The 50,942-nt window shown below is 48.7% G+C and carries 45 protein-coding genes (1 of these 45 only partly in view); 16 read left to right on the top strand and 29 right to left on the bottom strand.

Annotated elements, in window-relative coordinates:
* Together DT73_RS19475 and fumC are read left to right on the top strand one after the other, a co-directional pair.
* Window positions 1–455, top strand: a 455-nt coding sequence (locus tag DT73_RS19475) for a FumA C-terminus/TtdB family hydratase beta subunit (protein ID WP_036113600.1), incomplete at its 5' end; no start/stop codon positions are given.
* Between the two features lie 173 nt (window positions 456–628).
* The gene (gene fumC, locus DT73_RS19470) at window positions 629–2,026 is read left to right on the top strand and encodes a class II fumarate hydratase (RefSeq protein WP_036113599.1); all 1,398 of its coding nucleotides are present in this window, start codon (window positions 629–631) and stop codon (window positions 2,024–2,026) included.
* A gap of 21 nt (window positions 2,027–2,047) precedes the next feature.
* On the opposite strand, the gene tus is transcribed toward fumC, so the two are convergent.
* The 6 genes from tus to ydgH form a co-directional block, all read right to left on the bottom strand.
* Window positions 2,048–2,974: a DNA replication terminus site-binding protein gene (gene tus / locus DT73_RS19465; RefSeq protein WP_036113596.1), complete on the bottom strand. Its 927-nt coding sequence runs from the start codon at window positions 2,972–2,974 to the stop codon at window positions 2,048–2,050.
* Between the two features lie 127 nt (window positions 2,975–3,101).
* Window positions 3,102–4,382 (bottom strand): two-component system sensor histidine kinase RstB, encoded by a 1,281-nt coding sequence (gene rstB / locus DT73_RS19460; protein WP_036113593.1) that lies wholly within the window; start codon window positions 4,380–4,382, stop codon window positions 3,102–3,104.
* Window positions 4,383–4,771: 389 nt separating this feature from the next.
* On the bottom strand, window positions 4,772–5,506 hold the full coding sequence (gene rstA, locus DT73_RS19455) for a two-component system response regulator RstA (protein ID WP_036113588.1): 735 nt from the start codon (window positions 5,504–5,506) through the stop codon (window positions 4,772–4,774).
* Between the two features lie 41 nt (window positions 5,507–5,547).
* The gene (gene folM / locus DT73_RS19450) at window positions 5,548–6,267 is read right to left on the bottom strand and encodes a dihydromonapterin reductase (RefSeq protein ID WP_036113585.1); all 720 of its coding nucleotides are present in this window, start codon (window positions 6,265–6,267) and stop codon (window positions 5,548–5,550) included.
* A gap of 28 nt (window positions 6,268–6,295) precedes the next feature.
* Window positions 6,296–7,678 (bottom strand): amino acid permease, encoded by a 1,383-nt coding sequence (locus tag DT73_RS19445; protein ID WP_036113688.1) that lies wholly within the window; start codon window positions 7,676–7,678, stop codon window positions 6,296–6,298.
* Window positions 7,679–8,119: 441 nt separating this feature from the next.
* Entirely contained in the window at window positions 8,120–9,064 is a 945-nt protein-coding gene (ydgH, locus tag DT73_RS19440) for a DUF1471 family protein YdgH (protein WP_036113582.1), read from the bottom strand.
* Between the two features lie 536 nt (window positions 9,065–9,600).
* On the opposite strand from ydgH, the gene pntA reads away from it, so the two are divergent.
* Window positions 9,601–11,136 carry a Re/Si-specific NAD(P)(+) transhydrogenase subunit alpha gene (gene pntA, locus DT73_RS19435; protein WP_036113579.1) on the top strand — a complete coding sequence of 512 codons (1,536 nt, stop codon included), beginning with the start codon at window positions 9,601–9,603 and terminating at the stop codon, window positions 11,134–11,136.
* Window positions 11,137–11,146: 10 nt separating this feature from the next.
* Window positions 11,147–12,532 carry a Re/Si-specific NAD(P)(+) transhydrogenase subunit beta gene (gene pntB, locus DT73_RS19430; RefSeq protein ID WP_036113561.1) on the top strand — a complete coding sequence of 462 codons (1,386 nt, stop codon included), beginning with the start codon at window positions 11,147–11,149 and terminating at the stop codon, window positions 12,530–12,532.
* Between the two features lie 130 nt (window positions 12,533–12,662).
* Here the strand turns inward: pntB and uspE are convergent, their stop codons facing one another.
* Window positions 12,663–13,616 carry a universal stress protein UspE gene (uspE, locus tag DT73_RS19425; RefSeq protein ID WP_036113558.1) on the bottom strand — a complete coding sequence of 318 codons (954 nt, stop codon included), beginning with the start codon at window positions 13,614–13,616 and terminating at the stop codon, window positions 12,663–12,665.
* A 135-nt stretch (window positions 13,617–13,751) separates the two neighbouring features.
* A complete protein-coding gene (fnr, locus tag DT73_RS19420; protein WP_146211498.1) occupies window positions 13,752–14,504 on the bottom strand; it encodes a fumarate/nitrate reduction transcriptional regulator Fnr in 753 nt (250 codons plus the stop codon).
* 1,236 nt (window positions 14,505–15,740) lie between these two features.
* Here fnr and smrA point away from each other — a divergent pair.
* Window positions 15,741–16,304, top strand: a complete 564-nt coding sequence (gene smrA, locus DT73_RS19415) for a DNA endonuclease SmrA (protein WP_036113552.1) — start codon at window positions 15,741–15,743, stop codon at window positions 16,302–16,304.
* Window positions 16,305–16,340: 36 nt separating this feature from the next.
* Window positions 16,341–17,153, top strand: coding sequence for a Cof-type HAD-IIB family hydrolase (locus DT73_RS19410; RefSeq protein ID WP_036113548.1), 813 nt, complete (start codon window positions 16,341–16,343; stop codon window positions 17,151–17,153).
* Between the two features lie 73 nt (window positions 17,154–17,226).
* On the opposite strand, the gene DT73_RS19405 is transcribed toward DT73_RS19410, so the two are convergent.
* From DT73_RS19405 to modD, 4 genes are all read right to left on the bottom strand, one after another.
* Complete coding sequence (locus tag DT73_RS19405) at window positions 17,227–18,045, bottom strand: serine protease (RefSeq protein WP_036113546.1); 819 nt, start codon at window positions 18,043–18,045, stop codon at window positions 17,227–17,229.
* 228 nt (window positions 18,046–18,273) lie between these two features.
* The gene (asr, locus tag DT73_RS25950) at window positions 18,274–18,615 is read right to left on the bottom strand and encodes an acid resistance repetitive basic protein Asr (RefSeq protein WP_036113543.1); all 342 of its coding nucleotides are present in this window, start codon (window positions 18,613–18,615) and stop codon (window positions 18,274–18,276) included.
* 330 nt (window positions 18,616–18,945) lie between these two features.
* Complete coding sequence (gene asr / locus DT73_RS19395) at window positions 18,946–19,281, bottom strand: acid resistance repetitive basic protein Asr (protein ID WP_036113541.1); 336 nt, start codon at window positions 19,279–19,281, stop codon at window positions 18,946–18,948.
* A gap of 155 nt (window positions 19,282–19,436) precedes the next feature.
* On the bottom strand, window positions 19,437–20,267 hold the full coding sequence (gene modD / locus DT73_RS19390) for a ModD protein (protein WP_036113686.1): 831 nt from the start codon (window positions 20,265–20,267) through the stop codon (window positions 19,437–19,439).
* Between the two features lie 315 nt (window positions 20,268–20,582).
* Here modD and cbl point away from each other — a divergent pair, with 315 nt between their 5' ends.
* A complete protein-coding gene (gene cbl, locus DT73_RS19385; protein ID WP_036113536.1) occupies window positions 20,583–21,536 on the top strand; it encodes an HTH-type transcriptional regulator Cbl in 954 nt (317 codons plus the stop codon).
* A 141-nt stretch (window positions 21,537–21,677) separates the two neighbouring features.
* Here cbl and ssuB read toward each other — a convergent pair whose 3' ends face one another.
* From ssuB to ssuE, 5 genes are read right to left on the bottom strand one after another with little or no spacing between them, the layout of a single operon-like run.
* Complete coding sequence (gene ssuB, locus DT73_RS19380; RefSeq protein ID WP_036113533.1) at window positions 21,678–22,469, bottom strand: aliphatic sulfonates ABC transporter ATP-binding protein; 792 nt, start codon at window positions 22,467–22,469, stop codon at window positions 21,678–21,680.
* Entirely contained in the window at window positions 22,466–23,248 is a 783-nt protein-coding gene (ssuC, locus tag DT73_RS19375) for an aliphatic sulfonate ABC transporter permease SsuC (RefSeq protein ID WP_036113529.1), read from the bottom strand. Before ssuC ends, ssuB begins: the two co-directional genes overlap by 4 nt.
* On the bottom strand, window positions 23,245–24,405 hold the full coding sequence (ssuD, locus tag DT73_RS19370) for an FMNH2-dependent alkanesulfonate monooxygenase (protein WP_036113521.1): 1,161 nt from the start codon (window positions 24,403–24,405) through the stop codon (window positions 23,245–23,247). The genes ssuC and ssuD overlap by 4 nt, the downstream gene beginning before the upstream one ends.
* Before the next feature lie 16 nt (window positions 24,406–24,421).
* A complete protein-coding gene (locus DT73_RS19365; protein ID WP_036113518.1) occupies window positions 24,422–25,378 on the bottom strand; it encodes a sulfonate ABC transporter substrate-binding protein in 957 nt (318 codons plus the stop codon).
* A gap of 15 nt (window positions 25,379–25,393) precedes the next feature.
* A complete protein-coding gene (gene ssuE, locus DT73_RS19360) occupies window positions 25,394–25,954 on the bottom strand; it encodes an NADPH-dependent FMN reductase (protein ID WP_036113515.1) in 561 nt (186 codons plus the stop codon).
* Between the two features lie 441 nt (window positions 25,955–26,395).
* Between ssuE and DT73_RS25215 the strand changes: the two genes are divergently transcribed.
* The 3 genes from DT73_RS25215 (at window position 26,396) to DT73_RS19345 (ending at window position 29,084) form a co-directional block, all read left to right on the top strand.
* The gene (locus tag DT73_RS25215; RefSeq protein WP_051691477.1) at window positions 26,396–26,764 is read left to right on the top strand and encodes a hypothetical protein; all 369 of its coding nucleotides are present in this window, start codon (window positions 26,396–26,398) and stop codon (window positions 26,762–26,764) included.
* A gap of 186 nt (window positions 26,765–26,950) precedes the next feature.
* Window positions 26,951–27,634 carry a copper/silver response regulator transcription factor gene (locus DT73_RS19350; RefSeq protein ID WP_036113513.1) on the top strand — a complete coding sequence of 228 codons (684 nt, stop codon included), beginning with the start codon at window positions 26,951–26,953 and terminating at the stop codon, window positions 27,632–27,634.
* A complete protein-coding gene (locus DT73_RS19345) occupies window positions 27,624–29,084 on the top strand; it encodes a Cu(+)/Ag(+) sensor histidine kinase (protein ID WP_036113512.1) in 1,461 nt (486 codons plus the stop codon). The genes DT73_RS19350 and DT73_RS19345 overlap by 11 nt, the downstream gene beginning before the upstream one ends.
* A gap of 9 nt (window positions 29,085–29,093) precedes the next feature.
* Here DT73_RS19345 and DT73_RS19340 read toward each other — a convergent pair whose 3' ends face one another.
* The 3 genes from DT73_RS19340 to DT73_RS19330 form a co-directional block, all read right to left on the bottom strand.
* Window positions 29,094–29,957 (bottom strand): aldose 1-epimerase, encoded by an 864-nt coding sequence (locus DT73_RS19340; protein ID WP_036113511.1) that lies wholly within the window; start codon window positions 29,955–29,957, stop codon window positions 29,094–29,096.
* A 13-nt stretch (window positions 29,958–29,970) separates the two neighbouring features.
* On the bottom strand, window positions 29,971–31,419 hold the full coding sequence (locus tag DT73_RS19335) for a sugar porter family MFS transporter (protein WP_036113505.1): 1,449 nt from the start codon (window positions 31,417–31,419) through the stop codon (window positions 29,971–29,973).
* 63 nt (window positions 31,420–31,482) lie between these two features.
* The gene (locus DT73_RS19330) at window positions 31,483–34,758 is read right to left on the bottom strand and encodes a DUF5107 domain-containing protein (protein ID WP_036113502.1); all 3,276 of its coding nucleotides are present in this window, start codon (window positions 34,756–34,758) and stop codon (window positions 31,483–31,485) included.
* 114 nt (window positions 34,759–34,872) lie between these two features.
* On the opposite strand from DT73_RS19330, the gene DT73_RS19325 reads away from it, so the two are divergent.
* Together DT73_RS19325 and DT73_RS19320 are read left to right on the top strand one after the other, a co-directional pair.
* Window positions 34,873–36,075, top strand: a complete 1,203-nt coding sequence (locus tag DT73_RS19325) for an ROK family protein (RefSeq protein ID WP_036113499.1) — start codon at window positions 34,873–34,875, stop codon at window positions 36,073–36,075.
* Between the two features lie 219 nt (window positions 36,076–36,294).
* On the top strand, window positions 36,295–36,771 hold the full coding sequence (locus DT73_RS19320; protein WP_036113494.1) for a GNAT family N-acetyltransferase: 477 nt from the start codon (window positions 36,295–36,297) through the stop codon (window positions 36,769–36,771).
* Between the two features lie 201 nt (window positions 36,772–36,972).
* Here the strand turns inward: DT73_RS19320 and DT73_RS19315 are convergent, their stop codons facing one another.
* Together DT73_RS19315 and DT73_RS19310 are read right to left on the bottom strand one after the other, a co-directional pair.
* Window positions 36,973–38,451 (bottom strand): carboxypeptidase M32, encoded by a 1,479-nt coding sequence (locus tag DT73_RS19315; protein ID WP_036113491.1) that lies wholly within the window; start codon window positions 38,449–38,451, stop codon window positions 36,973–36,975.
* Window positions 38,452–38,661: 210 nt separating this feature from the next.
* Window positions 38,662–39,918 carry an MFS transporter gene (locus tag DT73_RS19310; protein WP_036113487.1) on the bottom strand — a complete coding sequence of 419 codons (1,257 nt, stop codon included), beginning with the start codon at window positions 39,916–39,918 and terminating at the stop codon, window positions 38,662–38,664.
* 124 nt (window positions 39,919–40,042) lie between these two features.
* Between DT73_RS19310 and DT73_RS19305 the strand changes: the two genes are divergently transcribed.
* The 3 genes from DT73_RS19305 (at window position 40,043) to bioD (ending at window position 43,246) form a co-directional block, all read left to right on the top strand.
* Entirely contained in the window at window positions 40,043–40,939 is an 897-nt protein-coding gene (locus tag DT73_RS19305) for a LysR family transcriptional regulator (RefSeq protein ID WP_036113485.1), read from the top strand.
* A gap of 142 nt (window positions 40,940–41,081) precedes the next feature.
* The gene (gene mlc, locus DT73_RS19300; protein ID WP_036113482.1) at window positions 41,082–42,302 is read left to right on the top strand and encodes a sugar metabolism global transcriptional regulator Mlc; all 1,221 of its coding nucleotides are present in this window, start codon (window positions 41,082–41,084) and stop codon (window positions 42,300–42,302) included.
* Window positions 42,303–42,547: 245 nt separating this feature from the next.
* The gene (gene bioD, locus DT73_RS19295) at window positions 42,548–43,246 is read left to right on the top strand and encodes a dethiobiotin synthase (RefSeq protein WP_036113475.1); all 699 of its coding nucleotides are present in this window, start codon (window positions 42,548–42,550) and stop codon (window positions 43,244–43,246) included.
* On the opposite strand, the gene clcB is transcribed toward bioD, so the two are convergent.
* The 6 genes from clcB to DT73_RS19265 form a co-directional block, all read right to left on the bottom strand.
* Complete coding sequence (gene clcB, locus DT73_RS19290) at window positions 43,196–44,482, bottom strand: voltage-gated ClC-type chloride channel ClcB (protein ID WP_036113469.1); 1,287 nt, start codon at window positions 44,480–44,482, stop codon at window positions 43,196–43,198. The two genes, bioD and clcB, sit on opposite strands and share 51 nt — an antisense overlap.
* A 166-nt stretch (window positions 44,483–44,648) precedes the next feature.
* Complete coding sequence (gene dmsD / locus DT73_RS19285; RefSeq protein ID WP_036113461.1) at window positions 44,649–45,260, bottom strand: Tat proofreading chaperone DmsD; 612 nt, start codon at window positions 45,258–45,260, stop codon at window positions 44,649–44,651.
* Window positions 45,261–45,311: 51 nt separating this feature from the next.
* Window positions 45,312–46,169, bottom strand: a complete 858-nt coding sequence (locus DT73_RS19280; RefSeq protein ID WP_036113454.1) for a DmsC/YnfH family molybdoenzyme membrane anchor subunit — start codon at window positions 46,167–46,169, stop codon at window positions 45,312–45,314.
* Between the two features lies 1 nt (window position 46,170).
* Window positions 46,171–46,788, bottom strand: a complete 618-nt coding sequence (locus DT73_RS19275; protein WP_036113445.1) for a DMSO/selenate family reductase complex B subunit — start codon at window positions 46,786–46,788, stop codon at window positions 46,171–46,173.
* 12 nt (window positions 46,789–46,800) lie between these two features.
* The gene (gene ynfE / locus DT73_RS19270; RefSeq protein ID WP_036113442.1) at window positions 46,801–49,236 is read right to left on the bottom strand and encodes a selenate/tellurate reductase subunit YnfE; all 2,436 of its coding nucleotides are present in this window, start codon (window positions 49,234–49,236) and stop codon (window positions 46,801–46,803) included.
* 299 nt (window positions 49,237–49,535) lie between these two features.
* Window positions 49,536–49,823, bottom strand: coding sequence for a DUF1161 domain-containing protein (locus tag DT73_RS19265; protein ID WP_036113439.1), 288 nt, complete (start codon window positions 49,821–49,823; stop codon window positions 49,536–49,538).
* Between the two features lie 111 nt (window positions 49,824–49,934).
* Between DT73_RS19265 and DT73_RS19260 the strand changes: the two genes are divergently transcribed.
* Window positions 49,935–50,645, top strand: a complete 711-nt coding sequence (locus tag DT73_RS19260; RefSeq protein ID WP_072006993.1) for a YnfC family lipoprotein — start codon at window positions 49,935–49,937, stop codon at window positions 50,643–50,645.
* Between the two features lie 26 nt (window positions 50,646–50,671).
* Here the strand turns inward: DT73_RS19260 and speG are convergent, their stop codons facing one another.
* Window positions 50,672–50,942, bottom strand: partial view of a spermidine N1-acetyltransferase gene (gene speG / locus DT73_RS19255; RefSeq protein WP_036113433.1) — the 3' end only. It continues 290 nt past the right edge of the window; only the last 271 of its 561 coding nucleotides appear in the window; its start codon lies beyond the right edge, outside the window; its stop codon occupies window positions 50,672–50,674.

The raw sequence follows: 50,942 nt of genomic DNA, 5'->3' as shown, positions 1-50,942 counted from the left end.
AACTGAAAGAGCTGCTGGACAGCGGTGAAGAACTGCCGCAGTACATCAAGGACCACCCGATTTATTACGCCGGGCCGGCCAAGACACCGGAAGGGTATGCCTCCGGCTCGCTGGGCCCAACCACTGCCGGGCGTATGGACTCCTATGTGGATTTACTGCAGTCCCACGGTGGCAGCATGATTATGCTGGCGAAAGGTAACCGCAGCCAGCAGGTAACGGATGCCTGTAAGAAACACGGTGGCTTCTACCTGGGCAGCATTGGTGGCCCGGCTGCGGTGCTGGCGCAACAGAGTATCAAGAGCCTGGAGTGCGTGGCTTACCCGGAACTGGGTATGGAAGCTATCTGGAAAATCGAAGTGGAAGATTTCCCGGCGTTTATCCTGGTGGACGACAAAGGTAACGACTTCTTCCAGCAGATTTCTGGGCGATGCGATAACTGTGCAATAACCAAGTAACTCCTGGTGACAGACTGCGTTATGCAGTCTGTCGCTCTGTTCTGATCCCCGCGTTGTAAGTGACGTTGTCACAATTCCATTTCCCAATCTGTGCTCATCTTGCTGTTTATAACCCCAGCCGGGGATGAATTGACTATCTTTGCAGAGAAGACTTTTTTCATGCGGGAGGAAATATGGCTGAAAGCAGGATGGAACATGACTCAATGGGCGACATCGCCGTAGATGCGCAACGCTTATGGGGCGCGCAGACCCAACGTTCACTGATGCACTTTCGGATATCATCAGAAAAAATGCCCGGCATATTGATTCACGCGCTGGCATTAACCAAACGGGCAGCGGCCACCGTCAACATGGATTTGGGTATTCTGGATAAGGTAAAAGGCCACGCCATTATTGCCGCAGCAGATGAGGTACTTACGGGGAAGCACCAGAATGAGTTCCCGTTAGCCATCTGGCAGACCGGTTCGGGTACACAAACCAATATGAACATGAATGAAGTGCTGGCTAACCGGGCCAGCGAGTTATTGGGTGGCGAACGGGGTAATAACAGGTTAATTCACCCGAATGATGATGTGAATAAAAGCCAAAGCTCCAACGATGTATTCCCCGGGGCGATGCATGTGGCGGCGGCACTGGCGATACAGCGTGATTTATTGCCTGCACTGGCCCGTCTCACAGAGTGCCTTGAAGAAAAATCTGCCGCTTATATGTCGGTTGTGAAAATCGGTCGTACCCATTTGCAGGACGCCACACCGCTGACCCTGGGGCAGGAAATTAGCGGCTGGTACAGCATGCTGGGAGATCAACAAGCGCACATCGAAGCAACACTACCGCAATTATATCCTTTGGCTTTAGGGGGAACCGCTGTGGGAACCGGGCTGAATTGCCCGCCAGGTTATGCCACCGGCGTTGCAGCTGTGCTGGCACAATTGACCGGTGTGCCGTTTGAAAGTGCAGCCAATAAATTTGCGGCGCTGGCAACCTGTGACCCGCTGGTGCGTGTTCATGGCGCGCTTAAGGCCCTCGCGGCATCCCTGATGAAGATTGCGAATGATGTCCGCTGGCTCGCTTCCGGCCCACGTTGCGGCATTGGTGAAATTACCATTCCGGAAAATGAACCCGGCAGCTCGATTATGCCGGGTAAAGTTAACCCGACACAGTGTGAAGCCCTGACTATGTTGTGCTGCCAGGTAATGGGGAATGATGTTGCGGTAGGAATGGGCGGCGCTTCAGGTAACTTTGAACTGAATGTCTACCGGCCAATGATTATCCACAATATTTTGCAGTCTGTTCGTTTGCTGGCCGATGGCATGACAAGCTTCACTGAGCATTGCGCCAATGGTATTGAGCCTAATCAGGCACGCATTACTCAGCAACTCAATGCATCGTTGATGCTGGTGACGGCGTTAAATACCCACATTGGGTATGACAAAGCATCGATGATCGCCAAAAAAGCCCACCATGAAGGCACCACACTGAAAGAAGCGGCACTGGCAAGCGGCTATCTCACGGAAGCTGAATTTGACGAGTGGGTGCGTCCGGAAGCAATGACCGGCCAGGCTCCGGGCTGACAGGCACAGATAATGTGAACGTTAGTCGTCCATCAGCCACAAATGCAGGCGTGGGATCAGTAGCGTGCCTTGTTGTGCAGAGGGTTTATGCCGCCAGGTAATACTGGCGGCTTCATAATTCAACAGTTCGCCAATGTCTGGCACAGCAGTATGTTCCTGGCAAAGAACTAATAGAGGTGAAGAGCAGGCGAGCTGTTGTTGCCTGCGCTGCCCTGCATACCATACCCGGGCAATGGGTTGTACTTTCACCGGGCGGCGGATCTTGAGCCTTACCCGCTCGGGTAATGAAGCTACATCCTGATACTCGCGTGACACATGGGCATGCCATTGTTCCTGTGTCCAGGGGGGAACTGCGCGTTTTGCCTTCAGGCTTTTTTCCAGTATTACCAGCACTTCATCACGGGTGAGGTTTTTAATAATCTGCTTATTTGCCCAACCAAAATTAATTGAGGAGGGATTTTCAGGCTGTGTAATCTGGCGCCATGTATTCAGGGTAATCAGTCCTGGCAGGTGTTGGTGTACCCACTCAAAACGGGCCGTTGGCGGTAAGTTAACGGTTTGTGTGATGAGGGTTTTTAGCGCCTGTTTATGCTGGTTAATATCGCCAATTAGTGAGCTGAGTTCAGTGTGTTGGCTGCTGTCAACGGCAACACACAACGCCCCCGGCAGGCGCACCGCGGCTTTGCTGCTCTGCTTTGCAGACTGCTGTTGGATAAAGAAATGGCGGAAATGCTGCAACGCGCGGGTGCGTGCCGCCTGGCCGACAAGGGCTGTCACCGCGATTTCATCGATGTCATCCTGCTCTGTACCTTTCAGGCGTTCCGGCAGAGCAAATGTACGAGCGGCAAGTAAGCGGCATTCAGCCAGCACTCTGGTAAGCTGTGCTGTCTGGTGTTCAATATGACTGAATGTTTTTTTGAGTGCCTGAGTGCAATCCTGTTGTGCCATATCAGTACCTGCATGATGGTTAACCAGAGTATCATTTTAGTTACAACATACTCATAGTTTGGCACAAACGCCCGGCATTAGCCAGGGAGCCTGGTTTAACAGGCCTGGCAGGGCCTGAGAGTAAGTGTCAGGAGCGTTGCAGCGGCCAGCTAAAACTCAGGCGGGCACCACCCAGCGGGCTCTTTTGCACGCTGGCTTCACCATTCATAGCGGTTGCAATAGAGTGCACAATGGCCAGCCCCAGCCCACAGCCACCAGTGGCTCTGTCTCTGCTTGGGTCGAGGCGAACAAAGGGTTCGAATACCCGGGTACGTTCCGCTTCAGGTATACCGGGCCCGTCGTCATCCACAGATAATGTTGCCTGGTCACCGGAGACGACTAACGTGACATGGAGCTGTTTTTCACTGTAACGCAGGGCATTATTTACCAGGTTGTCCAGCACACGTTCCATAAGACGCAGGTCAACCTTGCATGTGAGCGCCTGTTGGGGAATATCCAAAGCCAGTTCGCGCTCGGGGTGAATAAAACGCACATCATCAATGCGTTCTTCAAGCCAGAGGGGTAAGTCTATTTCTGTCAGGTTCAGTACCGTTTGTGGACGGTCCAGCCGGGCATAGGTCAGTAATTCTTCAATCAATCCTTCCAACTGGCTGACATCCCGGTTTAATGCCTGCGACTCTTCCTCTGACAGCCTGTCACTCATTTCCAACCGGTAACGCAAGCGTACCAGCGGGGTGCGTAATTCATGGGCGATACCATCAATTAATTGTTTTTTGCTGGAAATCAGTGTGTTGACGTTGTCGGTCATTTGGTTAAATGCAACTCCCAGCCTTTCAAAGCTGGAGCCACTGTCAAAGTGAATGCGCTCATCAAGGTGACCGTCACCAAAACGTTGGGCGGCTGATTCCAGTTTCAACATATCTTTCCAGTGAGGGCGCATCCAGATAAACACAGGAACAGCCAGCGATATAGCGATAAACGCCATCAGCGCGACATCCAGCAGGCGCATTTGGTGGAGGAAGAACAGATAAGGAACCGGGCCTACAACCAGTGCGTAGTGGCTGCGGGGAATACGCTGTAAAAAAGTATATTCCTGGTCCAGCGCCACAATATCGCCTTCTTTCAGGCGCTGCTGGGTCGCAGCGTCCAGATGGAAATTGTTCAACGGTTCAATATGTAACTTGAAGGATAGATTGAAATCCAGATCATTTAGCGTCTTATTCCAGTCTCGCGGGGGGATCTCGCGCAATTCACTGCGCATCAGGTAAAGCGAGCTTTTCATCAGGTCGTCAAGGGACTGCCGCCCGGCACGTTCTGCAGTGAATTTATAAACCAGACCAACCAGCATTGCCATCAGCAGAAAGCAGACAAACAACAGTAAATAGAACTGAATAAAAAGTTTCTTCATAGTCCACCGTAAGGTACGCACATGGAATAAGCCGCATTTACTGCCGTCGACGGCTCAGAGATGGCGATGCAAAGTATACTCTGAATCGTGTTTCCGGCGACGAAATACCTGCAGGATGGTGCTAAGGAGAATGCCACGTCAGATTGCCGAAGGGGAGAATAATGCCAGAATAAGTATCTGGTTGGACCATAAAAAAAAAGAGAAATTTTCGTTAAGGAAACTTCACTGCCTGCCGATAACCTCAGTACGCAGGGGTGCAGCACTATCAGCCACTCTTCACACCGAAGGTGTTGATAGTGATTCACCTTATGTTGATAACCATAGCGTAGTGATACTTCTCAGGGCCGTGTTGATGTCGCCGGCCCTCTTTTTTTTGCTGAAAACTGGCCTTACCGGGAGGTTTCCCACGCGTGGGGAGCAAACAGGTAGCCTTTGTTGCGGATAGTTTTAATGCGATAAGGTTCTGTTGCACTGTCGTGTAGTTTTTTTCGTAACCGGGAAATAGCCACATCGACACTGCGATCCAAACCATCGTAACTCACACCGCGCAGATTTTTCAGTAACATATCCCTGTCCATGATTTGCCCGGCGTGGCTGGCAAGTTCCCATAGCAGTTCAAAATCCGCTGTTGAGAGCAAAATAGTCTCTTTACCAAGAGTGACCTGGCGATTCAGAGGATCAATGCAGAATGTACCAAAATGGATGGCCTGCTGAGGACGGGGGACAGACGCTGAAGCCACTTGCGACACATTTTGCCGGGCACCTGCATTCTGGCGTAAATGCAGGCGTAAACGAGCCAGTAACACAGCCGGTGGGGTTGTTTTAAGGATATAATCGCTGGCCCCCATTTCAAGTGACAAAATATGGTTCATATCACTATCAAGCGAGGTAAGTAAAACTATCGGGCCTTCCCATTTTGGGCGCAGGTCGCGGCACAATGACATACCGTCTTTGCCCGGAAGCATTATATCCAGAAGAACCAGGTCAGGGTTTTCCCTGGCAATAACCGCTTCCGCCTGGTCTCCCCGGGTTTCAATAATGACATCTATGTCGTGCTTGCCTAACCAGGCGGCAATTAATGACCCAACTTCCGGGTCATCTTCAACAAAAACGATTTTAGTCATAATAGGTGGTGTTAATTGTCCTGCTGAACGTGCGAAAACAGTTAGCGTAAATGCCGCCCACCATCAACCGCGAAGGTGCGTCCGGTAGCATACTTGCTGCTCAGCAAGTAATCTACCAGATGAATAATTTCCTGTTCCCCGGGGGCGATTTTCATTAATGATTTGTCCAGCGCTTTTTGGCGATACTGGTCGTCGTCCTGGGGGTTGAACATGATGAGAGAAGGGGCAATGGCATTCACTTTAATGCGTGGCGCTAATTTTATTGCGAATGAACGCGTTAAGTTATCGAGCGCCGCTTTACTTGCCGCGTAAGCAATATGTTTATCACTGCCACGTTCAACAACATAATCGGTGAAATGTACAATATCGCCACTGGCAGGTTCGTCTGTTCCTGTGATACCAGCCAGTTGCTGGTTTAACAGGTAGGGTGTGCGTACATGAATTTGCAGCATGGCTGCCATGACATCTGCATCACTGGTTGCTCCGCCTTCCGCAATCCACTGGCTGGCATTATGAATAATGGCACGTAAACCAGCAGGGCTTTGTTCCTTAATTTGGCGGGCAAAATCCAGCACACCTTCATCGGTGGAAAAATCAGCGGCTATACAGCAAACACCAGCCTGTTCCAGCTCACTGATCACCGGGTAGCGGGTACGGTAACTGATGATAACCGGTTGCCCGAGTGAAACGAAATGTTGCGTAAGAGCCAGGCCAATACGGCGTGCGCCGCCTGTTATCACTATGGGTTGAACCTGGCTCATTGCGTCACCTTTTCGTTATGTTATGCAGTTAGCTTACCAGCATCCATGTCGCAGGGAAGGCAGCTAACAGAATCAGGCTGATACCTGCTTTTTCCAGCCACCGAAGTTGGGCATTATCCTGATGCGTCCGGCGGGCATAAAGAAATACGATTATACCGGGAGCGTACAATACCACGGACAGCAATAAATGCATCAGCCCGGAAGCATACAGTAACCAAATGCCATACACGCAGGCACCATAGCCAATAATTCGGTGTATGGGGGACCGCGCCATTTTGACCAGAAAGGCACCAACCAACAAATAAGGTACCAGAATCATTTCGGAGGCAATGTTTAACAATGCGTTGTAATCAGCACCAGTCAGCCAGATAAGCACCAGGCAAGCCTGAACACTGATATTGGTTAACCACAATGAAGCAGCAGGAGCATTGTTTTTGTTTTGGTGAGTAAAAATGCGCGGAAATGCTTTATGGGTGGCAGCCAGCAGGGGGACTTCTGCAGCCATAATAGTCCAGCTCAGGTAAGCGCCGCATACAGAAACAATCAGGCCCGCGGCAATAATCACTTCACCCCACGACCCCATCATTTCGACCATAATGCCTGCCATAGACGGATTTCGCATGGCTGCCAGTTCCGGGCGGCTGACAACACCTAAAGAGAGCAATGTGACGAATAAATAAACCACTAATGCCGCAATGACCGCCAGTATGGTGGCACGGCCAACATCTTTTTTATGGCGGGCCCGGGCAGAGACAACCACCGCACCTTCCACACCAATAAATACCCACAGGGTGATGAGCATGGTGCCTTTGACTTGCTCCCATACCGGAACACCGAGTGCAAAACCGGTAAAGTCGAGATCAAAGCGCGAAAACTCAAACGCAAGGGCTGCGAGGACAATAAATAAACCCAGCGGTAATAATTTAGCCAGCGTGGCGACCAGGTTAATTCCTGCCGCAGTCTGTACCCCGCGCAGGACAAGAGCATGAACAATCCATAACAGGCAGGATGCACCAACAATTGCCTGCCAGGTGTTACCATCGCCAAAAATGGTATGGCCTGGACTGTCGGTGAAAAAACTCAGTGCGGAGAAAACAATAACCAGGTAGGAAACATTGGCAATAACGGCACACAGCCAGTATCCCCAGGCGGAGCAAAAGCCAATCAGCTCGCCAAAACCTTCCCGTGCGTAGGTAAATATACCACCATCCAGGTCCGGGCGAAGGCGTGTCAGTAGCAACATTGCGCCAGCCAGAAGCAGGATCCCTGCGCCGGTTATTGCCCAGCCAATCAGTAATGCCGCAGGGCTGGCAACGGCTGCCATATTTTGCGGCAGGCTAAACACGCCAGCGCCGAGCATAGAGCTTAAGACCAGCGCTGTCAGGGCCGCAAGGCCAAGTTTTTTTTCCATTAACAACCTGTCAGTAGATGCGCCAACCAGAATAATTATTTCGTTAAGGCGCATAAAAATGGTGAATTTTACTAAGGCGCGGGATTTTACGGGCTGTGAAAACTGCATGCAATGACTTAAACCAGAAAAAACGCTGAATGGCAAAAAAACAAGCAGACTTGTGATGTGCAGTACAGAAAGGGGGCCAGACTGGCATAATCAGTGCTGTAAAACAAAAAAAGTAGCCAGAAAACTGGCTACTTCAAATTGATGAAAACGAAGGAAAAAGCGTGGTTTTTCCTTCGTTTTAGTTAGCAGCCGAAAATCAATAAATTGATTTTCCTGGTTGTTTATTGGGTGACATCCTCTCGTTCATATGCGGACATGAGGTTTGTCATCAGACTCAAGTAGCCAGAAAACTGGCTACTTTCAGGTGACATAACACAGCGGATGAAACGGGTGTTATTTGTACAAATCAGCGCTGATAGTCATATTGCCGCCACGTTCCTGCCACTGGCGGGTAATGTGGTAGTATTTAGCACCTGCTTTTGCAGCGCGTTTGGCAACATTGTAAGAAACATCAGTCATGCTGGCGTAGTGGCCCGTAAATTTGATGCTGTCGAACGGAACCATCTGGGCAGCGGTGATTTTATTCAACTCTTCAATTTTTGTACCGTCAGGCAGAGTGACAGTGTAACGGCCGCCTTTTGAAGACTGAGTCTCGAAGAACCGACCAACATCACTGCTCAGCATACCGGAAGAGGCCACACCCGGAATTTCAACCTTCTTCGCGGCTTCACCGCCTTCAGCCAGCAGTTTGCGGCCTGTCTCAGAATCAGCCGGAATAGCATTCGGGCTCTGCAGAACACGTTTCTTGGCATCCGCTTTATAGATAAAAGCCGTGATCATCTGGTTGCCGCCCTGGTTGGTGTCCATTTGGCGAACAATATAAAAAGATGCGGCGCCTTTCTCTTTGGCTGCTTTCGCAATGGCGGCGTTTACGTCCGGCTGCGAACGGTAGAACCCCTGAACAGTAACCGTGTCGAAAGGCTCAAGTGCAATAGCCTGGTCTTTCGGCAATTCCATCACACCTTCAATGATGCGATTCTTTGGTTTTTCTGCTTCCTGGGCATCGGCATGGTAGATATCAGCGGTAACGCGAGAGTTACCACTGTTACCATAATCATGTGAGTCAACAATATAAAATGATGCTGCACCCATGCTGTCCGCTTTTTTGGACACGGCGGCAACTGCATCGCCAATAGAGTTATAACGACCAGTAATTACGATACGGTCATAGGGTTTTAATGCAGCTGCTTTTTCTGGTGTCAGTTCAGTTGCGGCATGAGCCGATACTGCCACCACAGAAAAGAGAGTGGACGCCAGCAGGGTGTACTTAAAATTCATAGTTAATCCTTCGCCTTGCGCATAAAAAGTACTGATTACAGCCTTATAATACTGTTGTGTACAGGCCGATTATTACATTGAAAAGCCTTACTGTCTTCGCCAATTTTGCCGGTAAATGCGTTTCCTCTGCCATGAAGCAATATTATTTTGCGATATCTGGTAAAAACAGCCGCTTTATCAGTATATTCGTTAATACTTACCACTTTTATAAGTTAAAGTAATGTTAATTGTTGCCAGCACGTCAAAAATCGGATCGCGTTTTAACTGGCTTTTGTGGCTGAATATCTCACTTTTTTATAAAATATAAGTAAAAAATATTACCTGGATGTGCACCTGACTACACTTTCACTGTTCCGATGAGAAATGTAAGACCTGAGATATAGATCACAGGCGTTATTTTCAGTAGGTTATAGAAACATTGTTACAACAGGATTTTCTTGCAGATTAAAAAGTCGCCAGTGGGTAAATGTGCCTGTTGTGCGTCTTTTTTCTCATTTTCATTAAAACCATCACGAGAATCGATGGAAGGGAAAACTATGCGTATTGGTGTACCTCTCGAACGCCTCAACGGTGAAACCCGGGTTGCCGCAACGCCGAAAACGGTGGAACAGCTGCGTAAACTGGGGTTCGATGTTGTCATTGAACATGACGCCGGAAAACTCGCCAGCTTTGATGACGCTGCTTATGTCCAGGCTGGTGCGGAAATTGTGGATACCGCTCAAGCCTGGCAGGCTGATGTGGTTTTTAAAGTAAATGCGCCAGAGCAGGGCGAAATTACGCAAATGCGCGATGGCGCAACATTGGTGAGCTTTATCTGGCCTGCCCAGAATCCTGACTTAATGGCCATGCTAAGCGCGCGCAATATCAATGTAATGGCGATGGATGCCGTGCCACGTATTTCTCGTGCACAGGCGCTGGATGCATTGAGCTCAATGGCTAATATCGCCGGTTACCGTGCGATTGTTGAAGCTGCACATGAGTTTGGCCGCTTTTTCACCGGGCAAATTACCGCCGCCGGGAAAGTGCCGCCAGCAAAAGTGATGGTCATCGGTGCCGGGGTGGCTGGTTTAGCCGCGATTGGCGCCGCCAACAGCCTTGGGGCAATCGTACGCGCCTTTGATACCCGGCCGGAAGTGAAAGAACAAGTGCAAAGTATGGGCGCTGAGTTCCTTGAGCTGGATTTTGAAGAAGAAGCGGGCAGCGGTGATGGCTACGCAAAAGTTATGTCGGAAGCCTTTATTAAGGCGGAGATGGCTTTGTTTTCGGCTCAGGCTCAGGAAGTCGACATCATTGTTACTACCGCGCTGATTCCGGGCAAGCCTGCACCGAAACTGATTACCCGTGAAATGGTTGACAGCATGCAACCCGGTAGCGTGGTGGTTGACCTTGCAGCACAAAATGGCGGTAACTGCGAATACACCGTGCCGGGCGAAGTTTTTGTTACGCCGAATGGTGTCAAAATCATCGGCTATACCGATTTACCGGGCCGTCTGCCAACTCAATCATCTCAGTTGTACGGTACTAACCTCGTCAACCTGATGAAACTGCTGTGTAAAGAAAAAGACGGCATCGTCACCATTGATTTTGAAGATGTTGTGGTGCGTGGGGTTACTGTCGTACGCGAAGGTGAAGTTACCTGGCCTGCACCGCCTATTCAGGTTTCAGCACAACCACAGGCACAGGCAGCACAGCCGAAAGCCGCAGCACCCGCAGCACCAGAAAAAGCCGCATCGCCATGGCGGAAATATGCGTTCCTCGCTCTGGTGATAATCCTGTTCGGCTGGTTATCTACCGTGGCACCGAAAGAATTCCTTGGTCACTTTACGGTATTCGCGCTGGCGTGTGTTGTGGGGTACTACGTGGTCTGGAATGTGAGCCATGCTTTGCACACCCCGCTGATGTCAGTCACCAATGCTATTTCCGGGATTATTGTTGTAGGGGCCCTGTTGCAGATAGGCCATGGCGGCTGGGTCAGTTTCCTCAGCTTTATCGCGGTATTAATTGCCAGTATTAACATCTTCGGTGGTTTCACCGTTACTCAGCGCATGCTGAAAATGTTTCGTAAAAATTAAGGGGTAACAAATGTCTGGAGGATTAGTTACTGCTGCATACATTGTTGCCGCGATCCTGTTTATTTTTAGTCTTGCCGGGCTTTCCCGCCATGAGACATCAAAACAGGGCAACGTGTTTGGCGTCGCAGGGATGGCTATTGCACTGGTAGCAACCATTTTTGGGCCGGATACCAGTAATGTCGTATGGATACTGGTAGCCATGGTGATTGGTGGTGGGGTTGGTATCCATCTCGCCCGTAAAGTTGAAATGACAGAAATGCCTGAACTGGTGGCAATTCTGCACAGCTTTGTTGGCCTTGCGGCGGTGCTGGTTGGTTTCAACAGCTATCTTGACCATGCTCCTGGTATGGAAGCCGTGATGGAAAACATCCACTTAACGGAAGTTTTCCTTGGGATCTTTATTGGTGCGGTGACTTTTACCGGGTCTGTCGTCGCGTTTGGTAAACTGCGCGGTAAAATCTCATCAAAACCATTGATGCTGCCTCACCGGCATAAACTGAACCTGGCCGCTCTGGTTGTATCATTCCTGTTACTGATTATTTTTGTGCGCACCGGCAGCGTAGGGACTCAGGTCTTTGCATTGTTGATAATGACAGTGATTGCACTGGCCTTTGGCTGGCATCTGGTTGCCTCCATTGGTGGGGCCGATATGCCGGTTGTGGTTTCAATGCTGAACTCCTATTCGGGTTGGGCTGCTGCAGCTGCAGGCTTTATGTTAAGTAACGATTTGCTGATTGTTACTGGTGCGCTGGTTGGTTCGTCGGGGGCGATTCTGTCGTACATTATGTGTAAGGCAATGAACCGTTCGTTCATCAGTGTTATTGCTGGTGGCTTTGGTACTGATGGTGCATCAGGTGGTGAAGAAGTTACCGGTGAACATCGTGAAATTAGCGCGGAAGAAACAGCTGAAATGCTGAAAAATTCTACCTCGGTAATTATCACTCCGGGCTATGGTATGGCCGTTGCTCAGGCACAATACCCGGTTGCGGAAATCACCGAAAAATTGCGTGCCCGTGGTGTAAAAGTACGTTTCGGTATTCACCCGGTTGCCGGGCGTTTACCTGGGCATATGAACGTTCTGCTGGCTGAAGCCAAAGTACCTTATGACATCGTGCTGGAAATGGATGAAATCAATGATGATTTCGCCGACACCGATACTGTACTGGTTATTGGCGCTAACGACACGGTAAACCCGGCTGCGCAGGATGACCCGAAAAGCCCTATCGCGGGTATGCCAGTACTTGAAGTGTGGAAAGCGCAAAACGTGGTGGTATTCAAACGCTCTATGAATACCGGTTATGCCGGGGTGCAGAACCCTCTGTTCTTTAAAGAGAATACGCAAATGCTGTTTGGCGACGCCAAAGCCAGCGTGGATGCCATTCTTAAATCACTGTAACTGAATAGTTGCTAACCACAACCCCGGGAGCCACCACAGGCAACCGGGGTTTTTTGTTTTGACGATTCGGCAGGTAATAAAAAACCCGGCACTGGTAAGCCGGGTTTTTAGTGAAATCAAACCTTGTTGTTTATGAGGCATCAACACTGTCTTCTGGCAACACAGGTGACTGGTAGTCATCGGGCTTTAATGCCAGCAAATCGCAGCGCAGATGGTCAATAACCTGTTCCGCTGTATTACCCAAGAATGCTGCTGAAAGCCCGGTACGCCCTACAGTGCCTAACACCACAATCCCTGCTTCAAGGTGAGTGGCTAAATCCGGGATAACTTCTTCCGGCAGGCCTTTCTCAACATGGGTCAGGTTTTCCGGAATACCATATTGTTGGCGCAAAGCTTTCATTGCCAGCAAGTGCTGCCCACGGATTGCATCGTTATAAATGCTGGGGTCAAAGTCGGGTAATTCGATAGCGATATTAATCGGTGTGGAAGGATAGGCACTGACCAGATGGACTTCGGTATGGTCAACCTGTTCAGCCAGGCTTATGGTTTCACGTACCAGTTTCTCATTGAGCGCACTGTGATAAGGCTCTTCACTGGACAGGTTTACTGCAACCAGTGCTTTACCGTTGATGGGCCATTCCTGATCTTTTACCATCCACAGAGGGCAAGGGCATTTACGTAACAAGTGCCAGTCTGTTGGGGTAAAAATTACAGACTCCAGTTTGTCGTGCTGGTGCGCCATCTTCAGAACTAAATCGTGGCCACAGGCCAGCACTTCCTGGATAATGGCTTCATAAGGGCGGTTATGCCACACCACTTTAATATCAATAGGAATGCCAGCTTCAAGATAATATTGTGCCTGTTCCCGAATCCATGCGCTCCGTTGCGCAATCACCCCTTTACGCATTGCTGTCCGTTCATCCGGGGACAACAACGTTGTCATCTCATAAGAAAAGTCATAAATCGGTAAGAATGCTTTAATGGTACCGCCAATCCTTTGGTGCAGGTACACGGCACGCCGTAATGCAGGTTGATCATCCTGATTTGGGTCGATAGCTACCAGCATGTTATGAAACTTTGCCATACAAGGGTCTCCTTACAACAAACTGTAATTACAGCTTAAATCAAGAGTAACCTATAAGCAGGGAATGAAACAGGGGAAAAAGTCTGCCGGATCAATAAATCAGTAAAATTTAACAATCCGACAGTTTTGGAAGGATTATGCAACGCTTTTAGACTGACCAGCCAGCACAGCTAAATCGTCACTGTTTTCGATAGTAATATATTTGCCTTTCACGGCCAGCATTCCGCTTTTCTGAAAGCGGCCTAATAAGCGGCTAATGGTTTCAACGGTCAGGCCTAAATAGTTACCGATATCACCACGGGTCATCGTCAGACGAAATTCACGTGGGGAGAAACCGCGTTGAGCGAAACGGCGCGACAAGTTATAGATGAATGCAGCAAGACGCTCTTCGGCATTCTTTTTGGAAAGAAGCAGGATCATGTCCTGGTCGCCTTTGATTTCGCCACTCATCAGACGCATCATTTGTTGACGAAGATTAGGCATCTTGCCGGACAGGTCGTCCAGCGTTTCAAATGGAATTTCGCAAACCATCGACGTCTCCAGAGCCTGAGCAAAGCTCGGGTGATGCCCTGCGCCAATCGCATCAAAACCAACAAGGTCACCCGCTAAATGGAAGCCAGTAATCTGTTCATCACCTTGTTCAGTTATGGTGTAGCTTTTAATTGTCCCGGAACGAATAGCATAGAGCGATTTCAGCTCATCACCCGCTTTGAACAGTGTCTGGCCTTTCTGGATAGGCTTCTTACGCTCAATGATATTATCCAGTTGATCAAGCTCATGTTCGTTTAATGTGAACGGGATACACAACTGGCTGATACTACAATCCTGGCAGTGGATTGCACATCCGCCCGATTGTATGCGTCGTATAATTCGCTTTTCTGGGATCATAGGTTTGCTCAGGCCATAATTGATTTTGGTCAATTTTAACATCTTTTTGGCGGGAAGGTACAGTGTGACGAAACACCTGGTCATTAAGAATGAAACAGCCCTGGCAAAACGGACTCAGCATCTTCTTGATATACATAAAAGAGTTCCGGAACTTCTTGATATAGCTTGTGTAAAAACGCACAAAATGCCACCTGTATACCATCAAAACGGGCGGCTAACCGTGCTGCTTTGCAATGGCTGTAAGCCTGAGTGTTTAGTGGTGCGCAGCGTCAGGTTCAGCATGGTAGCATGGGAAATAATGCCCTTGACTCATAACACACTTAACTTAAATTACCCGCGGCTGTCTGATTCATAATTTGGTATGGTTAAAAAATGAGCTGCATCTCGGTTTGAATGAAACTTAACTTTAGGAAAATTTTTAGACGATATGTGAGACAATGTTGTCCCTAATAGCTGAAAAAAACACATAGTGCGATGAGTGAACCAGGCATTTAAACCAAAGTATTGAAAATCACAAGTGCAGATAAGATATATTTTCTCTGTAAATCATTCTCATTAACTTCACCTGATAATAACTTTTTTCGAACGATATACCGGTGGAAAGGCATCATCAATAATCGATTTTCTATCATTTGGTCAATTTTTCGCGCCCGAATTATCTCTTATTTTATGCTTATTATTCAATCACATAAATTTATTGTGTTATGAATTTTTCATAAAAAAAAGAGCCTGACGACATCAATCAGGCCCTCAATTTCACACAGCAAGCTATTGTCCGTTTTGTATTTAACAGTGCTCCTTTATCTGCACAGAATTAATTTTATAGCACAAACCTAAATTTTTCCTGTTGTATGCAGTGACTGATTTCACGAAATTTGCTGAATGCTCTTTAAAACCCGCTTTGTTAGTGTGGTTAATTACTTTGGATGTAAATAAAACCGAGTTATTCCTTTTGTTTGTATGAATATCACCATTATTTAAGCCTCACTTAACTATTCAGTAGAATAAAAGGAAGCTGATGTCATAAATGAACGGTAATAAATAACAGGCGCAACTATTTCTTATGGCATAAAACTAAGTTGTAGCGGTGAACAGGTTATTGGATGCCACTATTGTACTCAGAAGATAGCAGGGGGTTGCCTGCAAGTTGCCCGAAGAACTGCCTGCTTTGCCGCAAGCCCTGTGATTTAAGGTATAGTATTAAGCTGGAACGGGTCTGATGGTGGAGAACTGGTAATGAACCCTGACGACAAAGCCTTTTTTCTTGACGCCATGTCTGATGTCAAACCACTCAAATCAAACCAGCATGCACAGCAGCAACCTGCCAAAAAGCCAGGTTTTGATAAACGTGTATACTACCAGGAAGATGAAAACTTCCTTACAACCGGCTTTCTTGATGTTATCCCGCTGAGCGAACCGCTGCATTATCAACGAGAAGGGGTTCAGCAAGGTGTGGTTGAAAAGCTTCGTAACGGGAAATATCAACAACAGGCAAGCCTTAATCTGTTGCGCCTGTCGGTGGCACAATGCCGCCAGCAAGTGTTTGAGTTCATTGTTCAGGCTGAGCGTGCCGGGCTGCGTAACTTATTAATTATTCATGGGAAAGGTCGAGAAGACCGCTCTCATGCTAACGTTATTCGTAGTTTTCTGGCGCGCTGGCTCACTGAGTTTGAGTGTGTGCAGGCTTTTTGCCGTGCGGCAGACAACCAGGGGGGCAGTGGCGCTTGTTATGTTGCTTTGCGTAAATCGCAGGCAGCCAAAGAAGACACGTGGGAACGGCATGCAAAACGAAGCCGTTAACTATTTTAAGTTGTTGGGTACGGATATTGAGGTGGTATGAACGTAAAGGTTATTGCAGTAGATATGGATGGCACCTTTCTTACTGATCAAAAAACATATGACAAAGAAAGATTTATGCGCCAGTACCTGGCTATGGGTGAGCAGGGGATTCGCTTCGTCGTCGCCAGTGGTAACCAGTATTACCAACTCATTTCTTTTTTCCCGGAAATCAAAGATAAAATCGCCTTTGTAGCTGAGAATGGTGCTCTTATTTATGACCAGGGTGAACAAGTTCATCACGGGGAACTGAGTAAAGATGATACTCGCAAAATTGCCGACGTACTCGCAGGGTTTGATGGGATCAATTATGTGACGTGTGGGCTCAATAGTGCCTGGTACCAGCAGGGAGCCAGTGAGGCGTTTATCGCGCTGATGAAAAAACATTATCACCGCCTGCAGCCTGTGGCCGACGTCTACCAGATTGATGACACCATCTTCAAATATTCACTCAACCTTGATGATAAACATATTCCGGAGCTGGTAAGCCAACTGAACCATGCACTGGATGGTGTAATCCACCCGGTTACCAGCGGTTACGGTTTTGTTGACCTGATAATTCCCGGCTCCCATAAAGCCAGTGGATTGCGCCGGTTATTGAAGCGCTGGGAAGTGTCACCAGAAAACCTGGTGGCTGTGGGTGACAGCGCCAATGATGTGGAAATGCTGCACTACGCAGGTTTTTCATTTGCTATGGCTAACGCCGCGCAAGCCGTCAAAGATACTGCTGCATACCAGACTGCATCAAACAACCAAAGTGGTGCACTGGATGTGATTGACGCGGTGTTGCAACACCAACCGCCATTCAAATAATGTTGCCCCCGGCGCGCGTATTAGTGCGCCGGGCGTAATGTTGCAACGCTTGGCTACCTGGCATAAAAGCGGATTAATGTAACCCGGCTGTCAGTTTCTCAATTGTTTCCCGAAACCCGGTAACTGCAATGGCGCGGTTATCTGCCCGATAGCGATCTTTTGGTGCCGGAGCAGAACTTTGTACCCCAATGATATCCCACTGATTATCTCTTTTAAGAAGTATGGGAGAACCACTGTCGCCTGGTAAGGTATCGCATTGATGGGATAAAACTGAACGTTGCGCCCAGCCGGTGATTAAACAATCACTGTCGGTATAGAGCCGGTCGAGGTGGTCAAGTGGATAACCTGATTGTGTAACTTTGCGGCCTGTTTGTTTGAGCGCATCAATCAGTGCCTGGCGGTCACCGTCAAATAATGGCAGTGGCGTAATCCCGGAGGGGGGATTGCGCAGAATAACAATACCGATGTCATCTGCAGCAGCAGAAGGTGGCACTATCCAGCCATCGCCATCAGGCTTGAGCTTATGGCCCAGCGCGCTGTCGACACGGCCTTCAATGTCATGAATCTCATAGCGCCAGGCACCTTTGGAAGAGATAAAACGCAGTGCAACTGCTTTATCACGCTTGCCATGAGGGGGCATCAGCAAACAGTGGCCGGCAGTCAAAGCAACATTGTCGGCAATCAGTGTGGCGGTACATAAGTTTCCACTGGCTGTTTCTAATTGCCCAATTGCGGCCCAGGGGGCGTCCTGTGGGTTACTGACAGCAACCCGGTCATCTTTACCAAAAAATAATGTCTTGATTTCCTTAGGGCTGAGATCCTCATCATCTGCATGAACCCATGCAGGTAGCAGAAACAGTATTCCCAGCAGAATAACAGGAGCTTTGCGCATAACACTCTCTAAAGGCGTCACGGTGGATGATTCAGTTCCAGTCAGATAACTATAACAGGCTATAAAGAAGAAGGAATAAAATCAGCAAACTACCCTGTTAAATGACCAGATAAATAAGATTAAGGAATGTGATGGTGTGTGGTTTGTTTTTCTGTATGTCTTTGCCGTAAAAAAGACAAAAAAACACCCGGATAACCGGGTGTTTGCCTTAAAGTGCTGCAGTATCAATTATGCAGCAGGCTGAGCAGCCGGTTTAGCGGCTTCATGTTTTTTAACTACTTTTTTATGGTGTTTTTTAGCAGCCTGGGCTTTCTGGGCAGCCGGTTTAGCGTCTTCGTGTTTTTTAACTACTTTTTTGTGGTGTTTTTTGGCAGCCTGAGCTTTTTGTTCAGTAGCAGCTTTTTTATGTTTTTTATGGGTTACTTTTTTGTGGTGAGCAGTTGCTGCCGGAGCAGTAGCAACAGCAGGAGTGGCTGCGGCAGCTGCAGGCGCAGCAGTAGTTTCAGCAGCGAAAGCAGCAGAAGAGAGACCCATAGCAGCGGCAACAACCAGCGCCAGAACTTTATTCATTGCGAAATCCTCGAATTATTTCAGTGTTAAACCCCACTGCGGGGCCGTTGAAAGCAACTATACGAGGGAAATAACGGCGCTTCAGTATGTGATTGGTATCGGTATGTAACGGTATGTACAAATTACAGGTAATGTAATTAATTGATATTTAACGATTAAAAATCAATAGCGCTAGGCAGTTAAAAAATATAAAGGCAGGCCGTAATGACTGCGCAGATAACCAGGCAGGTGAGGATGATTTCAAACCTGTAGCGGCTCAACATCCAGTACCTCCAAAAACACCCGGTGTAAACCGGGTGTGAGTAGATAAAAATGGCAGGAAATGCAGAATCAGGCAGCAGGTTTTACCGCTGGTTTAGTGGCTTCGTGCTTTTTCACAACTTTCTTGTGGTGCTTTTGAGCCGCCTGAGCTTTCTGTGCCACTGGTGCAGTGGCTTCGTGTTTCTTCACCACTTTTTTGTGGTGTTTTTTGGCGGCCTGCGCTTTTTGCACAGTTTCGGCTTTTTTATGTTTTTTATGCATCACTTTTGTGTGGGATGCCGTTGCAACAGGCGCTGCCGCAGTTGTGGCAGCAGGGGTTGCGGGTGCCGCTGTCGTTTCAGCAGCAAAAGCGGCGGAAGAAATACCCATAGCGGCAGCAACAACCAGTGCCAGAACTTTATTCATCTCAGAACCCTCAGTAACTTCATTCTCCCCGAAAGTGGGGTGATACTTACTATAAGTACCCGAATACTGGTTTTCCGTGAGTCAAAGGTATCGGTATGTAACGCTTTGTACATGCTCTGAATTTATACATAAAAACAACAAGTTAATTTATCCGGTTATTGGGCGATAAAATTAACCTGCACATCTTTGGGGCTGGCATAGTAGGGCCATGACGTAACGATGAAATCGGCACCTGCTGCGACGAATTCGTGGATGTTGCCCGGATTAACACCACCCGCAATCCCTAAACGGGTTGCCAGCCCGGCCTTCTCAATATGTGTTTTACACAGGCGAATATCTGTCGGGCTGAATTTATCCAGTTGTAATATTTCGGCACCCGACTGCGCCCAGTGTATGGCATCTTCAATGTCATGCACTTCTACAATTGCACGGTGCTCAGGTGCACGCTGCTTAAGCTGAAAAAGCGTCTTCCCGGAACAGGTGTGAAAAAACTGCCGGTGTTCGGCAAACACCAGAATACTTTCTGATACGCCAAGCCGGTGCATTACGGCACCGCCAGCGTGTACCGCTTTTATGGAAAGGGCTTTCGTGCCGGGCACTTGTTTACGCGTACAGGCAACCGGAATACCCTGAGCACCATCCACCATTGCTCTGGCGGCGCTGGCTATCCCGCTGGCCCATTCCACGATAACCTGAGCAGATTTCCACACCGTAAGCAGCGTTTGAGCACTGCCGGATGCACTGAGGATTGGGTCTCCAGGAGCCAGTTGTGAACCCGATGGTTGCAAAAAATCCAGTGAGGCGCCTTTTAACTCGAACATGCGTGCAGATTCTTCTGTTGCGCACAATGTCATGGGGAAGCGAGCCCGGAATTCAACACGAGCAGACGCTGTTGCTGGAATCAATAATGAAGTTGTCAGGTCACCCCATGGTGCATCGTCATGTAATAACTGCAGAATTGATTCGTCACTGAGAACTCTGTCCATAAAAACCTCGCGTTTTGTATGGGAAATACGCAGGGACATCATGACGTGCTTTCTGCGATGTGGCAATGGTAAGTATTGTGCGCTGAATGATATTGGGGCGATATCACCAGCATTATATTGTCTGGCTGGCAGGGAATCATGAAGTAGTATGCTTTACTGGCAAGCAGAGCAAGAATACAGGAAAGAAAAACCATGTGCTCCGCGCGAGCGCATGCTTATATATTTCCGGCATAAAATAAAGCGTTTATGTATTTGCTGGGCCTGCATTAATTTGTCTCAATAGATTTAATCGAGGCAATTACGGCAGGGTAACCAGTGAATTTTCAACAACTACGTATTATTCGTGAAGCGGCCCGCTGCAATTACAACCTGACAGAGGTTGCTAACCGGCTCTATACCTCGCAGTCGGGTGTCAGCCGCCATATTCGTGAACTGGAAGAAGAACTGGGTATTGCGTTATTTGTCCGGCGTGGCAAGCGCTTATTGCACATGACTGACCCGGGTAAAGAGCTTCTGGCGATTGCCGGGCGAATTCTTAATGATGCCGGGCATATTCGCAAACTGGCAAATATATTCAGCAGTCACGATAGTGGGCAGTTGGTTATCGCGACCACTCACACTCAGGCGCGTTACAGCCTGCCTTCGGTAATTAAAGAATTTCGTGCACTTTACCCTGGCGTACAGTTGGCCCTTAATCAGGGAACTCCGGAAGAAATCGTTGCGATGCTGGAGTCTGGTGAAGCAGATATTGGTATTGCAACAGAACGGCTGATGAATGCGCCCTCACTGGCAGCATTCCCATATTACCGTTGGCATCATGCTATTTTAGTACCGGAGAATCATGTATTGGCTCAGGAATCCGTTATCACACTGGGTGCACTAAATGCTCATCCAATGATAACTTACCGCCAGGGAATAACAGGGCGCTCGCGTATTGATAATGCATTTATGGCTGCCGGGCTGGCACCACAAATAGTGATTAGCGCACAAGACTCTGACGTTATCAAAACCTATGTGGAATTGGGATTGGGTGTGGGGATTGTGGCGGATATGTCCTGCAACCCGAAGCGGGATCATGGCCTGATTAAACTGAATGCAGAACATTTATTTGAAGCTAATACTGTATGGCTGGGCCTGAAACGCGGGCAATTACAGCGAGATTATATTTGGAAATTTATACAGTTGTGCAATCAGGAACTGGCGCCTGAAGCTGTAAAGGCCAGCGTTTTTGCTCCAGAGCCGGGCAGTGAACTTAACTTTGAAATATGATGGCAGAGAAGAACCCGTTTCTTGCTTTACTTTATTGTGAGGTATGCCGTGCTCAATTGTTTATTTTGGGCACGGCATGTGTGATGCATGTTTTTAGCAACAGGCAATCAGAGGGTTGGCCCGCTGAATAACTGCCGGTAATCAGGGCATTGATAAGGTGCGTGGAAATGTATCGTTGCTGGAGGGGATGAGAATACGGTCCAGCACACTGGCCTCAAGGTCGGCCAGTTTAGCCGAACCCCGTCGCCTCGGGTGAGGTAAATCAATCATTAAATCAAGCCCAATGCGGCCTTCTTCAACAAGTAATACCCGGTCAGCCATCGTGACGGCTTCTGACACATCATGTGTAACCAGCAACACAGTGAACCCCTGTTTTTGCCATAGCGACGTGATAAGCGCCTGCATTTCAATGCGGGTTAACGCATCCAGTGCGCCCAGGGGTTCATCCAGTAACAGCAGGCCAGGCTGGTGGATGAGGGCTCGCGCCAGTGCAACACGCTGTTTTTGCCCACCCGAGAGAGCAGAAGGCCATTCTGTACCTCTTGATTCCAGCCCCACCGCTTTCAATGCTTTACCCGCTGTATCATGCCAGTCGCCTTTAAGCCCGATCCCAACATTATTGAGAACACTCTTCCAGGGTAACAGGCGAGCTTCCTGAAACATCATCCGGATATCCTGTTGTGCCTGGCGCAGTGGCATGCCTCCTGCACGCAATTCGCCGCTGGATACCGCTTCCAGCCCGGCGAGCAGGCGAAGCAGGGTACTTTTACCGCAACCGCTACGGCCCACAATAGCGACAAACTGCCCGGCAGGAATGTGCAAATCAATGGTGTCCAGAATAGTTCGTGTTCCGTACTGCTTGCTGACACCATCCAGCACCAGGGGAAGCCCGGTATTCAAACGCGCGGGCCGCGAAGAGTTTAGGTCAGTCATGCGGTTTCTCCTGTTTGAGGCTGGAATGCCGGGTGCCAGCGCAGCCAGATATGCTCAAGAAATAGTGCAATGCTGTCTGCCAGTTTTCCCAGCAGTGCATAGAGAATAATGGCGACGACAACCACGTCCGTTTGCAAAAATTCACGTGCGTTCATGGCCAGATACCCGATGCCAGCACTGGCAGAAATGGTTTCTGCCACAATCAATGTCAGCCACATCAGCCCCAATGAGAAGCGTATTCCCACCATAATGGCGGGAAGCGCGCCTGGCAGTATCACTTGCCAGAACAGGCTAAATCCATTTAGCCCATAGCTGCGCGCCATCTCCAGTAACCCGCGGTCAATATTGCGAATTCCGTGGTATGTATTCAGGTAAACCGGAAACAGACTGCCCAACGCCACCAGGAAAATTTTGGCTGTTTCATCAATGCCAAACCACAGTATTACCAGTGGAATAAGTGCCAGGTGAGGAATATTCCGTAGCATCTGAATGGATGTATCAAACAGCCGTTCGCCAAGTGGCGACAACCCTGTGATTATCCCGAGTAATAACCCTACAGAGCCACCAATCGTGAAACCGAACAGCGCGCGCCATGTGCTGATACTCAGGTTGTGAAATAACTCCCCATCAGCAGTAAGCCGCCAGAATGCGAGGATTACAGCTTCTGGTGAAGGAAATATCCGTGAGGATATCCAGCCGGTTTGTGCTGCGACTTGCCACAGAGCAACAAGCGCAAAGGGAACTAACCAGGGCTGTATCGCCCGGGTAACTTTTTTCATCGGTTATCCCTCTGGGCCTGTGCTGTTTTGTGTGGCACAAATTCATTGCCGATAATTTCTCCCTGGGCAGACAGCCTTCGTTGCGCCGGTGTTTCAGGAACGGCAACATCCAGTAGTGGGAATAATAACTCGCCAACGCGCCAGGCTTCTTCAAGGTGCGGATAACCAGAAAGCACAAAGGTATCTATCCCCAGGCTGGCATATTCCTTTATACGTAATGCGACTGTTTGCGGGTCACCGACCAGCGCCGTTCCAGCACCACTGCGAACCAGCCCAATACCAGCCCAAAGATTTGGGCTTATCTCAAGGTTTTCGCGTTTCCCATTGTGTAACTGCGCCATGCGTCTTTGCCCAACAGAGTCAAAGCGGTTGAGCGATTCCTGCGCTTTGGCAAGGGTTTCATCATCAAGCCGTGAAATAAGGCGATCGGCTGCCTGCCAGGCTTCTTCGTTTGTTTCACGAACAATGACGTGTAAGCGAATACCAAAACGTACTGTCCGGCCAAGTGCAGCTGCTTTTTCACGCACCTGTGCCAGCTTCTCTTTGACCAGCTCTGGTGGTTCACCCCAGGTGAGGTAGAGATCAACCTGTTCTGCGGCAAGATCCTGTGCCGCATCAGACGAACCACCAAAATAGAGTGGCGGATAAGGTTGCTGTACCGGCGGGTAGAGCAGTTTTGCCCCCTTAACTTTGATATGCTTCCCTTCAAAATCTACCTGTTCACCAGACAATAAGCGCCGCCATACCCGCGTGAATTCCGCTGAGGCTTCATAGCGTTCAGCATGGTTAAGGAATACGCCTTCTGCTGCCAGTTCGTCAGGATTCCCCCCGGTAACAAGGTTAAATAACGCACGCCCATTGGACAGCCTGTCCAGGGTGGCCGCCTGCCGCGCGGCAAGGGTGGGCGAAACCACGCCGGGGCGCAGGGCAACAAGGAAACGTAGCCTGCGTGTGACCGGAATGAGTGACGATGCTACCAGCCAGGAGTCTTCGCATGAGCGGCCTGTCGGGATCAATACTCCACCAAAGCCAAGGTGATCAGCAGCCTGAGCAATTTGTTGCAGGTATGCGTGGTCAACAACGCGCGCAGATTCGTCACTGGCAAGGTAATGGCCATCACCGTGAGTTGGCAGGAACCAGAAAATATTCAGACTCATGGTACATCTCCTGTATTTATTGGGCTGACGGGAAGTGCCAGATATGGCTGGCAACATCAACCGGGACGGGTATCAAATGGTTTTGATAAAAAAGGTCTGCCGTTTTCTGCTGTGCTTTCAGTGTTGCCTCATCGACAGGCGTGATAGTTATTTCAGGTCGGTGGTCGAGATAACTGGCAATGACCTTTTCAGGTAACCCCAGATTCTTTGCCAGCAGAGTAATACTCCGGGCTCGTTGAGTACGGGTCAGCGCCTCGGCCTGAGTTAAAACCTGCAGGACTTGCCTGAGAAAAGGGCTGTGTTGTTCGGCAAAGCTGTGGGCAGCCAGATAAAAAGAACCGGCTCTGCTGATGTTGCTGCCATCGGCCAGCACTCTGGCATTACCCTGCAACAGCGCGGCGGAATAGTACGGATCCCAGATTGCCCATGCATCAACATCACCCTGTACAAAAGCCGCACGGGCATCGGCCGGTGTGAGATATACCGGACGGATGTCGCTGAATTTCAACCCGGCCTTTTGCAGTTGCAACAGCAATAAGTTATGTGCGCTGGACCCTTTCTGGAAAGCCACTTTGCGGCCTTTCAATTCTGTAACACTCTTAATGGCGCTGTTTTTTGCCACCAATATCACTTCTGCTTTGGGTTTTGGTGGCTCTGACCCTACATAGACAAGGCTGCCTCCTGCTGCCTGGGCAAAAATTGGCGGCACTTCACCTGTACTGGCAAGATCAATGCTGCCTACATTCAGCGCCTCCAGCATTTGTGGCCCGGCGGGGAATTCTGTCCATGTAATAGTGGTTTGCGGGAATTTTTTCTCCAGCAACTGCTCACTTTTTGCCATGACCAGCGCAACAGATCCTTTTTGGTAACCAATACGTAATTGTGCCGGGGTATCTGCGGCAAATACCGCTGACGCGATGCTCAGCAGGCTTATCAGCACAGTGGCGGTGAATTGTTTACTCCTTGAAAACATCGTGTGCTCCTTAAATCAGGCCGTTTGGCGCATCAGTGTATTTGGGTGATGATGGCGACCCAGTGCTTCAGTGAAGTTCTCCAGGGCTGTGAGTAAGCGTTTTTCCAATGCAGAAGAGAACAGCGTTGAATGTGCATCTATGGATATTTGGCTGTCTTCTGCGAAGACGCTGTGCAGGATCTCTTGTGCTTTGAGTGCGCAAAGTACGGGTTTGAGGCTGTAATCCACTGCCAGCATGTGTGCCAGAGAACCTGCTGTTGCCAGTGGTAACACCACTTTGTGTTCCAGTGCCCGTTCCCCAAGCAAATCAAGAAGTGTTTTCAGTACGCCTGTAAATGAAGCCTTGTAGATAGGGGTTGCGATGATAAGCCCATCTGCGCTGGCAAGTTGTGAGGTGAACGTGGCAAGTGCCGGGCTGTCGAACCTTGCAGTAAAAAGATCTTCATGTGGCAGGTTGTTAATGTGCCACGGCAGAACTTCAATCCCCTGGTTTTCCAGCCATTGCCCGGCACGGCTGAGCAGCGCGGTGGAACGGGAAGGGTAATGCGGGCTTCCCGCGAGTGTTAAAACACGCATAGCAACTCCTTATAACAAAAAGTTATTTATTTTTACTTATTAATAACAGGTTGGATAAGTGTGGCAGGTTGCCTGGAGGGACAGAAATAACTATTTCTGGAATACAAAGCTAAAAAATAGCTAAAGCACTAAGCCGTAGTAATAGCCATAGTGCGTACTGAACAATGCACTTACTGTTTGTACCATGGAAAAACAGGTGTTAATGCCGAAAGAGTGAGCAACTTTCTTATCAGACCAGGTGCAGGAAACTTGCGTTTTAAAAAATAGATAAGGCGTGCGCATACTGCTAATTTCGTTAGTCTTTGCATTATGACAAGTTTGTCATCAATGCGTCACCAGCCCAACAGTGTTACCCCTGTAAAGTGAGTTTCATACAGAGATTATTCAGTTGATAACACCAACTGATTTACAGAAACCACTAAATATCATGGAGTAACTGTTATGAAAAAAATTGCTTTGGCTATCGTAGTTTCTTTTGGAACAATGGCATCGGTTTGGGCTGCTGAACCACAGCATCTCACTGAAATAAGTGATACAGCGCACCACCAGGCCCAGCCTGAACATGAATCAATGGTCAACTGTGATATGAGTAGTAGGCCTGGGAAAAATGAATGGCACAACAAAATGATGGAGACGCAGGTATCACACACCACAGAAGATGGAAACGGGACAAAACCATTTTCCTCACTGAACGAACATGAACGTGCCGCCATTATGCATAAGTTCACACATAATGGGGAATCAGGCCCACATATGCGGGCATCAGAAAAACATTTGCAGATGATGCAAAAATCCGGTGACTCTATTTAAAACGTCTGCGCCAGTGAGTATCAGGGTTAAATTACCTGCAATTTTATCTGTATTGGGTACTGTCCTGGTGCCCAATTCTGTTTCAGACCAAAACAGACATAAGGCTGTTTGCGATGTCATTGCGACAAGGATACCCAACTTTTTGCCGGATTTTATCTGGTATATATAAAACAGAGGGAGCAGTTGATGAAAATACTCATCGTAGAAGATGAAAAAAAAACAGGCGAATATTTGTGCAAGGGGCTGACTGAAGCAGGATTTGTAGTAGATCTTACCGACAATGGCTTAACAGGCTATCACCTTGCGAATACGGCAGAATATGATCTTTTAATTTTAGATATTATGCTTCCTGACGTGAATGGCTGGGATGTGGTTCGCATGCTGCGTTCAGCTGGAAAAGGATTACCAATCTTGCTGTTAACAGCCCTTGGTACTGTAGAACACCGGGTCAAGGGGCTTGAACTTGGCGCTGATGACTATTTGATCAAGCCTTTTGCATTTGCCGAACTTCTTGCACGTGTCAGAACACTGCTCCGCCGTGGTAATACAGTCATCCCTGAAAGCCAGTTTAAGGTAGCAGACCTGATGGTTGACCTTGTGTCCAGAAAAGTAAGCCGGGCGGGCAATCGAATTCTGTTAACAAGTAAGGAGTTTAGCTTGCTGGAGTTTTTTATTCGCCATAAAGGTGAAGTGCTTCCGCGTTCCCTGATTGCCTCTCAGGTGTGGGACATGAACTTCGACAGCGATACCAATGCGATTGATGTCGCTGTAAAGCGCCTGCGGGCCAAAATTGATAATGACTACGAACTAAAACTAATTCAGACAGTGCGTGGGGTGGGATATGCCCTGGAGACCCCTGATGAATATTAATTTACCCGGCCGGCCGTTTTCGCTGGCTCTGAGGTTGACGTTCTTCATCAGCTTGTCGACTATTTTGGGGTTTATTACTTTCACATGGATAATGCTGCATTCCGTTGAGGACCATTTTGCACAGCAGGATGTTAATGACCTCCAGCAATTCAGCGCCAGGATCAATGAAATACTGCATTCACCAGCAGCGCAGGAACCACAGAGGGTAAAACAACTACAGGATTTGATCGCGGGCTACCGGGATATTTCGGTATTGATAGAAAATTCACATGGAGAAACGTTATTCAGTTCTCCACAGGGTTCTAAACTCCACCTTGCCAAAGAAGATGCCAGTTTTCTTTCACACCTGAATAGTGACCTGAACAGTGGGGATGTGTTCCTCTGGAAACCAGAGGTTAATTCGATAACTGGTAACCAGTTCCCCCTAATAAATAATCAAACATACCGGGTTATTGTTGCTTCGGGGCAGGCATCATTTGGAGGAAAACAACAGAGTTATCAGCTGATTATTGGGCTCTCAATTAACTTTCACCTCCATTATCTTGATGCGTTGAAGAAGAAACTAGTGGCTATTGCCATTGTGATAAGCCTTGTGATTATTTTTATAATCCACTTCGCGGTGAGACAAGGGCATCAACCTCTAAGAAAGGTAAGTAATACCATTAAGAACATCACTTCCGATAAGCTTGATGAGCGACTGGATTCATCTCGCGTTCCAATTGAACTGGAACAGTTAGTGATTTCGTTTAATTACATGATTGCTAAAATTGAAGATGTGTTTAACCGGCAGGCTAATTTTTCTGCCGATATTGCGCACGAAATCAGGACACCGATAACCAATCTGGTTACACAAACTGAAATCGCACTTAGCCAGAGCCGAACCCAGAAGGAACTGGAGGATGTACTTTATTCCAGCCTGGAAGAATACAACAGAATGACCAAAATGGTCAGCGATATGCTGTTCCTGGCACAGGCTGATAACCACCAGTTACTTTCAGAAATGGTGATATTTGACCTCAGTGTAGAGGTCGGCAAGGTTTTTGACTTCTTCGAAGCATGGGCAGAAGACCGCAATGTAGCACTACTATTTAACGGGCGATCATGCCTTATCACCGGAGACCCACTGATGTACCGTAGAGTGCTCAACAATCTTCTGTCGAATGCTTTGCGATATACTCCAGAAGGAAGAGTTATTACGGTATCGGTACTAGAGCGCGAGCACAATTTCGATCTCACTGTTGAAAACCCAGGCGCTCCCATACCAGAGGAACATCTGCCACGGTTGTTTGATCGCTTCTATCGTGTAGACCCGTCCAGGCAAAGAAAAGGTGAAGGGAGTGGGATCGGGCTGGCAATAGTTAAATCAATAGTGGCATTACATCATGGTAAAATCCGTGTCGAATCCGATGCAGTTTCAACACGTTTCATTATATCGATTCCCCGGATGTAGCGACGCATTTCAATACTGAGGTAACGCCACTATTTTAATCGACATATCAATACTGTAGGAGTCTCCTTGTTGAAGCATGCGTAACCCCGGCCTGCCTGGAATATTATGTGCATTTACCTGATGTGACTGTGGTTCAAGGCATACAAAGTTGTCATTTCCATTCTGGTAAACCATTAGCCAGGGTAAATCACTGCTGAGAGTGATTTTTCTGAGTCGGTTTGTTATTTGTGCCACGCCATTCCACCCAGAGTAGCAATTATTTATCCATTTGGCAGATGGCACCCTGGGTTGAGAAAAATTCATATATCCGGGAATCTCTTCATGCCATTCATCGGCTAAATGGAATTCATTTTCTGACCAATATCCGGTTGATGAAAATTGCACTGTATCATCCAGAGATGTTTGAAAGAATGGGTGGAAACCCGCGCCATATGGTGCTGGCTGTTTGCCAAGGTGGATCAGCGTGATTTTTGCTGTGAATTGATTATCTATTAGACGATACTCAATGTCGGCAATATAATAATAGATACCTATTGGAGCTGGTTGTGAACGCAAAATAATATAGCTGTCTTTTATTTCTAATAAACGCCACTGAGTTAACCACCCATTACCATGAAGATAGTAGGGATCATTGAATGGCGATTGGGGAAGTGTGTATATCTTATCGCTTACAGAAAAACAATTACCCGCGATTCTGTTTGCAAAGGGTAACATAGGAAACATTGCGGACTCAGCAGGATGCCATTTGTCTTTTACCAACCATTGCCGGAGAATATGCCCGCCATTACCCAGGCATTCAAGACTTAACAGGCATGCGCCGTTATCAGTTATCCGTGCCCGCAGGCACGGATTTTCAATAGTATAATTAGCCATTATCACCAGACTGTCAGACTGAGTGTTTTTTCGTTTCAAAAGGCACCGACTTTACTGTGGCGCTCAACATTTTTTGCTCGAGGACTTCCAGTGATACACCTTTAGTTTCAGGGATTTTCCGGAATATAAAGACAAAACCCATTGCACAGATCACGCCATATAACAAGAAACTGCCAGCTGCTCCCAACCCTGCATTAAGTAACGGGAACGTGTACGTCAATACAAAGCAGGCAACCCACAAAGCAAGTGTTCCTACCGACATAGCAAGGCCGCGCACCCTGGCTGGAAATATTTCAGACAATAATACCCATGTCACTGGTGCCAGTGTCAGCGCATAAACGGCGATAGCAGCCAGAACTAGTAGCAGCACAGGCTGGCCCATGGTTCCTGTAGCATAGGCTGTGGCAATCGCGGCATAAATCACCGTCAACCCACCAGCGCCAATCAACATTAATTTTCTGCGCCCGACTTTATCTACCAGGGGTAAGGCAATGATAGTGAAGATCAGATTAATGAGCCCGGTAGCCACAATAGATTTCAGTGTACTGTTAATATCAAAACCAGCAGACGCAAATATTTCCTGTGCATAATTGAATATGACATTAATGCCACACCACTGCTGAAAGACAGCTATTACCATGCCAATAAACAGAACAGGGCGGACATTTTTATCAAGCAGGGAACGCAAATGGACTTGCTGGTTATCTGCATGAGCCTGAGTAGTGGCCGTTTTGATTTCTGTGAATGTTGCATCGGCATAGTGCTGGTTACCTATTCTGGCAAGCATATCCCGGGCACTTTGTTCTTTTCCTGCACGCACCAGCCAACGAGGTGACTCAGGTACCAGAAACATCAGCACCAGAAACGCAATTGCGGGTACCACGCCTGCACCAAACATCCAGCGCCAGCCAAGCTGCCCATTCCAGCTTTGCTGAATATCAACCAGCGTCGCCCCTGTTTCCACCGGGCGAGCAATAAGCAAATTAACAATTTGCGCAGCCAGTACACCAATAACGATTGTTAACTGATTAATGGCGACAAAACGCCCGCGTTTTTCTGCCGGACTGACTTCGGCAATATACAGCGGACTAATAGCTGAAGCGATACCGATACCTAATCCGCCAATAATACGAAAGGCGATAAAGATATCGAAGTGTGTTGAGAATGCGATACCCACTGCAGAAGCGGTAAACAGGAATGCAGATAAAATAAGTGGAGTTTTACGTCCGAATTTATCTGCCAGCCAGCCTGCACTCATAGCGCCAAAAACGCAGCCGACCAGTGCTGAGCTCATAGCCCATCCTGAAGTGGCAGGGTCAGTAATCGAATAATAGGCTTCATAAAATGGCTTCGCGCCACCAACAACCACCCAGTCAAAACCGAATAATAAACCGCCGCAGGCTGCGACCAGACATATCATCCAGACATAACCCATATGCAGCTGATGTGGATCGTTTTTCATATCCATTCCTCTGAATTTAACTGTATTGTGGAAATAAGAGGGATGCCTCCCTCTTATTCGTAATTAATTATAAATATTTGCTTCGCAGGCGATATTAATTAAATGCGCCTTGTCATGAGCAGGGTTTATTTCAAGAAGTTTAGTAATACATTGTTTGAATTTCTCATGTTCATTCATCCCTAAATACCCCAGAGCACTGACAAACAGGCAATGCTGTAAGTGAAGTGATTTCTGGTCACTATCCAGAACAACTAAATCTGGCAGTGATACAGCAAAGAAGTCACTTGTCACTTCATCATTGCAATGTTTATCAGACCAGTTAATAAAGCTTCTGAACATCTGCTCAGCTTTATGTGGCTGGCCTGTTTTTTTGAAAGCCAGTGCCTGATAAAACAGATAATCAACGGGTTGATCATTATAATAGCGTCCTGCGTCAAGGCTTGAGCCACCTTTAATTGCTTCCTGATACTCTCTTTCTGCCTGGTGAGTTTCCCCTTGTTGTTCAGCACACCAACCCAGTAGATACCAGATATCATTATCACTTTGTCCTGCCAGACGTCCCTCGCCAAGATTTAACGGATAGGTTAATGCTGATGTCAGTAATTCGCGTGCGTCATTAAATTGCCCTTGCTGAATGGCGGCAATGGCCTGGCGTTGCTTATTGATCAAATACTGCCCGGTTATTCGGCCTTCACCCCCTTCCCAGGGGTGGAAGTCTCTCTCTGCCAGCGTTTTTGCAGCAAGAGCTATCTCGCCCTGAATATTCCACATATTCAACAGCTCAGCTGTAAGGTCATCACGCATCAAGGCAACATCAATTTTCCCGTTGAGTGCCTGTAATCGCAATGTGGGGGTTTGACCGGTAATCTTGTAAAGATAATCGCGTTCAAATAGCAGACGTGCATTGTTGGGTTCCAGAACGATGGCCCGCTGCAACGAAGCTTCTGCCTGTTTAAAGTCGCCGCGTTTATTCCATGCCCATATGCCTAACAAACGGTGGACCGGTGCAAAGTCGGGCATTTTTTCAACAGCGAATGACCAGCAACTTACCGCCTCGTCATAACGCTTTTTACTATAGTGGAAACAGCCCAGTAAATATTGAGCAAAGCCGTAATCCTGCAGGTTATGCAGCATGTTGACTTCTTCAATAAGGTTGGGGAAACGTACTTTTAATGCAAAATTGTTTTTTGCCCGGGTAACAAGCTGGTGCTGTTCATCTCTGTTCCGTGTTAATGCGGCACGCCAGAGTAATGGCAGGGTTTCCTGGTTATTCAGCAACGCCAGAATAGACAACGCTTCTGTTGACATACCCAGAGTCACCAGCCAGCCTGCGAGAACCGAGGAATTAGTCCCGCGGTCATTGGCAATTGTCGCCAGCATATTCAGAGACGCCGGGCTCTGTGTAATTGCGTAATGGGCATAATGCAACGCATAGCTCAGTGGGTAGTCGACCAGATTGCTGTCAATATATTGCAGCGCGGATTCCTGTTTCCCGGTTTGCGCCTGAAGAAGGGCGCAAAGTGCCATTGCCAGGTTATTAGAGCCGTTAAAGCGCAGGCTTTGCTTGCAGAAACTAAGGGCTTTAGCTTTATTACCAGCAATGAGTTCAAGGCGTGCCAGGTGATAAAATGCTGTATCACGGCAGTCGGCGCTCCAACTGGATTTGAAATAATTGTCATATGCCTCTTTCAGCCGTCCTTGCTTCTCCTGAGCACAAGCCAGAATATGGCTGGCTTCACCTGATTGCGGGTTTTTGTTCAGTTTGTGCGCGCGTTGTAGTGCACTTTTTGCATAGCTTTCAGCTTCTTTCCAGTTAGCCCGGTTATATTCCAGTGTTGCCAGGGCAACATTGCAGCGATAATCATACGGGTCAATATCCAGTGCCCGCAGGTAGTAATCGTAAGGAGAGCGGCTGGCATTGAGGTACTGTTCAAGATGCTGACCAATGAAGAACAGCTCATCACAATTATTCAACTCTGCAGGGAGTGCAGGGGCAGTTGCTGGTGAAGGGAGTGGCGTCTCTTTGGGAATATGTTCAAGGTAAGAAAGAATATCCTGGCCATCTTCGTCTACCAGTGCCAGTGTCAGGCGTTCCGGATATAATTCACTGACCTTTTGTAACCATGCTTGTGCTGGTTCCAGCGTCAGAGGGGTGCTCCACAAAACTTGTTTATCACCCCGAAGCTCCAGTTTTACATGGTGTAAAGGCTCAATGGCATATACCCCAATGTGTATGGAGGTACTATCCCGTTCAAGTTTAATGGCGGCAGATGTGCTGGCATTCTGTAATGTTCCCAACTGGCTGTAAGGCAGAAAATTCTGCACAAATACTTTCTCTTCAAAAGGTGCAAGCCAGGTAAAATCAGGTTGGTTATCGGTAAATACACCGGTCATTAATTCAATATAAGGGCCGTTTTCATCGGTGAGATTACGATCCCATGCCTGGCCAAAGTCGCCATATCCCCAGGTCCATTGTTTCTTTCCGGGTGATACATGATGGTCAGCAATATGTAACAGACCTCCATTCTCACCATGATGCCAGGCGCCAACAAAGTCATAGTCAGACTTATCGGCCATATAGGACGTGGGTACCGGGATATTTTTATAGCGGGAGATGTCCACACCAGCTGAATAATCAACTTTATAATATTCACCATGTGCTATTGGGAAAGAGGAAACAGCCCTGCGCCCATGGTCAAACACAGCAGTTACATCCGGGGGAAAAACACTCTGGTGGCCGTCACCACCTTTAACTGCCGGATTTGCCCACCATAAGAAATGGCGCGGTGTCGAGTTTGGGTTAAATATCTTACCAGTGATTTCGATAAGCGCTTTTTCAGGATATAACTTAAAACCGGTCATAACCTGTAAGCCACGCATGGGCTCAAGTTCACCCAGCCAAACAGTTGCTGCACCACTGTCATGCTGCTGGATATTTACATCTACAGGCATAAACGTTGTTGGCCTGTGGTGTTGCGGCCAGTTAAATTCAATACCGCCAGAAATCCAGGGGCCTACCAAACCAACCAAAGCAGGTTTGATAACTTCGTTATAGTATACAAAGTCACGCTGCATCACTTTGTCATAAGCGCGATGAATACGTCCCCCTAATTCAGGCAAGAGCATGACCTGAATAAAATCATTTTCGATCCAGATAGCCTGATATTCTTTTTCTTCATAATTGCCGGTGATCGTATCAATCACCCCATAAGGATATACGGCACCAGATGATCCCTGATAAACCCTTTTTTCAAGAAACATTGGGTTAGGATCTTCTGTATCAGTAGTCCATGTAGGCAATGTAATCGTTTCTTGCTTGACACTGACTTTGCTGTACATTTTTAACTCTCCACTAAAAAATGTAAGTTATCTATCGTATAATTGCACTCTAGACACAATTTTTTAGTACGTAATCCTGAATGATCACGGATTATACTAAAGGGAGTTTACTGAATGATTCATGTTGGGCTTAATAACTTCAGAATGCGGCAACTCAATAAAGAGCTCATTATGTCTCTGGTCTGGAGAGAAAAAAGAGTCACAAAGTCGCAGGTGGCAAAAAACACTGGCCTGTCAATTCCAGCCGTTACCAATATATTGGAAGAACTGATCGTTGAAGGGCAGCTTTCTCATTCAGATAAGAACCTGAGCAACCGGGGAATTAGTAGTGGTAGTTATCTCCTCCCGGAAACGAACCCTATGACACTGTGTCTTAATGTGACACCAACCACAATTGAAAGTCAGTTAGTTGATCATCAGATAGTACCTGTCATTGAGTTGACCTGTGAATGGGTGTCAATGCCCGGCCCGGCAGTATTGTTAGATGTAATTGCGCAGAGGTATATAGATTGCCAGAAAAAATTCCCCAATAAAAAGATCAGGCTTGCTATTGCAATGCATGGGCAGGTAGATCCTGAAACTGGTGTTTCACAATATATGCCTCAGGCTCCGTGGCGAGAATCTGTTGAAGTTAAATATATTCTTGAAAACAGGTTAAAATGCCCGGTCATAGTTGATAATGACTGTGTTATGCTGGCATTAGCCGAAAAATGGCAAGGTCATAATGAAAATAAAGATATTTGTGTAATTAATGTCGATTATGGTATTGGCTCATCATTTATTATTAATAATACTATCTATCGCGGTAGTCTGTATGGAAGTGGCCAAATAGGCCATACCATAGTAGATCCGGATGGTAAAGCCTGTAGTTGTGGTCGTTATGGTTGCCTTGAAACAGTAGCCTCACTGAGCGCAATTAAAAAACAGGTAAGAATAAGCATGAAGCGTAGTTGTGGCTTATCGTCTGGTGAGGTTGAAAATATCAATACAGATATATTGACTGAACTATGGCGTAATAAAGATCCAGTGACCAGGGGGATTATTGAGGATGGTGCAAATGCCATAGGGCTCAGCTTGTATAATTTTCTTAATATATTAAATATTAACCAGATTTGGTTTTATGGCGCAAGTTGCCAGTTTGGTAATGAATGGCTGGAAATGGTTACCCGGCATGTGAATGGCAATCCTTTTGATCCCAAAAATAATGTTAAAAGAAACGAAACAAGTATTCAGTTTGGGCGTTTGACCCGGCAGGAACAAATCATGGGGATTGCCTGGTTATATGTTGAGGAGAATTTATCTTCATTTCAGTGTTAGTTCGATTTTTTAGTGGGATATGGGTTGGTAACATAGAGCATGTTCAGTGGCAATCAGCAGGGTTGCTTTAGTAATATGTTATCAAGGCGTACAGGTTTCAGCTAGTGTGTTTTATTACCGTTGGCTACCTAAAACTGGTGTACTGACAAAGTGAAAAAAAAGGTTTACCTTTATTGGCGCTTATAGCGAATGAAATAGTTATTTACCCAAGGTTAACTGATGATTACATTTCGCCCAATGCGGGAGGATGAGTATCCGGGCTATCTGGAATACTTTATTACTGATTACGCTCGCGAGATTACAGAAAATTATAAACTTACTCCTGATGACGCTCTTGCCAGAGCCAGGAAAGAAATAGCTGAAAGCCTGCCTGGCGGAGTAAAAACGCCGGGCCATGTGTTGGTATGTTTAATCTCTCACTCAGGTGATTCAGAAAAGCATATTGGGTACTTGTGGTATAAACCTGATGCCATTATGTGCTCTGTTTACATTTATGATTTTTACATCTTCGACACTTGCCAGGGGCAGGGGTTGGGGAAACATACGCTTTGGGAATTTGAGCATGAGATGCAGACGCAGGGGTTTGCAGAGATCAGGCTTCGCGTGGCTGGCGACAACGAGCGTGCCCGGCATGTCTATGAGGCAGTCGGTTTTGGAGTGACGGGAATCAACATGAGCAAGAATATTAAGAATTGAGGCTTTGCCGAAAAGAAAATAAGAAGAGGTAAGCCTGATGACAAACCTCATGTCCGCACAGTACGAGAGGATGTAACCCAATAAAAAACCAGAAAAATCAATTTATTGATTTTCGGCTGCTCACTAAAAAGAAGGAAAAACCACGCTTTTTCCTTCTTTTTCATCAATCTGAGGTGCGATTAAGCACCTCCGGTATGGTAGTTATAAATAACGCGTAATCAAGTGTTGGCGGAAATGGTCAGGGTTAAGTGACTCACCCGTCGCTTGTTTTACTAATTCATCTGTTGCCAGCAGGCTACCTTTATTCCAAATGTTGCTATTCAGCCAGTTAAATACAGGTGTCAGATCACCTGTGCGGATAATCTCATCTGTATCCATTTTCTGGCGGATTGTCGCCATAAACTGCGCTGCGTACATAGCACCTAATGTGTAGGTAGGAAAGTACCCAAAACTACCATCAGTCCAGTGAATATCCTGCATACAACCGTCACGGTAATTATTCTGAGTGGAAAGCCCCAGTGATGCCTGCATTTTCTCATTCCACAAATCAGGAATGTCACCGACCTCAATATTACCTTCCACCAACGCGCGTTCTATCTCGTAGCGCAAAATAACATGTGCCGGGTAAGTCACCTCATCGGCATCAACGCGAATCAACCCGGGAGTAACACGGTGGTTCCAGGCAATGAAATTATCTTCTTCAAGCGCTGGTTGTTGAGGAAAATGCTGTAAAACCAGGGTGCGCAGCTGTTTTAAAAACAGAGGGTGGCGGCCAACCTGCATTTCAAAAAACAGGCTTTGCGACTCATGGATACCCATAGAACGCGCTTCAGCAACCGGCTGCCCGCGCCATTCACGAGGCAAATTTTGCTCATAGCGTGCATGACCGGTTTCATGGATCACCCCAAACAGGGCACTGAACAAGTCATTTTCGCTGTATCTTGTGGTGATTCGTACATCATCCGGCACACCGCCGCAGAACGGATGCGCACTGATGTCCAGCCGGCCAGCCTCAAAATCAAAGCCCAACACTTTCATTACATCCAGGCCAGTTTCCCGTTGTAACGAAGTGGAAAACGGGCCTTGCGGGGTAACCAGAGGGTAACGGGCCTGGCGCGCCATAATTTCCTGAATCAGGTCTGGCAGCCAGGTTTTTACTGATCCAAACAACGTATCGAGTTTGGCGCTGTTCATACCTGGTTCGTACAGATTTAGTAATGCATCGTAACGAGACACACCAGTTGCTTCTGCGCGCAACGTAGCTTCTTCCCGGGCCAGGTTGACCACTTCTTTTAACAGTGGCTCAAAACTGGCCCAGTCATTACTGGCCCGTAAGGTGCGCCAGGCGTGTTCGCAGCGGCTACCGGCAAGTGACTGCGCTTCAACCAGATTCCCGGGTAACACGGTAGCCAGTGTGTATTGCCGGGTTATTTCGTGCAGGTTAGCCTGCTCGCTACTACTCAGGGGTAATGTTTTTGCTTCGGCGATCCAGTCACCCACAACAGGTTCGGTCAGTAACTGGTGGCGCAATAAACGAAGCTCTGCCAGGGCTTCACCGCGGGCGGCGGCACCTTTCGGTGGCATCATGGCCTGCATATCCCAGCCGGCAATAGCACCGAGGTGTGCAAAGCGGGATAGCCGCTGGAAGCGATGAGTAAGTTGCTGGTATGCGTTGGGCATTCTCAGACCTTATTTTCAGATTAACGAATCAGATAACGCATCAATAACACAGATATTGCATGCAAGTGAATAAGGCTCTGTAGATGGCAGTAAAACGTTGACAAGGAAAATAGCCTGAGGATTTCAGGCATGGCGTACAAACGGTATATGTTTACCGCCTCTTATCCAGGCTGCCTGGTTAGGCATGCCATAAATAAGAGGCTTATTATTCTAGTGTGCTTTGAAATGTAACCGGGCCCCGGTACACAGTGCCAGGCAAAGTAACAGGGCGATAAAGCTGGCAACACCCGGCCAACCGGCGTTATGCCAGAAAACACCACCTAAGGTGCCTGCCAGGCTGGAACCCAGATAATAACTGAACAGGTACAATGATGATGCCTGGCCTTTGGCACGGCGGGCGCGTTGCCCAATCCAGCCGCTGGCAACAGCGTGAGCGGCAAAGAACCCGGCCGAGAACAACAGCATGCCAACAAATATTGCCCACAGATTATTGAATAACGTGATAAGCACGCCACACAGCATAATTGCTGTGAATAAAATCATGACTGGCCCACGGCCATATTTATTGGTCATCGCTCCCGCTCTGGGGGAGCTCCAGGTCCCGGTCAGGTAAACCACAGACAACAACCCAACCACGGCCTGGCTCAGGAACCAGGGCGCAGACATCAGACGGTAGCCAATATAGTTAAATAATGTGACAAACGCGCCCATTAATAAAAAACCTGTGGCAAACAGCAGCGGCAGGCCATCATCCCGCCAGTGCAGGCGGAAGTTAATCAGCAGCGTTTTCGGGCGCAATGAAGCAGGGCGAAAGTGACGTGAAGCAGGCAAAATGCGCCAGAACATAAAAGCGGAAGCCAGCGCAAAACAACCAATGAAACCCATGGCGATACGCCAGGAGAATAGGTCCGTTACCACACCGGTAATCAGGCGGCCACTCATGCCACCAATTGAGTTCCCGCTAATATACAGCCCCATGGAAAATGCCACTACGCTTGGGTGTATTTCCTCACTGAGGTAAGTCATCCCTACTGCGGCAACACCACTGAGCGCCAGGCCTGTCAGTGCGCGCATAATCAGGATCCCTTGCCAGGTGGGCATAACCGTTGCAAGGATGGTACAAGCCGCCGCCAGCAGGAGCGCTGCAACCATAATGGGTTTGCGCCCAATGGCGTCTGAAAGTGGTCCGGTAAACAGTAAACCAATTGCCAGCAACCCAGTGGACATAGACAGCGAAATACTGGCGCTGGCAGCTGAAATGCCAAATTCATGGGATAAAATCGGCAAAATCGGTTGTACACAATAGAGCAATGCGAAAGTGGCCAGGCCTGCGGTAAACAGGGCAAGGGTCACACGCATAAACTGGGGAGTACCACGTTTGATAAACTCAGAACTTACCGGTGCTTCAGAGGGTTTACCGTCAATAACTCTGTCCGGTGCAGAGGTGACGATGGTTGTACGGCTCACACGAATCCCTAATTTTTCTCTCTTCCCCCGCATTCAATGGGACGGGGTAACCACTTGGTGTAGGGTAGGAATTTTCGATTATTCTGTCTAATATATTAATAATCTCAAATAATATTTATAAAATATGAATATCGAATTACGCCATTTACGCTATTTTATTGCGGTTGCGGAAGAGTGCCATTTTGGGCGGGCTGCTGCGCGGCTGAATATTTCCCAGCCACCACTGAGCCAGCAAATCCAGATTCTGGAGCAGCAGATTGGTGCACGCTTGCTGGCCCGCACTAACCGGAGTGTCAGCCTTACTGCTGCGGGGAAACAATTTCTGGCAGATGCGCGGCAAATTCTTATCCAGGTTGAAGCGGCCGCAACCCGGGCAGAGCGTTTGCACCAGGGGGAAATTGGTGAGCTACGCCTGGGCTTTACTTCCTCTGCGCCGTTTATCAAATCTGTTTCCGCTTCGTTATCCGCGTTTCGCCGCCAGTATCCTGGTGTGCATATGCAAACCCTTGAAATCAATACTCGCGCACAAATTGCACCCTTGAGTGAAGGGGCGCTGGATCTTGGCCTGATGCGTAATACCACATTGCCGGATACCCTCGAATGGCAGGTCATTCTGCGGGAGCCATTGCTGGCGATGCTTCCTATGGACCATCACCTTGCCCGCCATCCAGTTATCCCATTAAGCGAACTGGCTAAAGAACCCTTCGTTTTTTTTGATCCTCATGTGGGGACTGGCCTGTACGATGAAATCCTTGGGTTATTGCGCCGTTATGATCTGACTCCGCAAATCACTCAGGAAGTGGGGGAAGCAATGACGATAATTGGCCTGGTTTCCGCAGGTCTCGGGGTGTCGATTTTGCCGGCTTCATTTCGCCGGGTACAACTGAAAGAGATGGTCTGGGTTCCCCTTGATGCTCATGATGCCGTTTCGGAAATGTGGCTGGTCTGGTCACGTCATCATGAGCAGAGCTCAGCGGCACAGCATTTCAAAAAGCTGTTGTTGTCATCCATCAAAGGCTAAAAAAGGGTTAATAATTCGCCACTATGGGAGTAAAAATGTGCGTTAATTCACAAGGCTGGGTAAATATTTGACGGCGAGTGCTGAAGTGCTTCACCATAGCGATGAAGATTATTTCGAAGCGCGAAAATAAAGGGAGCCGTCCGTGGTGGTTGACAGCCAGCCAGGCCATATAGATCAAATTAAGCAGACCAATGCAGGTGCCGTTTATCGCCTGATTGATCAACTCGGCCCGGTTTCCCGCATTGACCTTTCACGTCTGGCGCAACTGGCGCCTGCCAGTATCACTAAAATCGTGCGTGAGCTGTTGGAAGTGCATCTGGTTCAGGAGACTGAAATTCAGGAGCCCGGTAGCCGCGGCCGCCCCGCAATTGGTCTGCAAGTAGAAACCGAAGCCTGGCATTATTTGTCTGTGCGTATTTCTCGCGGGGAAGTCAGCCTGGCGTTGCGTGATCTGAGCGGCAAAGGTGTGGTCGAAGAGAACATACCGTTTGCGGAGTCCGGCGAGGTGCCATTTCTGGAGCGTCTGGTCAAAGAAGTGGATGCATTTTTCACCCGCAATCAGTCCCGCCTGGAGCGGTTAACGGCGATTGCTATCACTTTGCCGGGTATTATTGATACGGAAAATGGCATCGTGCACAGCATGCCATTTTATTCTGATGTAAAAGAAATGCCGCTTGGCAGTACGCTGGAAAATCATACTGGTGTACCCGTGTATATTCAGCATGATATCAGCGCATGGACTATGGCTGAGTCATTGTTTGGCGCATCACGCGGAGCCCGGGATATTATTCAGGTGGTTATCGACCATAATGTGGGTGCCGGTGTGATAACCGATGGGCGGTTGCTACATGCTGGCAGCAGCAGTCTGGTGGAGATTGGGCACACCCAGGTCGACCCGTGGGGGAAACGTTGCTATTGCGGAAATCACGGTTGCCTGGAAACCATTGCCAGTACCGACAGCGTTCTGGAGCTGGCACAGCAACGCCTGAGCCAGTCGATGAGCAGTATGTTGCATGACCAGCCGTTATCCGTTGAATCCCTGTGCGATGCGGCGCTGAAAGGGGATTTACTGGCAAAAGATATTATCACCGGCGTGGGCACCAATGTTGGGCGTATCCTGGCAATCATGGTGAATTTATTTAACCCACAAAAAATACTGATTGGCTCGCCGCTGAACCGCGCTGCAGCTATTCTCTACCCGGCAATGACCAATTGCATTCACCAACAGTCATTACCGGCCTACAGCCGCCATATCCGGGTAGAGTCTACCCAGTTCAATAACCGTGGCACAATGGCCGGGGCTGCCCTGGTAAAAGACGCAATGTATAACGGATCTTTACTCATCCGTCTGTTACAGGGGTAACAATTTGTCGCAACCACACTAAAAATTGCGCTACCTCAAACTGACCACCTGCGGATTCTTTTAGAATTTCTGCACTGAATTATTTATTCCATTAACTATCCCCAAATAATTTAAGTTGCAGAGCAGGCCTGTTGTACGCAGGTTTGGTTGTGGTCGCAATCGCCTTTCCTGAACCGTATTCGGCACATCTGGCAACTTGAAGTACGAAGGGCCTTTCTTCCCTTACAATATCGGTGGAGTCAGCCATGCTGAAGCGTTTTTTTGTCACGGGAACTGATACAGCTGTTGGTAAAACAGTTGTATCCCGTGCGTTACTTCAGGCGTTGGTGTCAGCGGGACATACTGCTGCAGGGTATAAACCTGTAGCCAAAGGCAGTCAGGAGACACCGGAAGGGTTACGTAACCGGGATGCACTGGTACTGCAGTCGGTCTCATCGCTTGAATTACCTTATGATGCCGTTAACCCTGTCGCTCTGAGCGAAGAGGAAAGTAGCGTTGCTCACAGTTTCCCTATTAACTACAGCCTGTTATCTGATGGCCTGGCGAAATTATCCGGCCAGGTTCAGCACGTAGTTGTTGAAGGGACCGGGGGCTGGCGCAGCCTGATGAACGACCTGCGGCCACTTTCTGAATGGGTGGTGCAGGAACAATTACCGGTACTGATGGTGGTGGGTATCCAGGAAGGGTGCATCAACCACGCATTGCTCACGGCCCAGGCGGTCGCCAGTGATGGTCTGCCGTTGCTTGGCTGGGTGGCTAACCGCATTAACCCATGCCTGGCGCACTATGCAGAAATTATTGATGTTCTGAGTAAAAAAATCCCGGCACCGCTGGTGGGGGAAGTTCCCTATTTACCACGGGCGGAACAGCGGGATTTGGCCCGGTATCTTGATCTATCCGTACTGGGCCTTACGGTAAATCGAGTCCGGCCACAGCCAGCGTGACAGCACGGAAGCAATAACACTTGCCAGTAGCAGGGCGGGTAACAACGTGTACTCGCCCGTCATTTCGCATACCATCAATGCTGCCATAATAGGCGCATGGGTGGTGGCGGCAAGCAATGCCGCCATTCCTGTCAGGCCGAAGTACAGTACGCTTTCGGTATTTACACCATGCAGCATTCCCCACAAACGCCCGGCACACAACCCTGTTGCCACACCAATAAATAAGGTGGGTGTGAAAACACCGCCCGGCGCGCCGGAACAACTGCTCGCCAGCACGGCCAGCAACTTACACAGCAAAATTAGGCCAATAAACCCGAACAGCGGAGGCTGGCTCAAAAATGCCTGCACCACGCTGTAACCATTTCCCCAGACCATAGGGGTAAATGCAGAAAGGCAACCTACTATTGCGCCGCCAGCCATTAGCCTGAGTGGTAAGGGCGCTATTTTTTGAAACCCTTTACGGCTGGCACACATCAGCCTGAGCAATAATGCTCCCCAGCACCCTATAACCACGCCAAGCAGCGCCATTTCCAGGTACTGAGAAGGTGATGGCGCGGCGAGAGGTATCACCTGGTAAAGTGTGGTTTTGCCGTTACTGAGCAGGAGTGTCACCAGTTGGGCCGTTACCGCTGCAATCACCACAGGCCCCAGCGAGGTCAGCATTAAGGTGCCAAACAACACTTCGGCAATAAACAGGCTTCCGGCAAGCGGGGCGTGATAGGCGCTTGCCATCCCGGCTGCAGCACCACAGGCAAGCCACAGTTTCCACTCTTCGCGCGGTGTCAGGTAGCGGCACAGTTTGGCGGCAGCGAGTGAGGCAAGTAATATCATGGCACCTTCCCGGCCAATTGCGCTGCCGGTAGAAACCACAATCAATGAGGCCCCGGATTTAACCAGGCTGCGTTGTGTATCAAGCTGGCCATCGCCACTTTCAATGGCTTCCATGTAGTCATCAGGGCCATGAGGATGCTGGACAGAATGGCGCTGCCATAACCACAGTACCAGGCCTGCCAGCAACCCTCCCATGGCAGGTGTCACAATTCGTCGCCACAGGGGTAAGGCATCGGCTGCTGCAACCAGGCTGCCATCATTACTTCCTAAAACCGCATTTTCCAGAAACAATAATGTCTGGCGAAATAACCAGACCGCGAGTGCTGCGGCAATACCGGTGGCAACAGCCAGCAGCAGGCGGCGCAACATACTGCGAATTTCCGGAAAAGGGTGAAGACGGTACATGGCAAAGATTCCCCAAAGTGAACCTTTATTTTAACTATCTGTCAGTTGCTTAGCATTGTGGTTATAAGGTTATATTGAAACGAAATATAACAATAGGTGACGCTGTCACTTTAATGGCGAGCTAAGTTAACTGGCAGACCCGTAAGGTCTGCCAGAATAAGTGCACTCAGCGCCACAGCGGTTTTTCGGCAACAGGAACCGGTGAGCCTGACTGCCAGTGATGGAGTGTGACCCGAGTGAGCTGGCACAGCGCAGAGTAAAATTTACCAGGGTCACTTTCCTCAAGCACATCGAGAAATCGGGGTACCCAGGGCAGAATGTGCCAGGCCAGCAGTTCGTTAGTTGCCTGCTCCTGGCCATTTTCCGCCAGCCATGCTGCCAACATAAGAAGGGTGCCAATATGGTCTTCCGGTTCATTCTGGTTGGTTTCATGCTGTATACCCAGGTGTTGCATCCAGCCACGTAAAGCCAGCAAAGAGTCGCCAAACAAGACATTCTCTTTATCAAGCCAGACGGAACCCCAGGGCGGAGCAGGCAGGGCGTCTGGCCCAATGAATAACCGCTGCCAGGTTTCATCCAGTTTACTGGCGTGCGGTGCAGCGAGCTGCATGTTCTCTGCAATTCTGTTCAGCCTTTCGCCTGCCCAGGGCCATTCCTGTAGCCAGCTCCCGGATGTAAAAGCGGCAACTAACGGGTGCGCTTGTGGTGTCTGTGGGGAAAAATAAAACAGCGCGCCCAGTGCGCGTCCTGTCAGGGCAATATTCTCCAGGCGGGACATGTTACACCTCAATTAACAGTGAATAAGCGGGCGTCCTCGCCCGCAGGAAGTTCAGCTTGCCACAGCCATACCAACAGTCATATGCAGGCCATAAAACAAACCCCGGCCAATCAATTCACCGAGAATAACCAGCACCCATCCGCTGAGCAAGGCGGGTAACGATGGATTTTTGCGCCGCACCAGTGGGCAGGCCCAGCACCCAAGACCGGATACCAGCAATACCATGCGTGCTGTTTGCCATTGCGCATAGTGAGGCAGCAAATTAGTGGCCTGTTGTACTGAACTGTGGATCCCGGCAAGAGACAGTGCCTGCGCGAAAGACGCAACAAACACAACCAGCAGCGCGATAATACTGAGTGTGGCGAAGCGGCTGCCGCTGAATGACACATTGGCCTGGCGAAGTAAAACAGCGCCCAGCACTGGACCGGTCAGCGCCACTGTGAGGAAAAAGCTGAGTGTGGTATAGCCAGTATGCCAGGTGGGAACGGTATCAATCTGGTAAACCCTTGTCATTGCCCAGACAAAAAACAGCCCAGCCACCATGCTCAGCAGCAGAACAAATTTTGCCACGGCTTCTGGCAATTTATGCAGAAAACTCAGTAACCACCAGAAACCGCCTATAGCGAAAAACAGCGAACCGCTGGCGATTTCGTTACTCAGTGCAGACTGGCCCAAACGGTTAAGGGAATTTAGCGCACGCCAGGGCGAGCCAAGGTGCAATACCGAGGCAACAAACGCCAGGCCCATTATCACCCACAGAAAAAACATACTTCGCACAACCCGGCGTTGCGCCGCCGGATTATTATCGAAGGCTATCCAGCCAAGGCCGGTGACAATCAACCCACCAACCACACTCTGGCCCAGCACAGTGAACAACACCAGGGGCCACTCTTGCCAGCCACTGCCCATATTACACCTCCTCCGGGTTAGCCAGATAGCCGAGACGATCACCCGTTGGGCGGCAATTGGCATTGGGTTTTATCACAATGGATGGTTGCGTGAAATGGGCGGCAGGAAGTGGAGCAACTGCCGCCAGCTCACCATGCTGCTTACGTAACTCGTCAACCGGGCCAAAATCCAGCGCCCGTAACGGGCAGGATTCGACGCAAATCGGTTTTTCACCTTTAGCGACGCGGGAATAACAACCATCGCATTTTGTCATATGGCCTTTTGCCGCATTGTATTGTGGTGCGCCGTAAGGGCATGCCATATGGCAATAGCGGCATCCAATACAAACATCTTCGTTAACCACTACAAACCCGTCTTCCCGTTTATGCATGGCTCCGCTTGGGCACACTTTGGTGCAGGCTGGGTCTGCGCAATGGTTACAGGCAATAGAGAGGTAATAGGCAAAAACATTTTGCCGCCAGACGCCGTTATCTTCCTGCCAGTTACCACCAGCGTATTCATAGATGCGTCGAAAACTGACGTCCGGCGTTAAATTCTTGTAATCCTTGCAGGCAAGCTCACAGGTTTTACAACCAGTACAGCGGCTGGAATCGATAAAAAAACCATATTGTGTAGACATCAGCAAGGCTCCTTATACCTTCTCTATTTCAACGAGGTTGGTATGTTGCGGGTTGCCTTTCGCCAGGGGAGACGGGCGCTGCGTGGTTAATGTATTGACACAGGCTCCGTGATCAATCCTGTCTCCGTTCATATTGGCATCATGCCATGCTCCCTGGCCCATCGCTGTTACGCCGGGCATAATGCGTGGTGTCACTTTAGCGGGAATGCGCAGCTCACCACGTTCATTAAATACCCGCACCATATCCCCTTGTTGAATGCCGCGTTGTTGGGCATCAACCGGGTTGATCCACACTTCCTGGCGGCAGGCTGCCTGCAGGACGTCAACATTGCCATAAGAAGAGTGGGTGCGCGCTTTGTAATGAAATCCAAACAGCTGTAAAGGCCACTGGTGCCGCTCTGATGAATCCCAGCCTTCAAAAGTGCTGGCATAAACAGGCAGCGGGCTGATGACCTCGTCGGGTTTGATTTCCCACTTTTTGGCAATGTCTGCCAGCCGTGAAGAATAAATTTCAATTTTCCCGGAGGGCGTTTTTAATGGATGCCCCAGCGGGTCATCGCGGAAGTCTTTATAGGCAACAAAATGCCCGTCCGGGTCTTTGCGCTTATAAATACCCATTTCACGCAGTGCTTCATATTGCGGAAGTTTTGGATCCCGGGCGATCATTTTGCTGTACAGGTACTGCAACCATTCACGCTGGGTCCGGCCTTCAGTAAATTTCTGGTAAATATCCGGGCCGAGCCTGCGGGCAATTTCACTGGTTATCCAGTAAATGGGTTTACGTTCAAATTTTGCGGAAGTTGCTGGCTGGATAAATATCAGGTAGCCCATGTTACCCGCGTAATCATTGGGAATAATATCTTCCTGCTCAACGGTCATCAGGTCTGGCAGCAGAATATCGGCATATTTCGCTGAAGCCGTTAAAAAGTTGTCGATAACCACAATCATTTCGCACTGTTTGTCGTCCTGCAAAATATCATGGGTGCGGTTTATCTGGGCATGCTGGTTCACCAGTGCATTGCCTGCATAGTTCCAGATAAATTTAATAGGTACATCGAGTTTTTCTTTGCCGCGTACCCCATCGCGCAGTGCTGTCATTTCCGGCCCGCGTGTAATGGCATCTGTCCATGTGAAGCAGGAAATCGCCGTTTTAACCGGGTTATCCAGTACTGGCATACGCTCAATGGTAATGGTCCAGGTTGATTCACGCGCACCACTGTTACCACCATTAATGCCAACATTGCCGGTCAGAATGGGGAGCATCGCTATTGCGCGGGATGTCAGTTCCCCATTAGCCTGGCGCTGCGGCCCCCAGCCCTGGCAAATATAAGCGGGTTTAGTACTGCCTATTTCCCGGGCAAGCTGGATAATTTTGTCGGCAGGAATACCCGTAATAGCCGATGCCCACTGTGGCGTTTTCGGCGTTTTATCCTCTCCAGCGCCTAATATCCAGGCTTTATAATGGCCATTCGCAGGGGCATCTGCCGGGAGTGTTTTCTCGTCATAGCCAACGCAATAGTCATCTAAAAATGCCTGGTCAACTAAATTCTCGGTAATCAGAACCCAGGCCATTCCTGATACCAGAGCGGCGTCCGTACCCGGTCGAATAGGAACCCACTCATCTTCACGCCCTGCCGCGGTATCGGTGTAGCGGGGGTCAATGACTATCATTCTGGCATTGGATATTGCCCGAGCCTGCTCAAGGAAATAAGTGATCCCGCCGCCACTCATGCGGGTTTCTGCCGGGTTATTGCCAAACATCACAACCAGTTTGCTATTTTGTATATCCGAAGTGCTGTTACCCAGGTTGCTGCCATAGGTGTAAGGCATGGCACAGGCAATTTGTGCGGTGCTGTAGGTGCCATACTGGTTGAGGAAACCGCCGTAGCAATTCATCAGACGGCTGACGAGGGATGCAGAAGGTGACGAGCGTGTGACGTTGCCGCCAACAATGCCAGAGCTGTAATTGATATAGACAGCTTCATTGCCCCAGGTTTTCACTACCCGTTTCAGGTCAGAGGTAATGGTATCCAGCGCCTCATCCCACGAGATACGCTCGAATTTACCTTCACCGCGTTTACCGACCCGTTTCATTGGGTAATTCAGCCTGTCCGGATGGTTCATTCTGCGGCGAATTGAGCGGCCCCGCAGGCAGGCGCGCACCTGGTGATCACCATAAATATCAAGCCCGGTATTATCCGTTTCGACCCAGGTGACTTCATCATTAGTGACGTGCAGGCGCAGTGCGCAACGGCTGCCACAGTTAACTGAGCAGGCACCCCAAACCACTTTTTCTCCGGCAGGTGCCATACCCTGTTTCACGGCCGCAGTGGCAGGGCGCAAACCGAATGGCAGGCTCACACCACCGGCGGCCAGTGCCAGCCCACTTAGTACGCCAGATTTGACCAGCGTTCTGCGGCTGATACCGCTATGTTCATCGCTCGACATAACTCGCTCCATCAACACAGAAAATAGGTAACTACAACATGAAAAGCACTAATTAAAGCGTCGATTGCTGTGTGGTCATGCCTGTGGACTACCGCGGGCTTTTTGCACCAGAGAAACACTTCAGTCGCTTTTAGTTACCAGGCTAATAATTTTCAATATGTAGTGTGGCAGGGCGGGTGGCGTAAAATATTATTTCGAATCAAATATCAGCGTGGTTTGTGTGATAAAACAGATGGAGTGCTGGCAGGGGGGAATAACGGGCGTGGCTCAACGTCAGGCCACGCCAGGGCAGAAATGCATCAGGGTGATGGTGTGTGCATTTCGCTGTCGGTGCTGTTATCGGCGCTATCGCCTTTTTGGTACAGAATCTTAAACGTATCGTTTGCACAATGGCCAACAACCTGCGCACCCGGTTGTTCTGCCTGGTCATTGGCTACAATCGAAAGCGAGAAGTTATCCGGGTCCACGCCATTATGGATGATTCGTTGTTCAATATCGGCTTTGACCCGTTCGCAGGATGCCGGCGCAGCCAGGGCAGAGAAGCTAAAACACAGTAACAATGCTGTAGGCCATAAAACGGCTTTCATAGGTATTACCTCCTGAATTTGTGTGATACCTCAGTCTGGCAGATAATAGGTAAAGTACTGTATTGCTTTATATCATTTAAACAGGTTAATTCTGATTTGCTAAGGAACTATGTGCGATACGTCATTCCAGTGAGTTTTATGGCGATTCTCCTCGCAGGTTGCGATGACAATCAGCCCCCGCAGGCACTGACGCCTGAAATGGCCAGTTACTCTAATGAATTCGATTTTGACCCCGTGCGCGGCCCGGTAAAAACCCTGACCGAAACATTGCTCAATGAAGATGGGAAAGTTGAGCGGCGCTTCCATGCCACGTTATCGCAGGAAGGGTGTTTTAACACAATGGATATGCATGATGTGTCACGTAACACCGATTCTTCATTAGTGCTCGATGCTAACTACTATATTGATGCAATTACCCAGAATAAGCTGATTCGGCTGCAGGGAAAATGCCAACTGGAGTCTATTCCGGAAGCCGGGGTGACATATCAGACCAATGACAATGATTTCGTGACGGGAGTGACCAGCAAAGACTTGCTCATCACCTACAGTTACGCGGCGAACGGTTTTCCTCTGGGGCGGGTAACGAAAAGAGGTGACCAGACCCTGGAAATCCGCAACATACCGGAAAAAGACACGCGCAAGCTGCTTGATTACCACACAGAGACTTGGGTAAACGGTAAGAAGGTGAGCCAGACAGTACAAACCTGCGACTACGACAGCCACAATAACCCGACAACCTGTGAAATTGAAAGTAACAGCGTTACGGCAAAACCCGAAACACCAACCCGGTATACCGTAAAGTACGAAATTGAATATTACTGACAGGTACTGGCTGCGCGCAGGCAGCCCTACTGCGCAGTGGGCTTCACCATGCCGCCGGAGGGGGCTTTATGCAGAGCCATATACTGGTGCTGCAGAATATACATTCTGATGGTGTTGCGGTATTCGCCGTTAATAAAAAACTCATCTACCAGTTCACCTTCTACAATAAAGCCCAGCTTTTTGTAGATGTGAATGGCTTTGGCGTTTTCTTTATCAACAATCAGGTAGAGTTTATATAAGTTGAGAACGGTAAACCCGTAATCCATTGCCAGTTTTGCTGCCCGGGCAGCCAGGCCT

Source organism: Mangrovibacter sp. MFB070, from assembly GCF_000705335.1.
GTDB lineage: Bacteria > Pseudomonadota > Gammaproteobacteria > Enterobacterales > Enterobacteriaceae > Mangrovibacter > Mangrovibacter plantisponsor.
The sequence above is the reverse complement of the archived record's forward strand: the minus strand, read 5'-3'. Positions and strand labels throughout refer to the sequence as shown.

Coding starts and splice junctions, on each gene's coding strand:
- fumC (WP_036113599.1), top strand. CDS start 629: ATGGCTGAAAGCAGGATGGAACATGACTCAATGGGCGACATCGCCGTA.
- tus (WP_036113596.1), bottom strand. CDS start 2,974: ATGGCACAACAGGATTGCACTCAGGCACTCAAAAAAACATTCAGTCAT.
- rstB (WP_036113593.1), bottom strand. CDS start 4,382: ATGAAGAAACTTTTTATTCAGTTCTATTTACTGTTGTTTGTCTGCTTT.
- rstA (WP_036113588.1), bottom strand. CDS start 5,506: ATGACTAAAATCGTTTTTGTTGAAGATGACCCGGAAGTTGGGTCATTA.
- folM (WP_036113585.1), bottom strand. CDS start 6,267: ATGAGCCAGGTTCAACCCATAGTGATAACAGGCGGCGCACGCCGTATT.
- DT73_RS19445 (WP_036113688.1), bottom strand. CDS start 7,678: ATGGAAAAAAAACTTGGCCTTGCGGCCCTGACAGCGCTGGTCTTAAGC.
- ydgH (WP_036113582.1), bottom strand. CDS start 9,064: ATGAATTTTAAGTACACCCTGCTGGCGTCCACTCTCTTTTCTGTGGTG.
- pntA (WP_036113579.1), top strand. CDS start 9,601: ATGCGTATTGGTGTACCTCTCGAACGCCTCAACGGTGAAACCCGGGTT.
- pntB (WP_036113561.1), top strand. CDS start 11,147: ATGTCTGGAGGATTAGTTACTGCTGCATACATTGTTGCCGCGATCCTG.
- uspE (WP_036113558.1), bottom strand. CDS start 13,616: ATGGCAAAGTTTCATAACATGCTGGTAGCTATCGACCCAAATCAGGAT.
- fnr (WP_146211498.1), bottom strand. CDS start 14,504: ATGATCCCAGAAAAGCGAATTATACGACGCATACAATCGGGCGGATGT.
- smrA (WP_036113552.1), top strand. CDS start 15,741: ATGAACCCTGACGACAAAGCCTTTTTTCTTGACGCCATGTCTGATGTC.
- DT73_RS19410 (WP_036113548.1), top strand. CDS start 16,341: ATGAACGTAAAGGTTATTGCAGTAGATATGGATGGCACCTTTCTTACT.
- DT73_RS19405 (WP_036113546.1), bottom strand. CDS start 18,045: ATGCGCAAAGCTCCTGTTATTCTGCTGGGAATACTGTTTCTGCTACCT.
- asr (WP_036113543.1), bottom strand. CDS start 18,615: ATGAATAAAGTTCTGGCGCTGGTTGTTGCCGCTGCTATGGGTCTCTCT.
- asr (WP_036113541.1), bottom strand. CDS start 19,281: ATGAATAAAGTTCTGGCACTGGTTGTTGCTGCCGCTATGGGTATTTCT.
- modD (WP_036113686.1), bottom strand. CDS start 20,267: ATGGACAGAGTTCTCAGTGACGAATCAATTCTGCAGTTATTACATGAC.
- ssuB (WP_036113533.1), bottom strand. CDS start 22,469: ATGACTGACCTAAACTCTTCGCGGCCCGCGCGTTTGAATACCGGGCTT.
- ssuC (WP_036113529.1), bottom strand. CDS start 23,248: ATGAAAAAAGTTACCCGGGCGATACAGCCCTGGTTAGTTCCCTTTGCG.
- ssuD (WP_036113521.1), bottom strand. CDS start 24,405: ATGAGTCTGAATATTTTCTGGTTCCTGCCAACTCACGGTGATGGCCAT.
- DT73_RS19365 (WP_036113518.1), bottom strand. CDS start 25,378: ATGTTTTCAAGGAGTAAACAATTCACCGCCACTGTGCTGATAAGCCTG.
- ssuE (WP_036113515.1), bottom strand. CDS start 25,954: ATGCGTGTTTTAACACTCGCGGGAAGCCCGCATTACCCTTCCCGTTCC.
- DT73_RS25215 (WP_051691477.1), top strand. CDS start 26,396: ATGAAAAAAATTGCTTTGGCTATCGTAGTTTCTTTTGGAACAATGGCA.
- DT73_RS19350 (WP_036113513.1), top strand. CDS start 26,951: ATGAAAATACTCATCGTAGAAGATGAAAAAAAAACAGGCGAATATTTG.
- DT73_RS19345 (WP_036113512.1), top strand. CDS start 27,624: ATGAATATTAATTTACCCGGCCGGCCGTTTTCGCTGGCTCTGAGGTTG.
- DT73_RS19340 (WP_036113511.1), bottom strand. CDS start 29,957: ATGGCTAATTATACTATTGAAAATCCGTGCCTGCGGGCACGGATAACT.
- DT73_RS19335 (WP_036113505.1), bottom strand. CDS start 31,419: ATGAAAAACGATCCACATCAGCTGCATATGGGTTATGTCTGGATGATA.
- DT73_RS19330 (WP_036113502.1), bottom strand. CDS start 34,758: ATGTACAGCAAAGTCAGTGTCAAGCAAGAAACGATTACATTGCCTACA.
- DT73_RS19325 (WP_036113499.1), top strand. CDS start 34,873: ATGATTCATGTTGGGCTTAATAACTTCAGAATGCGGCAACTCAATAAA.
- DT73_RS19320 (WP_036113494.1), top strand. CDS start 36,295: ATGATTACATTTCGCCCAATGCGGGAGGATGAGTATCCGGGCTATCTG.
- DT73_RS19315 (WP_036113491.1), bottom strand. CDS start 38,451: ATGCCCAACGCATACCAGCAACTTACTCATCGCTTCCAGCGGCTATCC.
- DT73_RS19305 (WP_036113485.1), top strand. CDS start 40,043: ATGAATATCGAATTACGCCATTTACGCTATTTTATTGCGGTTGCGGAA.
- bioD (WP_036113475.1), top strand. CDS start 42,548: ATGCTGAAGCGTTTTTTTGTCACGGGAACTGATACAGCTGTTGGTAAA.
- clcB (WP_036113469.1), bottom strand. CDS start 44,482: ATGTACCGTCTTCACCCTTTTCCGGAAATTCGCAGTATGTTGCGCCGC.
- dmsD (WP_036113461.1), bottom strand. CDS start 45,260: ATGTCCCGCCTGGAGAATATTGCCCTGACAGGACGCGCACTGGGCGCG.
- DT73_RS19280 (WP_036113454.1), bottom strand. CDS start 46,169: ATGGGCAGTGGCTGGCAAGAGTGGCCCCTGGTGTTGTTCACTGTGCTG.
- DT73_RS19275 (WP_036113445.1), bottom strand. CDS start 46,788: ATGTCTACACAATATGGTTTTTTTATCGATTCCAGCCGCTGTACTGGT.
- ynfE (WP_036113442.1), bottom strand. CDS start 49,236: ATGTCGAGCGATGAACATAGCGGTATCAGCCGCAGAACGCTGGTCAAA.
- DT73_RS19265 (WP_036113439.1), bottom strand. CDS start 49,823: ATGAAAGCCGTTTTATGGCCTACAGCATTGTTACTGTGTTTTAGCTTC.